The sequence below is a fragment of the Burkholderia sp. HAN2018 genome, assembly GCF_024704855.1.
GTDB classification, from domain to species: Bacteria; Pseudomonadota; Gammaproteobacteria; order Burkholderiales; family Burkholderiaceae; genus Burkholderia; species Burkholderia cepacia.
In genome coordinates this window covers 1-45720 of the sequence record NZ_QOBB01000104.1, presented here as the reverse complement: position 1 = coordinate 45720, position 45720 = coordinate 1, and the positions used below count along the sequence as shown (strand labels likewise).

The window sequence follows — 45720 nt, the reverse complement described above, 5'->3', positions numbered from 1 at the left end:
CCGCCACGCGAGCGGCTGACGCGCCGGCAGCCCGCCGCTACTTCGCGTCGGCTGCCGCCTCGCGCGCCGCGGCGGTCGCACGATCGAGCGCGGCGGCCATCGCCGCCTGCTCCTTGCCGCCGAACTGATCGAGGAAGAGTTCCGCGACCGTCGACTGGTACACCTTCCACATCTTCTTGCGCAGCGTGCGCCCCTTGTCGGTGATGCTCGCGTACGCGGCGCGGCCGTCGTCCGCCGAACGGGCGCGCGTGACGAGCCCTTCCTGCTCGAGCCGGTCGACCAGCCGCGTGAGGTTGTAACGCTCGATCGCGAGCACGTCGGCCAGCTCGTGCATCCGGCGCGTGCCGTCGGGCCCGCTTTCGAGCCCCCACAACGCGTCGTACCACGCATACGCCGGCAGGCCGGCAGCCGCGAGGCGGCGCTCGATTTCGCGAATCATCGTCCGGTGCGCGCGGACGAACGAGAACCACAGATCGGGTTCGGGTGCGCTCATGTCAGGTCGTTCCTCTCATTGAATTGCAGTTGCAGTTGCAATTAAATTTTACCTCGATAACAATTGCCCCCATACGATTGCAATTGCAATTACCTGCCCGCCGATCGACGGGCGTCCCGTCGCGCGATGCGGCGCCACGACCGCCGCCCCGCGCAGCCTTATGCTTCTGGAGACATTGCATGACCGCACCTCTCGCGCTACCCGACATCGACCCGCAGGAAACCCGCGAATGGCTCGATGCGCTCGAATCCGTGATCGCGCTCGAGGGCCGCCCGCGCGCGCATTACCTGATCGACCGGCTTTCCGACCTCGACGCGGCGCGCCACGGCGACCTGCACGGCCGCGTGACGACCGCGTACGTGAACACGGTGCCGCGCGAACGGCAGCCGGCCTATCCGGGCGATCTCGCGCTCGAACGGCGCCTGAACGCGATGATCCGCTGGAACGCGATGGTGATGGTGCTGCGCGCCACCCGGCATTCGAACGTCGGCGGCCACATCGCGACCTACCAGTCGGCCGCGGTGCTGTACGACGTCGGTTTCGATCACTTCTTCCGCGGCCGCACCGATACTTTCGACGGCGACATGGTCTACATCCAGGGCCATTCGGCGCCCGGCATCTACGGCCGCGCGTACCTGGAAGGCCGCATCACGGACGCACAACTCGACAACTTCCGCCGCGAGACCGGCCGCGAAGCGGGACGCGACGGGCTGTCGTCGTATCCGCATCCGCGGCTGATGCCGGATTTCTGGCAATTCCCCACCGTGTCGATGGGGCTCGGGCCGCTCACGGCCGCCTATCAGGCGCGCTTCATGCGCTACCTCGAATATCGCGGGCTGAAAGCGCACCAGGGCCGCAAGGTCTGGGCATTTCTCGGCGACGGCGAAATGGACCAGCCCGAATCGCTCGCCGCGATCTCGCTCGCCGGGCGCGAACGGCTCGACAACCTGATCTTCGTCGTCAACTGCAACCTGCAGCGTCTCGACGGCCCGGTACGCGGCAACGGCAAGGTCATCCAGGAACTCGAAGGCACGTTCCGCGCGGCGGGCTGGAACGTCGTGAAGGTGATCTGGGGCGGCGGCTGGGATCGCCTGCTCGAACGCGACACAACGGGCCTGCTGCGTCAGCGCATGATGGAATGCGTCGACGGCGACTACCAGACCTTCAAGTCGCAGAGCGGCGCGTACGTGCGCGAGCATTTCTTCGGCAAGTATCCCGAACTGCTCGAGCTCGTCGCCGACCTGTCCGACGACGACATCTGGAAACTCGCGCGCGGCGGCCACGATCCGGAAAAGGTGCATGCGGCCTATACGCTGGCGATGCACGCGGACGGGCGGCCGACCGTCGTGCTCGCGAAGACGGTCAAGGGCTTCGGGATGGGCGAAGCCGGCGAAGGCCAGAACGTGAACCACCAGTTGAAGAAGATGAGCGCGGATGCCGTACGCGCGTTCCGCGACCGCTTCGCGCTGCCGGTCAGCGACGCGCAACTCGACGACCTGCCGTACCTGAAACCCGAACCCGGCAGCGCCGAGGCACGCTACTTCGCGGAACGCCGCGCCGCGCTCGGCGGCCACGTGCCGGCCCGCTTCAGCGACGTGGCGCCGCTGCCGGTGCCGCCGCTCGCCGCATTCGACGCGCAGCTCAAGGACAGCGGCGAACGCGCGCTGTCCACGACGATGGCGTTCGTGCGCATCCTCGGCACGCTGCTGAAGGACCCGGCACTCGGCAAGCTGGTCGTCCCGATCGTGCCGGACGAATCCCGCACGTTCGGGATGGAGGGGCTGTTCCGCCAGATCGGCATCCACTCGCATCTCGGCCAGCTCTACACGCCGCAGGACGCGGGCCAGCTCAGTTACTACCGGGAAGCGAAGGACGGGCAGATCCTGCAGGAAGGCATCAACGAATCGGGCGCGATCGCGTCGTGGATCGCGGCCGGTACCGCCTACAGCAACCACGGCCTGCCGACGATCCCGTTCTACATCTTCTATTCGATGTTCGGGCTGCAGCGGGTCGGCGATCTCGCGTGGGCGGCCGGCGACGCGCGTACACGCGGCTTCCTGCTCGGCGCGACATCGGGCCGCACGACGCTGATGGGCGAAGGGCTGCAGCACGACGACGGGCACAGCCACGTGCTGTCGTCGGTGATTCCGAACTGCGTGTCGTACGACCCGACCTATGCGTACGAACTCGCGGTGATCGTGCGCGACGGCCTGCGGCGGATGTTCGCGGAACAGGAGGACGTCTACTACTACATCACGCTGCTCAACGAAAACTACCCGCATCCGGCGCTGCCCGACGGTGCGGAGGCCGGCATTCTCAAGGGCCTCTACCTGCTGCGCGAAGGCGCGTCGCGCGCGGCCGACGTGCCGCACGTGCAGTTGATGGGCAGCGGCGCGATCCTGCGTGAAGTGATCGCCGCGAGCGATCTGCTCGCGCAGGACTTCGGCGTGTCGAGCGACGTGTGGAGCGCGACGAGCCTGAACGAGCTGCGCCGCGACGGGCTGGCCGCCGAACGCTGGAACCTGCTGCATCCCGATGAGGCGCCGCGCGTGCCGTACGTGCATCAATGCCTCGACGGCCGCACGGGGCCGGTGGTCGTCGCGACCGATTACATGAAGATCGTCGGCGACCAGATCCGTGCGTTCGTCGACGGCCGGCGCTTCGTGTCGCTCGGCACCGACGGCTTCGGCCGCTCGGATACGCGCGACGCGCTGCGCACGTTCTTCGAGGTCGACCGGCACTTCATCGTGGTCGCGGCGCTGAAGGCGCTCGCCGACGACGGCGCGATCCCGCGTGCGCGCGTCGGCGAAGCCATCCGGCGCTACGGCATCGACATCGACAAGATCGATCCGGCCAGCGTGTAGTCCCGCGGCGCGCGGCAGGCAGGATTGCGCCGGCCTGCCGCGCCGCCTTGCCCGCGCTACTGCCCCGTCTGCGCGAGCGGGCCTTGCGGCCCCTGCCCCGTTCCCGACGGCCAGCCGCCCGCAAGCGCCTTGTACAGCGCGACCGTCGACGCCGCACTGCGCATCTGCCCGTCGGCCGCCGCATCCTGCGCCTGCAGCAGCGTGCGTTGCGCGTCGAGCACTTCGTAGTAGTCGATCGCACCCGCCGAAAAACGCGCCTGCGCCAGTTGCGCGGCACGCGCGCTGTCGGTCGCGGCCCGCACGAGATGATCCGTCTCGTCACGCGTGCGTGCCGCACGCAGCAGCGCGTTCTCCGTTTCCTCCAGCGCCCCGAGCACGGTCTGCCGGTATTGCGCGAGCTGCCCGGCCGCTTCCGCATCGCTCGCGGCGATCCTTGCGCGCACGCGGCCGACGTCGAGAAACGACCAGTCGATGCCGAGCGCGATCAGGTTCGTATCGCTGCCCGCACGGAAGAACCCGTAGCTGCTCGTCGCGCTGCCGAGCAGGCCCGACAGCGTGAAGCGCGGAAACAGGTCGGCCGTCGCGACGCCGACGCGTGCGGTCGCCGCATGCAGCCGCGCCTCGGCGGCCGCGACGTCGGGCCGGCGCCGCAGCAGATCGCCCGGCGTGCCGGGATCGATGTCGGCGGCCAGCACCGGCAGCGGCACGGGCGTGCCCGCCGACCCGGCGGCCTTCGGGAGATCGAAGCGGCCGATCAGCGCATCCGGCGTCTGCCCGGTCAGCACCGCGAGCCGGTGCTCGTCGACGCCGATCGCCGCCTCGTACACGGCGATCCGCGACGTCGTCGATTCGTACTGCGCGCGCGCCCGCGCCGCATCGAGTTCGGAGCCGCGCCCCGCGCCGACGCGCGCATTGATCAGCGCGAGCGTCTGCTTCTGGTTGTCGGCGTTCTCGCGTGCGATCCGCAGCCGCTCCTGCGAGCCGCGCAAGTCGACGTACGTGCTCGCCACCTCGCCGGCGATCGCGACGCGCACCGCGCGCACGTCCGCCGCGCTGGCAGCCGTCTCCGCGCGCTGCGACTCGATCGAACGACGCACGCGGCCGAACAGGTCGAGTTCCCACGCCGCATTGATCCCGACGCTGGACGTCGGCGTATCGCGCTGGCTGCGCGGCGCCCCGAACGCCTGGTCCTTGCTCATCAGCTGATGACCGATCTTCCCGCTCGCGGTGATCGTCGGGTAGCGGTCGAACGTGGCCTGCGACAGCAGCGCATTCGATGCGTCGTAGCGCGACACGGCGACCTGGAGATCCTGGTTCGCCGCGAGCGCCGTGTCGATCAGCTGCGTCAGCTGCGGATCGCCGAAACCGCGCCAGAATGCGGCATCGGCATCGGCCGACGCGTCGGGCGGCGTATCCGGCGTCTTGCCGGACGGCAACACGTCGCGCTGCGCCGCCGGATGCGCGTCGCGGGCAAACCGCTCGGCGGTAGCCGTATCGGGCCGCCTGAAATCGGGGCCGACCGCGCATGCGGCGAGCGTCACCGACATCGCGAGCGCGGAAAAACGGAAAGCGGCGCTCATCGGTTTTCTCCTTCGAGGGTGCCGTGGTGTTCGCTCCACACGGCCGGCGTGCCGCCCGCGAGCTTGCGGATCGCGACATAAAACACGGGCGTCAGGAACAGCCCGAACAGCGTGACGCCGAGCATCCCGGCGAACACGGTGATGCCGGTGGCGGCCCGCACTTCGCTGCCCGCGCCGCTGCCGATCAGAAGCGGCACCGAACCCGCGATGAATGCGACCGACGTCATCACGATCGGACGCAGCCGCAGCTTGCACGCTTCCAGCGCGGATTCGATCACGCCCTTGCCCTGGATTTCCAGCTCGCGCGCGAACTCGACGATCAGGATCGCGTTCTTGCACGCCAGCCCCATCAGCACGACGAGACCGACCTGCACGAACACGTTGTTGTCGCCTCCCGACAGCCACACACCGAACAACGCCGCACAGATGCACACGGGCACGATCAGGATCACCGCGAGCGGCAGCGTCCAGCTCTCGTACAGCGACGCGAGCACGAGGAACACGAGCATCACCGCGAGCGGGAACACGACGATCGCCGCGTTGCTCTGCGTGACCTGCTGGTAGCTGAGGTCGGTCCACTCGAGCACGATCCCCGGCGGCAGCACGTCCTTCGCGATCTGCTGCAGCTTCTCGATCGCCTGCGACGACGACATCACCTTCGGATCGGCGTCGCCGATCAGGTTGGCGGCCGGATAGCCGTTGTAGCGGACGACCGGGTCGGGCCCGTACGCGGGCGCCACCGTCACCATCGAGCCGATCGGCACCATCTCGCCCTTCGCGTTGCGCGTGCGCAGGTTCGCGATGTCGGCGGCCGTCTGCCGGTGGCCGGCATCTGCCTGCGCCATCACGCGGTACACGCGGCCGAACAGGTTGAAGTCGTTCACGTACATCGAGCCGAGATAGACCTGCAGCGTGCTGAACAGGTCGGTCAGCGCGACGCCCTGCGCCTTCGCCTTCAGCCGGTCGACCTTCACCTCGAGCTGCGGGATGTTCGCCTGGTACGAGCTGACCGGGTAGCTCATCCCCGGCGTCTTCGCGACCGCGGCCTGGAACGCGGTGAGCGCGTTCTGCAATGCGCCGTAGCCGAGCCCGCCGCGATCCTCCAGGTACAGCGAATACCCCGAGCCGTTGCCGAGGCCCTGGATCGGCGGCGGCATCAGCGCATAGGTGATGCCGCCGCCGATGGCCGCGAAGCGTGCGTTCAGGTCCGCGTTGATCTGCGCGGCGCTGCGGTGGCGCTGGCCGAACGGCTTCAGGATCACGTACGAGTTCGTGATGTTCGGCGTGTTCACGCCCTGCAGCGCATTCAGCCCGGCAAACGCCGGCACCATCTCGACACCGTCGGTGCCGAGCGCGATCTTCGTCATCTGCTCGGTCACCTCGCTGGTGCGCGCCAGCGACGCGCCTTCCGGCAGCTTCGCGCCCGCGAACAGGTACAGCTTGTCCTGCACCGGGATGAAGCCGCCCGGCACCGCGTTGAGCAGCAGCGCGGTCGCCCCGAGCAACGCCGCATAGACCGCGAACACCACCCCGCGCCGCTTCAGCGTGCGCGAGACGACGCCGTGATAGCGATCCGAGCTGCGGTCGAAGAAGCGGTTGAACGGACGGAACAGCCAGCCGAACGCGCGGTCGAGCCCGCGCGTGAGCGCATCCTTCGGCGCGCCGTGCGGACGCAGCAGCTTCGCGGCGAGCGCGGGCGACAGCGTCAGCGAGTTGATCGCGGAGATCACCGTCGAGATCGCGATCGTCACCGCGAACTGCCGGTAGAACTGCCCCGTGACGCCCGACATGAACGCCATCGGCACGAACACCGCGCACAGCACGAGCGCGATCGCGACGATCGGCCCCGACACCTCGCGCATCGCCTGGTGCGCGGCGTCGCGCGGGCTCAAGCCCTGCGCGATGTTGCGCTCGACGTTCTCGACGACCACGATCGCATCGTCGACCACGATCCCGATCGCGAGCACGAGCCCGAACAGCGTCAGCGTGTTGATCGAATAGCCGAGCAGATAGAGCCACGCGAACGTGCCGACCACCGAGACGGGCACCGCGACGAGCGGAATGATCGACGCGCGCCACGTCTGCAGGAACAGGATCACGACGAGCACGACCAGCACGACGGCCTCGATCAGCGTGTGCTGCACCGCGCGGATCGAATCGCGCACGAATACCGTCGGATCCCACACGGGACGGTACGCGACGCCGGGCGGGAAGCGCTTCGACAGTTCGTCGAACTTCGCATACACGGCCTTCGCGACTTCGAGCGCGTTCGCCCCCGGCGACAGGAAGATGCCGACCACGGCCGATTGCCTGTCGTTGAAGTACGAGCGCAGCGTGTAGTCGCCCGCGCCGAGCTCGACGCGCGCGACGTCGGACAGCTTCACGACCTGGCCGTCGTCGCCGTTGCGCAGCACGATGTCGCCGAACTCCTGCGCCGTGCGCAGCCGGCCGCGCACGTTGATCGACAGGAGGAAGTCGTTTTTCTTCGGCGTCGGCTCCGCGCCGAGCTGGCCGGCCGACACCTGCACGTTCTGCTCGCGCACGGCGGCAATCACGTCGCTCGCGGTCAGCCCGCGCGACGCGAGCCGGTTCGGGTCGAGCCACAGCCGCATCGCGTAGTCGCCGGAGCCGGACAAGCCGACGTCGCCGACACCGGTCAGCCGCGACAGCTCGTCCTTCACGTGCAGCGTCAGGTAATTGCGCAGGTACAGCGAATCGCGGCTGTTGTCCGGCGAATAGAGGCTCACGTACATCAACGGCGTCGGTGACTGCTTCTGCGTGGTCACGCCGTACTGGCGCACCTCGTCGGGCAGGCGCGACAGCGCCTGGCTCACGCGATTCTGCACGCGCACGGCGGCCGTGTCGGGATCGACGCCCTGCAGGAACGTGACGACGACCTGCAGGCTGCCGTCCGACCCGGCGACCGACTTCATGTACATGATGCCTTCGACGCCGTTGATCGCCTCTTCCAGCGGTTCGGCGACCGATTCGGCGATTTCCTTCGGGTTCGCGCCCGGGTACGTCGCACGCACGACGACGCTCGGCGGCACGACTTCCGGGTATTCACCCGCGGGCAGCATCGGAATCGAGATCAGGCCAATCGCGAAGATGACGATCGACAGCACGACCGCGAAGATCGGCCGGTCGATGAAGAATCGGGAGAAATCCATCGTATCGCTCCCGTCACTGCACGGCCGGCGCGCCGGCATCGGCGACGGCCTGCGTACCGTTGCCCGATCCACTGCCCGCGCCATAACCGGCACCAGCACCGGCATCGGCGCGTACGGGCAGTGCCTTCGGCTTCACCTGCGCGCCCGGATAGTAGATCCGCTGCATGCCGTCGACGACCACGCGGTCGCCCGCCTGGATCCCCTTCTCGATGATCCGCTCGCCGTCCAGCCCGCGGCCGATCGTCACGTCACGGCGCAGTGCCTTGTCGCCGGGGCCGATCACATACACGTACTTGCGGTCCTGGTCGGTGAGCACGGCCTTGTCGTCGACGAGCAGCGCATCCTGGTCGCGGCCGCTGACGAGCTGCACGCGCGCATACAGGCCGGGCGTAAACGCATGGTCCGCATTCGGCAGCCGCACGCGCGCGCGGATCGTGCCCGTCTGCGGGTCGAGACGGTTGTCGAGGAAATCGACGGTGCCCGCATGCGGGAAGCCCGTCTCGTTCGCGAGGCCCACGCGAACCGGATCGGCGCCGATCGCGCGATGCTTCGGGTCGGCACGCCGTGCGTTGTAGCGCAGGTAGCTCTGTTCGTCGCAGTCGAAATACACGTAGACGGGGTTCTGCGACACGACGGTCGTCAGCAGCGTGTCGTCCGCGCGCGCCAGGTTGCCGACGGTGGCGACCGCGCGGCCGACGCGGCCCGCGATCGGCGCACGCACTTCGGTGAAACCGAGATTGAGCTTCGCGTCGGCGACGGCCGCATCGGCCGCCTGCAGGTCCGCCCGCGCCTGCTCGGCCGTGGCGCGCGCGTTGTCGAGTTCTTCCTGCGACGTCGCATGCGCATCGATCAGCGTCTGCACGCGCTTGAGCTGCACGTTCGCGAGGCTCGCGGCCGCGCGGGCCCGCTGCAGCTGCGCGTTCGCGCGATCGAGTGCGATCCGGTACGGGCGCGGGTCGATCTCGAACAGCAGCGCACCCTGCGCGACCAGGTCACCCTCCTTGTAGGCGACGCGCTGCAGATAGCCGCTCACGCGCGGCCGCAGTTCGACTGCGTCGACCGCTTCGACGCGTCCGTTGAATTCGTCCGCGAGGCGGATCGTGCGCGGCGCGATGGTGGCAACGCCGACTTCGGGAAGGGCCGGGGCCGACGATGCGCCTTTGCCGTCGTGACAGCCCGACAACGCCAGCAGCAGTGCACAGGCCGCGCCCAAAGGCGACGTCCTGCGTAGGGATAAGGAGAGCATGATGCCTCGCGACGGGTTAAACTGCCGCGTAGCATAAAAGTTGAAGTTAACTTCAAGTCAAGCTTTCCCGGAGGGGTGTCATGGGTATCCAGGAAATCCCGCAATGGCCGCTGATGTCGATCCGCGAAGTGGCCGCGCGCAGCGGCGTGCCGGCGTCGACATTGCGGTTCTACGAGACGCGCGGGCTCATCAAGTCGCACCGCAACGGCTCGAGCCATCGCCACTATTCACGCGCGGTGCTGCGGCTGATCGCGTTCATCGTGTTCGCGCAGAAGATCGGCTATTCGCTCGACGAGATCGCCGAGCAGCTCGTCAGCCTGCCCGAGGACACCGCGCCGAGCAACAAGGATTGGCAGCGGCTGTCGCGCGGCTGGAAGCAACGCGTCGCGAGCCGGATCGAGGAACTGCAGCGGCTCTACATCAACCTCGACGAATGCATCGGCTGCGGCTGCCTGTCGCTGAAGCGCTGCAAGCTGACGAACCCGGAAGATCGCGCGGGCCGCAACGGGCCCGGCGCGCGGCGCTGGCTCGGCGATACGCCGCCCAAGGACCTCGAATGACCGGCGGCCGGGCGAGGCGCGCGATGCCGTGCCCGGCCGCAGGTACGGATGGCGTCACCCGACGCGCCAGCCGCCGTTCACCGCGATCGTCGCGCCGGTGACGAACGACGCGCGCGGTCCGGCGAGCCACGCGACCGCGTCCGCGATGTCGTCCGGATGCCCGGCGCGGCCGGCCGGTGTCTGCTCGCGAATCGTCGCCGCGATGGCCGGCGCGACGCCGCCGTCGCCGAAGAAGCGTGTGTCGGCGATATAGCCTGGCGCGACCGTATTGACCGTCGCGCCGCGCGGCCCGAGTTCGCGCGCCAACGCAACGGTGAACCCTTCGACGCCGGCCTTCGCCGCCGCGTACGCCAGGCCGCCCGGCAGCAGGCTGCCGGCGCGCGCCGCGATCGAGCCGAGGTTGACGATCCGCGCGTCGCGCCCGGCCAGGTGCGGCAGCACGGCCAGGGTCGTCACGAACAGGCTTTTCAGGTTCGCGTCGAGCACGGCATCCCACACGGTCTCGGCCTCGCCCGCCTCGGTGTCCGCGCTAACGCGGCCGGTCAGCCCCGCGTTGTTGACCAGCACGTCCACGCAAGGCCACTGCGCGACGATCGCGTCGACCGCCGCCTCGGCCTCGCGCCGCACGCTCAAATCAGCGGCCTGCCCGATCGCCGCGCCACCGAGACGCGCGACGGCCGCGTCCAGCCGCGCCGTGTCGCGCCCGACGATCGCGACGCGATACCCATCCTCCACCAGCCGCCGTGCGATCGCGAAGCCGATCCCGCTCGACCCGCCCGTGACGATCGCCGTCCGTTGCCGTTCACTGCCCGTCATGTCCTGCCCTCCCGAATGTTGACGATTGCCGACAGTGCAAGTCTGGGCGTGGCGAGGTGATAGGTAAAATACGAATTCGATGATCCACTGATACACGAAAGGTATCGCATGGTCGATCTGCGCCAGTTCAGGCAATTCATCGCGGTTGCCGAGACGCTCAGCTTCCGGCGTGCGGCCGAGCGGCTGCACATGGCGCAGCCGCCGCTCAGCGCGGCGATCCGCAAGCTCGAGGACGAGCTGGGCGTCTCGCTGCTCGAGCGCGACAACCGCGGCTCGACGCTCACGCCGGCCGGCGAGGCCTTCCTGCTCGAAGCGCGGCGCGCGCTCGAACAGGCCGAACGCGCGGTGGCCGTGGCCCGCCGCGCGGGCGCGGGCCTCGGCGGCACGCTGCGGCTGCGCTTCGTCGACAGCACCGTCAACGCGCTATTGCCGCTGATCCTGCGGGCGTTCCAGGAACGCCATCCAGGCGTCGATTTCCAGCTCGAGGAAGGCACGACCGCCGAGCAGGTGCTCGCGCTGCGCCACGACCGCACGGACGTCGGCCTCGTCGTGCTGCCCGTGGCCGACGCGGGCGACGTGCGCGTCGAGCCGCTGCTGCGCGACCGGATGGTCGCGGCGCTGCCCGACGGTCACCGGCTCGCACGCCGCCGGCACATCGCGCTCGCCGACCTGGCGGACGACCCGTGGGTCATGTTCGCCGCGCACCACGGTCCCGGCATGCATGCGCTGATCGTGACCGCGTGCGCGCAGGCCGGCTTCGCGCCGCGCGTCGTCCAGCAGCCGCGCCAGATGCAGACGACGGCCGGGCTCGTCGCGGGCGGGATCGGCGTCGCGCTGATGCCGCGCCTGTTCGTGCCGATGCAACCGAAAGGCATTACGTTCTGCGAACTGAAGGGTGCGGGCAGCCCGCTCGCGTACGAGCTGGCGATCGCGTACCGGACGCCATCGCCGCTCGTCGATGCGCTGCGCGAGACCGCGCGAAACGCGGTGCGCGAACTGGGGCTGGTTGCCGCGACGTGAGTGTGCGCGTGGCGCGCGGCGCTCAGTCGCCGACGAGGTTGAACGCGGCGTCGGTCACGGCACGCCGGAACGCGTCCGGCTGCGTGGGCAGCGACGTGAACTCCAGCATGATGTGGCTGTACGACACCGTGTTGCCGATCGCGCTCGCGATCATGAAGAACAGCACGTTCGGATCGACCGCGCGAATCGCGCCGGCCTGCACGGCGTCCGCCAGCAGCGGGAACATCACGTCGTAATACGGACGGACCAGCCGCTCCTGCAGCCGGTCGAGCCGCCCGCCCACTTCGGTCGCCGCCGTCGAGAAGAACATGCCCATGTCGGGTTCGTCGAACTCATGGTCGACGCACAGCTCGAGTGCGCGCCGCACGCGTTCGCGATGCGACAGCGGCGACGTGCGCAACGCACGCAGCGCATCGAACATCGGCTCGGCGATCTCGACGATCTGCTCGACGACGGCCAGCCACAACGTTTCCTTCGTACCGAAATGATGGGCGATCAGCGCCGCGTCGATGCCCAGCTCGCGCGCGACCTCGCGCACGCTCGTCGCGTCGTAGCCCCGCTTCGCGAACGTACGGCGCGCGGCCCGCAATATCACGTCCGGTCCGACGGACGCCCCGGCCAGCGGCCGCCCTCGCATACGCCGCTTGCCCGGCGCGCGCTCAGTGACTTCAGCCACGTTTCCCTGCTCTCCTTGAATGATTCGAATGCGCCTGTTCCGGCCCCGCTTCAGCACCGCCGAAACCGCGTGATTTGCCCCGCTCCGTTGACACGCGAAGCCGGGAAGCGCTAGGATCATACCTTATTCATCACGTGATGATTTATCCATGGCAACCCCTACACGTATCGTCATCGTCGGCGGCGGGATCGCCGGACTGCAGCTCGCCACGCGTCTGGGCGAGCGTCTCGGCCGATCCGGGCGCGCACAGGTCACCGTCGTCGACCGCAGCCCGACCCACATCTGGAAACCGATGCTGCACACGATCGCGGCCGGTACGCGCGACGTGCAACAGCAGCAGGTGATCTTCCTCGCCCATGCCCGCGATCACGGTTACACGTACCAGCCCGGCGAACTGAAGGGGCTCGATCGCGCGCGGCGCCGCGTGCAGCTCGGCGAGATCCGCTCGCAGGACGGCGAACTCGTGCTCGACGCCCGCGAACTCGAATACGACGTGCTGATCCTCGCGCTCGGCAGCCAGGCCAACGATTTCGGCACGCCGGGCGTACGCGAGCACTGCTATTTCATCGACAGCCAGCCGCAGGCCGAGACCTTCAACGAAGCGTTGCGGATGCGCGTATTTCGCAGCATCGCGCGCGACGAGCCGTTCCGCGTCGCGATCGTCGGTGCCGGCGCGACCGGCGTCGAGCTTGCCGCGGAGCTGAGCCGCCTGCTGGAAGTGGCACAAGCCTATGGCGACGAAACGGTACGCGACCGGCTGCAACTCACGCTGCTTGAAAGCGGTCCGCGCATCCTCGCCGCATTTCCGCCGAAGATTTCCGCATCGGCACAGCAACGGCTCGAACAGATCGGCTTTCACGTGCTGACGTCGACCCGCGTCACGTCGGCCGACGCGAACGGCTTTCACTACGGCGACGGTTCGTTTGCGGAAGCCGACCTCATGGTGTGGGCGGCCGGCGTGAAGGCGCCCGATTTCATGCAGGCGCTCGGCGGCCTCGACACGAATCGCGCGAACCAGATCGTCGTCGGCCCGACGCTGCAGGCAACGGGCGACGAACACGTGTTCGCGATCGGCGATTGCGCGAGCCTGTTGCCCGACGGCCAGGAACGGCCGCTGCCGCCCACCGCGCAGGTCGCGACGCAGCAGGCCGAGCATCTCGCGAAGCACCTGCCCGCGTGGCTCGACGGCAAGCCGATGCCGCCGTTCGCATTCCACGATTTCGGCGCGCTCGTGTCGATCAGCGACTACGACGCGTTCGGTACGCTCGGGCAGTTCGGGTTCTTTCGTGGCGGCTTCATCCAGGGGCGATTCGCGCAGTTCAGCCACCTGATGCTCTACCGGCGGCACCAGCAGGCGCTGCACGGCTTCTCCAAGGCGAGCCTGCTGTGGATCGCCGAACGGATCAACGGCTGCGCGCGGCCGCGCATCCGCCTGTCGTGATGCCGCGCGTTGCGGTGCCGCGTAACGTTTCGAGGAAAACTGACATGAACAACCGTATCGCCCCCTGGCTCATGACCGTCGCCGCGATCGGCAGCTTCGACATGCCGTCCGTCTCGTGGGGCACGCCGCGGCGGCGCAGCGTCACGCGCGACCGGCTGCCGTCGTGGGACGCGACGAGCAAGCCGGCCATCAGCGTACTCGAGCGGCCCACCGCCGACACCGTGATGATTTCCTGGCGCGACGCATGCACCGGGCACTACGGTTATCAGAAGTGGCGGCTGTTCACCACGCGCAAGCGCGGCGTGTGCGCGCTGTCGGGGCAGCCGATCGAGATCGGCGACAGCGTCTATGCGCCGCAATTGCTCGGCTCGACGCCGGGCAACGCCGCCGCGATGGTGCTGGCCGCGTGCCTCGACGCGGCCCGCCCCGCCGAGGCGGCCTGAAGGCCCGGGATACCGCTTCAGGCAGCGGTGACGCGATCCGCCTCGCGGGCCGCCTCGTTCATCCGTGCTTCGGCTTCCTCATCCAGCCGCGCCGCATTCGCTTCGGCTTCCGCTTCGGGCATCAGCTCGCCTTCCCATTTCGCGACCACCGCGCTGGCGATCGAGTTGCCCACTGCATTCGTGGCCGAACGGCCCATGTCGAGGAACGTATCGACGCCGAGAATCAGCAGCAGCCCGGCTTCCGGGATGTTGAACTGGTGCAGCGTCGCGGCGATCACGACGAGCGACGCGCGCGGCACGCCGGCCATGCCTTTCGAGGTCAGCATCAGGATCAGCAGCATCGTGACCTGCGTGCCGAGCGACAGGTGAATGCCGTACGCCTGCGCGATGAACAGCGACGCAAACGTGCAGTACATCATCGAGCCGTCGAGGTTGAACGAATACCCCATCGGCATCACGAAGCTCGAGATCTTGCGGCGCACGCCGAAACGGTCGAGCGCATCGAGGATCTTCGGATACGCGGCTTCCGAGCTCGCGGTCGCGAACGACAGCATGAACGCTTCCTTGATCAGCACCAGCAGCTTGAACACGCGGCGGCCGAGGAACAGCAGCCCGGCGATGACGAGCGTGCCCCACAGCAGGAACAGGCTCAGGTAGAAGTCGCCCATGAACACCGCGAACTTCAGCAGGATCGACAGGCCGTTGATCGCGACCGTCGACGCCATCGCCGCCAGCACCGCGAGCGGCGCGAGCTTCATCACATAGCCGGTAATCCTGAGCATCACGTGCGCGAGCTGGTCGATCGCCGCGACGAGGATCTTGCCGCGCTCGCCGAGCGACGCGAGCGCCACGCCGAAGAACATCGAGAACACGACGATCTGCAGGATCTCGTTGTTCGCCATCGCCTCGGCGATCGACTTCGGCACCATGTGGCCGACGAAATCCTTCAGCGTGAACTTGGACGTCGCCAGATGCGCGGACGCGCCGATATCCGGCAGCGGCAACCCGAGGTTCTCGCCGGGCCGCAGCAGGTTCGCCATCAACAGGCCGAGCAGCAGCGAGATCAGCGACGCGGTGACGAACCAGCCGAGCGCCTTCACGAACACGCGCCCCACCGACGACGCGTCGCCCATGTGCGCGATGCCGACGACGAGCGTCGAGAACACCAGCGGCCCGATCACCATCTTGATCAGCCGCAGGAACACGTCGGACACCAGCGAGATGTACCCGGCGATCTCCGCCGCGGACTGCTTGTCCGGCAGTTGCGTATAGATCATGTAGCCGATCAGGATGCCGGCCGCCATCGCGAGCAGGATCCAGCCTGCCGCGGACATTCGTTTGTTCATGATGGAATTCGATGCGCGGGAAGAAGTTGAAGGATGAAAGGCGCGCGTCCCGTGCCGTGCCAGGGCGCGTGCGTGGCGAGCCGGCCGTGCCCGGAGTGTCGGCCACGGCCGGCGGCGCCGGTCAGGCTCGCGGATGTCCGCGAACCGACGGACTGCCGCCGCAACGACGCTCGCGCAAGGGCGAACGTCGTCGGCGGCGGTTCAGCTCGATGCCGACGGGATCGGGTCAGTAGCCGATTGCCGATCCGGCCGGACGACGCGGGTCGTTGTAGCCGTAGATGAAGCCGACACGCACGTTGCCGGACACGGACGAATCGTTCCCGGAACTCTGGCGGCTCGCGGCTTCGGTGCCCGGCAGGCCGACCATGATCAGCTCGGCGGCGCCCCACGGCGTCTGCTCGACCATCTTGTAGCCCATGTTGCGCAGGATCGCGAGCGTGTCGGGCGACAGGCCGTAGGTTTCGTAATAGACCTCGTCAGGCAGCCACTGGTGATGGATGCGCGGCGCGGTGACGGCATCCTGCGGCGTCATCCCGTAGTCGATCACGTTCAGCACCGTCTGCAGCGTGATCGTGATGATGCGCGACCCGCCCGGCGAACCGACGACCATGAACACCTTGCCGTCCTTCTTCACGATGGTCGGCGCCATCGACGACAGCGGACGCTTGCCCGGCGCGATCGAGTTGCGCGTGCCCTGCACGAGACCGAACAGGTTCTGCGCGCCGACCTTCACGGTGAAGTCGTCCATCTCGTCGTTCAGGAAGAAGCCCGTGCCCGGCGCGATGACCACGGCGCCGAAGCGGCCGTTGACCGTGTAGGTCGTCGACACCGCGTTGCCGTCCTTGTCGACGATCGAATAGTGGGTCGTCTCCGGCTTCTCGTGCACGCCGACGCCCGGCTGCACGTCCACCGACGGCGTCGCCGTATCGGCATGGATGCTCTTGCGGATCTGCGCCGCATATTCCTTGCTCGTCAGCTTCGCGACCGGGTTGTCGATGAAGTTCGGATCGCCGAGCAGCGTGTTGCGATCCTCGTATGCGTGCCGCATCGCTTCGGTCATGTAGTGAACCGCCGCGGCCGAGTGGTAGCCGAGCTTGCGCAGGTCGTACCCTTCGAGGATGTTCAGCGTCTCGCACATCGTCACGCCGCCCGAGCTCGGCGGCGGCGCCGACACGAACTCGTAGCCGCGATACGTGCACGTCAGCGGCGCCATGTCCTGCGCGCGGTAGGACGCGAAATCGGCGGCCGTGATCACGCCGCCCGCGCGCCGGGCCGCGGCCTCGACGATCTTCGGGATCTCGCCGTGATAGAACGCGTCGGGCCCCTGCTCCGCGATGCGCTCGAGCGTGCGGGCGAGGTCCTTCTGCACGAGGCGGTCGCCCGGCTGCAGCGGCGTGCCGTCCGGGCGGAGGAAGATGCGCGCCGCTTCCGGGTCCTTCCTGAAGCGCGCGACCGTCGTGTCGAGGATGTCCGTATCGCCGCGCGTCAGCACGAAGCCGTCGCGCGCGAGCCGGATCGCCGGCTCCATCACCTGCCTGCGCGTCAGCTTGCCGTACTTGCGCTGCGCGAGATCGAGGCCCGCGACCGTGCCCGGCACGCCGACCGCGCGATAGCCGTACAGGCTGTCGTCGGGGATGACGTTGCCCTTCGCGTCGAGGTACATGTTCGCGGAAGCCGCGGCCGGCGCGGTCTCACGGAAATTGATGAAGCGGTCGCGGCCGTCGGCCAGGTGGAGGGTCATGAAACCGCCGCCGCCGATATTGCCGCAGCACGAATTGGTCACGGCCTGCGCATAGCCGACCGCCACTGCCGCATCCACCGCGTTGCCGCCTTCCTTCAGGATGTCGACGCCGATCTGCGACGCGAAGTGCTGCGAGGACACGACCATGCCGTTCTTCGCTTCGACCGCCGGGTCCGACGCGGCGAACGCGCACACGCTCATTGCCGACAACAGGGTGAGTACTACGAGCCGCCTCATGACGGAATCCTCCAGACAAATAAACCGTGCCATGCCGGAATGCGACGCCGCATCGTCACGCATCGAAGCGTCGATTCGCGATGTAATGAACCGTACATTCCAGCGAGGCCGCGATCATAGCACTCGGTTTTTTACACCAAAACCTAGGGTTATCACTGAACCACGAACGAATATCGACCGGATGTTTTCTTTATCAATGTATGTTTCATTACATTCATTGACGAGCCGGCCGACCGTGCGATGCGTCCCTCTAATTCCGGGGTGCGAGCGGCCCGCCGCACGTCAATCGGCTAACATGCGTGGGTTCGCCGGCAGACGCACGTCTGCCGTTTGTCGTTTGGATTGAGAGAGTCGGAGTGCCCGATGGGGACGAGCATCAGGGCGTTGCTGTTATCCCAGATGGATAGCTTCACGCCGTCGGAACAGAAGGTTGCGCAGGCGTTGCTGGATCGCTATCCCAGTCTCGGGCTGGGGCCCATCGCGCAGTTCGCGAAGCAGGCCGACGTGAGCGACCCGACCGTGTTTCGCTTCGTCGTCAGGATCGGGTTTCCCAACTATTCGTCGTTCCAGCAGGCGCTGTACGGCGAAATCGACACCGCGATGAATTCGCCGCTCGCGCGGATGGATGCGTTTCACTCGGCTTCGGGGCTGCGCGACAGTCATTCGGCGATTTTCCAGCGGTTGTCGCAATCGCTGGCCACCACGATCGAAGGACTCGATGCGGCGGCGTTCGACGCCGCCGTGGCACTGCTGGCCGATCAGGACGTTCGCGTTTTCTGCGGTGGCGGGCGTTACACCGCGCCGCTCGCTTCGCTGTTTTCGTTCACGCTCGCGTATGCGCGGCCACGCGTCCAGTATGTCGAACCGAATGTGAACCTCGCCTCGGTCGCCCTGGCGGACATGGGGCCCGGCGACGTGCTCGTCATTTTCGATTTCCGCCGCTACCAGCGCGACAGCATCCGGTTCGCGCAAGCCGCACACCAGCTCGGCACGCGCGTGCTGCTGGTCACCGACGAATGGCATTCGCCGATCGGGGAATTTGCGGAGATCGTGCTGCGGATCCAGGGGCAGCCGTTCGCGATGCTGCAAACCAACGTGCCGGCGCTCGCGCTCGCCGAAGCGCTCGTGATCGGCGTGACGAACCGGTTGCCTGAGCTGGCACGGCAGCGGATGGAGAGGATCGAATCGCTCAATACCGGCGGAATCGAGCAGCACGCCAACAGCCGCGATCTGCCCGAATGACGATCGCTCGCCATTCGGGCACCGACTTCAGCTCTCGACATCCTCGAGACTGAACACTTCCGTCTTGTCGTTATACGAAAAGACTTCGCCGTAACGCCCCCAGTCGATCACCGCGTCGAGCGTTTCCTCGGCGGCTTCATCGGACAGGAAGTCCTCCAGTTCCTGCTCGAAGCGCACGCGCGGTGCGCGATGGCCCGGGCGCTCGTTCAGCACCTTCCTGATCCGTGCAGCCAGCGGCACGTGCTTCAACAGGTGATCCGCGAACATCAGCTTGCGCTCCTGCGTGCCGAACTCCGCGAACACACGCGCCGGCGGCGTCAGGAACACGTCCCCTTCCCGCACGTCCGCGAAGCCGAGGTATTGCAGCACTTCGGCGATCGGGAACAGTTCGTCGACCTCGAGATGCAGCGTACGCGCGATTTCCGGCATGTCCGCGCGGCCGTGGTACGGCGCCATCGCGAGCGTCTCGATCAGGCCGGCCATCAGGTTGGTCGACACGCGCGGCATCCAGCTGCCGAGCTCCAGCCCCTTCTTCGTCGCCTCGTTGGTCTGGCGCGCGGTCATCTTCGCGTAGATGTCGTCGACGAGCTTGCGGAAATCCGTGTCGAGCCGGTTGCGCGGATGCTTGAACGGCACCTTGATCTCGGCGATCACGCGGCCCGGATTCGACGACAACACGAGGATCCGGTCGCACATGAACACCGCTTCCTCGATGTTGTGCGTAACGATCAGCACCGACTTGATCGGCATGCGGCCCTGCGTCCACAGGTCGAGCAGGTCGGTACGCAGCGTCTCGGCGGTCAGCACGTCGAGCGCGGAGAACGGCTCGTCCATCAGCAGGATCGTCGGGTCGACGACGAGCGCGCGCGCAAAGCCCACGCGCTGGCGCATGCCGCCCGACAGCTCGCGCGGGTACGCGTTCTCGAAACCGTCGAGACCGATCAGGTCGATCGCGGCAAGCGCACGCTCGCGTCGCTCGCGCGCGCCGACGCCGAGCGCTTCCAGCCCGGCTTCCACGTTCTGCAGCACGGTGAGCCACGGGAACAGCGCGAAGGTCTGGAACACCATCGCGACGCCTTCGGCCGGGCCGCGCAGCGGCTTGCCGAGGTAGGTCACCTCGCCGCCGGTCGGCTCGATCAGCCCTGCGATGATGCGCAGCAGCGTCGACTTGCCCGAGCCGGAACGGCCGAGCAGCCCGACGATCTCGCCTTCGCGCAGCGACAGGTTCGCATCGTCGAGCACGAGCAGTTCGCCCTGCGTCTTGTTGAAGCCGCGGTTCACGTGCTCCACGCGCAGGATTTCTTCGCCGAGGCGCGGCGGCTGCAGCGGCTGGGACGTCTTGACGGGGGCGTTGATAACGTTCGAATTTTGCATCGCGCTTACTCTCAATCGAGACGGAGCCGGGATTCCGCATAGGCGTACATCGGACGCCACAGCAGACGGTTGAACAAGGTGACGAACAGGGACATCACGGCGATGCCCAGGATGATCTTCGGAAAATCGCCGGCGGCGGTGGTCTGCGCGATGTACGAGCCCAGGCCGTGCGCGACGACCTTCGTGTCGCCCCACTGCACGAACTCGGACACGATGCTCGCGTTCCACGCGCCGCCCGACGCGGTGATCGCACCCGTCACGTAGTACGGGAAGATCCCGGGCAGGATCGCCTGCCGCCACCACTGCCAGCCGCGGATGCGAAAATTCTTCGTCGCTTCCTTGTAGTCGTTCGGGTAGGACATCGCGCCGGCGATCACGTTGAACAGGATGTACCACTGCGTGCCGAGCACGATCAGCGGCGACAGCCAGATGTCCGCGTTCAGGTGGAAGTGGACGATCACGATGACGAACACCGGGAACAGCAGGTTGGCCGGGAACGCGGCGAGGAACTGCGCGAGCGGCTGGATCTTCTCGGCCAGCTTCGGGCGCAGCCCGATCAGCACGCCGAGCGGCACCCAGACCAGCGACGCGATCGCGATCAGCACCAGCACGCGCAACAGCGTGACGAGCCCGAGCACGAGCACGTGGCCGACCTCGCCCATCGTCACGCCGGTCGCAACGAACGTGACGACGCGCCACACGACGTACACCGTCAGCAGGATCACGAACGCGCCCCACACGATGTCGCCGATGCGCGACGAGCGGCGCGCCGATGCGCCGCGCGCACGCGTACCCTGCCACGACGGCGCGCGCAGCGGAATCCGCGCGGCCTGCGACAGCAGCCAGCCGGCCGGCACGAGCAGCTGATGGATCAGGTGCGTGCGGCGCATCATGTCGAGCAGCCAGGATTGGGGCGCATCGCCCGACGCGGTGTTCTCCATCCGGAACTTGTCGGCCCAGGCGACGAGCGGGCGGAACAGGAACTGGTCATAAGCGAGGATCACGACCGACATCGCGACGATCACCCAGCCGACCGCACCGAGGTTCTTGTCCGAGATCGCCTGCGCGAGATACGCGCCGATGCCCGGCAGCGTGATGGTCTGGTTGCCGACGGTGATCGCCTCGGATGCGACGACGAAGAACCAGCCGCCCGACATCGACATCATCATGTTCCAGATCAGGCCCGGCATCGAGAACGGCACCTCGAGCTTCCAGAAGCGTTGCCACGGCGTCAGGTGAAAGCCGCGCGACACTTCGCTCAGGTCGCGCGGCACCGTGCGCAGCGACTGATAGAAGCTGAACGTCATGTTCCACGCCTGGCTCGTGAAGATCGCGAAGATCGCGGCCAGCTCGGCACCGAGCACGCGGCCCGGAAACAGTGCGAGGAAGAACGTGACGGTAAACGAGATGTAGCCGAGCACCGGCACCGACTGCAGGATGTCGAGGATCGGGATCAGCACCATGCCGGCACGGCGGCTCTTGGCCGCGAGCGTGCCGTAGACGAGCGTGAACGCGAGCGACGCGACCATCGCGGCGAGCATCCGCAGCGTGGTGCGCAGCGCGTATTCGGGCAGGTTCGAGGGGTCGAGCGAAATCTTCTGCGTCTGCAGGGTGCCGATCGGCGCCATCGTCTGATGGAAGCCGACGATCGCCATCGCGAGCAGGCAGATGATCAGCGGAAACGCGATGGCATCCCAGCGGTTGGGGAGCACGCGCCACGCCGAAGCGTTCGCGGTGCGATTCGGATCGAAGAACCTGATATCCATCGGTAGCGTCTTGTGTTGAATTGAAAATCGACGGGACCGGCCACGCGCCGCGCAGCCGGAAGGCGCCCCCCGGCGCGAATCAGAACAGCCCGTGCAGCGCCCGGTACGGCACGGCCGACAGCACGATCGACGCGGGCAGCGTCAGCACCCGCGCGAGCATCAGGTTACGCACCGCATCCCGGCGCAGGCCCGAGCCGCTCGATACGAGCACGCCGAACAGGTTCCGGAGGCTCGACCGCACGACGGCGAGGTGTGGAGCGAGCGAGTGCGTATGGATGACGGTCGCGACGGCGTTCGCGGTGTCGTGGAAACCGTTGGCGAACTCGAAGCCGAGTGCGATCAGCGGCAGGAACGGGAGGATCCAGCTTTCCTTGACGGGGCCGAGATCGGCGCCCGGATGGATGCCGACGTAGACGATGCCGCAGGCAACGATCAGAAAAAACAGCGCGAGGCTGACGGCACGCGTGCGGTTGCCGACCGCACCGCTGGTTTCCGTTGCCGCGAGATTCGGCATGAAGGGGCTCCGGAGAGGTGACTCGGAGTGGCAGGCTATCGATCGGCCGTGACGCAAATGTGACGTGTCACTTACAGGACATTGACAGGTCATCTTTCCGGGACAGCGCATCGCCGCGCAAGCCGCGAACACGGGTGATCGACCGCGCAACGCGCGGGAATAAATCCGCCGCTTCGCCGGTATGGCACGCGAAGGCGCCGGTTTATTCCAGGACGATCCGGCCGTCCGGTTTCGTCACACGATTGCGAGGCTCCCATGTCTTCATCGACCCCCACCCGCCCGTCGCGCCGCAAGGCCCTGCAATGCATGGCCTTCGGCGGCCTCGGCACGCTGTTTACGCTGTCGGGCGGCATCCTGACGCCGTTCGACCTCGCGCTCGCGCAGACCGGCGAAGCGCTCCCGGCCAACGCGGGCAAGCCGCTGTTCGTGCAGGTCAGCGACACGCACATCGGCTTCAACAAGGACGCGAATCCCGATGTATCGGCCACGCTCAAGCAGACGATCGACCTCGTCAATGGGATGCCCGCGATGCCCGCGCTGGCCATCCACACGGGCGACATCACGCACCTGTCCAAGGCCGAGGAATTCGACCACGCGTCGCAGCTGCTGTCCGCGCTGCGCGTGCCGGAACTGCATACGGTGCCCGGCGAGCACGACGTCACCGACGGTTCGGGCGCCGAATATTTCAGCCGGTTCGGCAAGGCGTCCGACAACCGCGGGTATTACAGCTTCGATCACGCGGGCGTGCACTTCATCGGCCTCGTCAACGTGATGCACTTCAAGCCGAACGGGCTCGGCAGCTTCGGCGACGACCAGCTCGCTTGGCTCGCGCAGGATCTCAAGGGCCGCTCGTCGAGCACGCCGATCGTCGTGTTCTCGCACATGCCGATGTGGACCATCTACGAGCCGTGGGGCTGGGGCACCGGCGACGCGCCGCAGACGATGGCGCTGCTGCGACGCTTCGGCTCGGTCACCGTGCTGAACGGACACATCCACCAGATCGTGTCGAAGGTCGAGGGCAACGTGACGTTCCACACCGCGCGCTCCACCGCGTTCCCGCAGCCGACGGCCGGCAACGGCCCGGGCCCCGTGCCGCTCACCGTGCCGCGCGACCGGCTGCCGTCGATGCTCGGCGTGACGACCGTCGAATTCGCGGGCCATCCGGTTGCGTCGTCGCTGCACGATGCGACGCTGGCCTGACGCACCGAACCGCAAGGAGACCGACATGACCCGCTTCAAGCACGCCAGCCTCGTCGCGGCGCTGATCCTGTGCGCCACCGCCCCGCTCGCCGCGTTCGCGCAGGGCCCGGGCGGCCCGCTCGTGACGATCCGCAATTTCATGTTTTCGCCGATGTCGACCACGATCAAGGCCGGCACGACGGTCACGTGGAAGAACCTCGACGGGGAGCCGCATACGGTCGTCAACGACGCCGACATCTTTCACTCGTCGGCGCTCGACCAGGGCGACACGTACTCGTTCCGCTTCGACAAGCCGGGCGTCTACAAGGTGTTCTGCGGGATTCACCCGTACATGAAGGAGACCATCACGGTGGAATGACGCGGCGCACCACGACACGCGCGGACGAATGGCGGGCAGCGGCGCCTACAATGCCCGCATCCCATTCGCCCGCGTGGCCGACGGAGCCGCCCATGCCCAGGATCGACCTCAACGCCGTGCCCGAACGCCGCGGCAGCGGCTATCCGCGGCCGTTCGACGCGCCGTGCGCGCAGCGCATCCGCCAGCGCGTCGGCGACGCCGGCGGGTTGCGCGATTTCGGCGTCAACCTGATGCGCGTGCCGCCGGGCGGCTGGTCGGCGCAGCGCCACTGGCATTCCGACGAAGACGAATTCGTCTACGTGCTCGAAGGCGAACTCGTGATGATCGAGGACGGCGGCGAAACCGTGCTGCGCGCGGGCGACTGCGCGGCGTTTCCGAAGAACTCGGGCAACGGTCATCACCTGGTCAACCGGTCGGACGCGGTTGCCGTCTATCTCGAAGTCGGCTCGCGTTCGCCGGACGACGTGATCACCTGCGCCGACATCGACATGATGAGCCCGAGCCGCGACGGCCGGTTCCTGCACAAGGACGGCACGCCTTACCCGGACGCGTGACGCGGGTCGCGCGCGGATGCACCGCGAAGCACGGCGCGCGCGCCGACCACCGCCCCGAAGGCGCCGGAAGCGACCGGCGAAGCAGGCGCGAATCGCCGTTGCGCGGCGCGCGATCTCCGCCGGCCATCGCCTACACTGAATCGAGCCATTCGGTTCCGACCCACCTTCACACGCAGCGAGGCGAGCCATGACCGCGAGCGAACCGACACGCATGAACCTCCCCGGACAAGTCGTGCTCGTGCTCCAGGGCGGCGGCGCACTGGGCGCGTTCCAGCTCGGCGTCTTTCAGGCGATGGACGAAGCCGGGATCCGGCCCGACTGGGTGGTCGGCACGTCGATCGGTGCGATCAACGCGGCGCTGATCGCCGGGAATCCGCCGGAGCAGCGTTACGACAAGCTGTCGGCGTTCTGGCGGCGCGTGACCGAACGAACCCGTTTCGACGTCCCGCCGCTGGTGCCCGGCTGGGACCGGATGCTGGCCGAGCTGATGATCATCGGCGGCGGCATCGCGGGATTCTTCCAGCCCAATCCGGCCTCGTGGCTCGGGCCGATGGTGCGCCTCGGCGTCGATCGCGCGTCGTATTACCGGATCGCACCGCTGCGCGACACACTCGCGTCGCTGATCGACCCCGACCTGCTGAACGCGGGCCACCCGCGCCTGACCGTCAGCGCGGTCAATGCGTGCACCGGCACGATGCGCTATTTCGATTCGCGCGATACGCGGCTCGAGATCGAGCACATCATGAGCTCGGGCGCGCTGCCGCCCGCGTTTCCGGCGATACGGATCGACGGCGAGCCTTACTGGGACGGCGGCGTGTATTCGAATACGCCGGTCGAGGTCGTGCTCGACGACAATCCGCGCCGCAGCTCGATCATCTTCTCGGTGCAGATGTGGAATCCGGCCGGCCCCGAGCCCGAGAGCATCTGGCAGGTGTCGGAGCGACAGAAGGACATCCAGTACGCGAGCCGCACCGACAGCCACATCGCGCGCCAGCAGCAGATTCACCGGCTGCGCCACGTGATCCGCGAACTGGCCCGCCACGTGCCGGAAGCCGAACGCGCGTCGCCGGCCGTGCGCCGGCTCGCCGCGTGGGGATGCGAAACCACGATGCACCTGGTCAAGCTCGCGGCGCCGCGCCTCGCCAGCGACAATCAGCTGAAGGACATCGATTTCACGCCGGCCGGCATCGCGGCCCGCCGGCAGGCCGGTTACGACGCCGCGCGGCGGGCGATCGCCGCACGTCCGTGGGAGCTGCCGACGGACCCGACGGAAGGGCTGACGGTATTCGACCCGGACGCGGCGCCGGGCGCCGGAACACCGGCCTGACGCGCGGCGCCGCCATCGCGCGCCGGCAGCATGGAGAAATCACGCGCGCTCGGCCTCCGTTCGATCGTCGACGCGGCGGTTATCGCACGACGGCACGACGGCTTACGGCAATTCCGCGCGCACGGCCGGCGCGGTACCGGCGACGACCGGACACGATTGCGGCAACGCCTGCCCGAACAGCACGGCGAGCCCGCAGGCGGACGTGAACATGCCGAGATTGTCGTGCCCGACGCCCGGCACTTCGACGACCTGCTGCGCGAGATCGTCCGGATGCCGCTTTTTCAGGTAGTCGAAATACGCGAGCCCGCGCGCGAGCCGGTACGGGCCTTGCGCCATCGCCGCGCACGAACGGTCGATGAAGTGCGTGTAAGGGTTCGTGTCGGCCTGCCCGAGCAGGTACACGACATGACGCGCCACGTAGCGCGTTTCGAGTGCGCGCACGTCCTGCGACGCGACATAGGGCGGCGCCGACTCCAGCCCGTATTTCCACTCGTTCGCGCGCGGGCAGGTGCCGCCTGCGATCGCCTGGCCGTCCGGCCGTTCGTCGTCGAAATACAGATAGCTCGACGGGTTCGCGACCACATAACGCACGGCGATGCCGGCCCGTACCAGCGCGTCGCCTTCGTGCCCGGCCACCGCATAGCGCTGCAGCAACTGCGCGCCGGCGGAATGGCCGATCACGACCACGCTCGACAACGCGGGATACAGGCTGCGGTCGGCGAAATGCGCGAGCAATGCGTCGAGCGCGGTGAACGAACTGATCGGCCCCGGCTGACGGGCCGCGTCGCCGCCCTTCCATCCTTCCTGCGTCCAGGCGAGCGTTTGCGCGGGCAACGAAAACGCGCGCGTATCGGCGCGCGTCAGGAACTGCGGTGCGACGACCATCGTGCCCTTGCCGGCCGCACCGGCCTTTTCGACGACCTTGCGCCCCGATGCGTAGTACGCGTCGGCATTGCGAAGCGTGCCGTGAATCACGACGAAGACCCGCGTGACATCGGGCGCGGGCTGGTCGAGCGGACGATCGGCGTAGACGGGCAGCACCGCATTGCCCCGCGGCGTATCGACGGCCACGCGCTGGCCGGCGACGGCCTTGACCGGCGCCTCGAGGCGTTCGCGCTGCGTGAGCGTGGCGGCTTCGGCCGGACGCGCGCCGCCCGGCATGCCGACGGCGACACAGGCTGCCGCGAGCGAAACGGCGCATGACAGCGTTCGGGCGGCCGGCAGCACGCGCGAGAACCGGAGGTTGGCGAAGGCGACGGAAATGAGTGACATGGCGACGGATCGAGTGGCGGATATGACTTTAACGGCGAGGGTCGCAAAATCCGTCGCCGGTGGCCGGGTAGTCGAACACCGGCACGCGCCGCGAATCGGGCAGCGTGCCGATCTCCGCACCGGGCGCATGGTGTTGAGGATCGTAGCAGAGCGAATCGTCGACGACCCGCTCGCCGGCGCAGCGGTTGCGACCACCCTCGGCGGTGAACGTGTGCTCGACACCGCGATTCCCGCCTCGGCAATAGGCGCAACGCTACCCGCGGCGCATCGGCGCGGGCGCCGCCCGGGGGCGTGTCAGCCCGATGCCGCGGACGAGTCGCGCCGCATCCGCTGCACGATCGCGTCCAGTTCGCCGATATGGTTGGCGACCGCCTGCCTGCCCGCACGTGCCCATCCGTCGAACGACGTCATCCCGCTCACCGCGCCGACGAACGCCACGCCGGCGCGCTCGGCCGCCTGCGCGTCCACCGCGTGGTCGCCCACGTAGATCGCCGAACGAGCCGGCAAGCCAAGCCGCGCCAACGCCAGCACGAGCCCTTCGGGATCGGGCTTGTGACGCTGCACGTCTTCCCCGCCGATCAGCACGTCGACGAGCGATTGCAACTGGTTCAGCGCAAGGATCGCCTCGATCCGGTAGCGAAACTTCGACGAAACGATCGCGACCGCGAGACCCTGCTCGCGCAGACGCGCGAGCAGGGGCGGCACCTCGGGATAGATGCGCGTGCCGCGCACCATGATCTCGTCGGCCCGCACCACGAAGTGACGCGCGAACGCGTCGGCCCGCGCCGGCTCGGTTTCGCCCGTCAGCGAGCGGAACATCTCGTGCAGCGGCAGCCCGATCACGGCCGCGATCTGCGCCGGTGTCGCGCCGGCGGCATCCAGCTGATGCAACGCGTACTCCGTGCACGCGACGATCGCGGCGGACGAATCCGCCAGCGTCAGATCGAAATCGAAGATGACGGCCCGAACAGACATGAAAGGACTCCGCAAAAAATCGGTTCGTGCGCGATGGACGAACCGGCATGACGTTGCGATGCGCACGCGCGCGTCGATCGATCGGCGCGCCTGGCCGGATGGCTCGCGATCGGCCGCGTCGAACCCGTCCGGGTCGCGCCTCGCCGCGTAGCATCCCACAGGATGCGCAATGTGGTGCGCCCGGGAAGATCCAGCGACGAGGCGCTGCTCGAGTTGCCGAAGCTCGCGGCTCCCCGCCCGCGATACGCATGCTCGATACGCTCGCGCACGTCGATGCGACACCGGGAAGGTACGAGATCATCGACGTGTCCGACTGAGGGCCGGATGGCGCGTGGCGGGACGGCGGCTCCGCTCCGCGTCCTTCGCGGTCGTCTTGCTCTGTCCCCGCAATCGCCCTTCGCTATCAACCCTATTGCCGGCAATGCTTTCAAACATATCGTCAAGTTCCGATATAAGATTCGCCCATCGACGATACCTCGTTACCCGAGCGAAACGCCAAACCTGTCCATGCCGACCGAACTCGACATCGAAGCGATCCTGAAAGCGCTCTCGAACCCCGTGCGCCGGGAAATCCTCGCCTGGCTGAAAACGCCGGACGTGCATTTCCCGAACCAGACGCTGCCGTATGAACACGGCGTCTGCGCGGGCCAGATCGACGCGCGCTGCGGGCTGTCGCAATCGACCGTCTCCGCACACCTCGCGACGCTGCAGCGCGCGGGGCTCGTGACGTCGACGCGGATCGGCCAGTGGGCGTTTTTCCAGCGCAACGAGGCCGTCATCGACGCATTTCACGACGCATTGCGCCGCGAACTCTAGCCAACGGCCGAACCGGCCATGCGGGCCGCCGCCGCACATGACGCGACGGAGTTCCCGCCCTTAGTGAAGAGGTTATCTGCCATGCCAACGTTGTTCGACCCCGTTACCCTCGGCGACCTGACCCTGCCGAACCGCATCGTGATGGCGCCGCTCACCCGCGCTCGTGCGGGTACGACGCGCGTGCCGAATGCGCTGATGGCGCGCTATTACCGCGAGCGCGCATCGGCCGGCCTGATCATTACCGAAGCGACGTCGGTCACGCCGCAGGGCGTCGGTTATGCCGACACGCCCGGCATCTGGTCCGACGAACAGGTCGAAGGCTGGAAGCAGGTGACGCAGGCCGTGCACGCGGCCGGCGGGCGCATCGTGCTGCAGCTCTGGCACGTCGGCCGGATCTCCGACCCGGTGTTCCTGAACGGCGACCTGCCGGTCGCACCGAGCCCAATCGCCGCGGGTGGCCACGTGAGCCTCGTGCGTCCGCAGCGTCCGTACGTGACGCCGCGCGCACTCGAACTCGACGAGATCCCGGGCATCGTCGCCGCGTACCGCAAGGGTGCCGAGAACGCGAAGGCCGCCGGCTTCGACGGCGTCGAGATCCACGGCGCGAACGGCTACCTGCTCGACCAGTTCCTGCAGGACAGCACCAACCACCGCACCGATGCGTACGGCGGCCCGATCGAGAACCGCGCGCGCCTGCTGCTCGAAGTGGTCGACGCCGCGATCGACGTGTGGGGCGCCGGCCGTGTCGGCGTGCACCTCGCACCGCGCGGTGACGCGCACACGATGGGCGATTCCGATCCGGCGGCAACGTTCGGCTATGTCGCGCGCGAACTCGGCCGCCGCAAGATCGCGTTCATCTTCACGCGCGAATCGTATTCGGGCGACCACCTGAGCCCGCGCCTGAAGGAAGCGTTCGGCGGCCCGCTGATCGCCAACGAGCAGTTCACGCTCGACACCGCGCAAGCCGCGCTCGCCAGCGGCAACGCCGACGCAATCGCATGGGGCAAGCTGTTCATCGCGAACCCGGACCTGCCGCGCCGCCTCGAACTCGGCGCACCGCTCAACCAGCCGGTGCCGGAGACGTTCTACGCGGAAGGCGAAACGGGTTATACCGATTACCCGGCGCTGAGCGACGCGGCCTGATTGCGCGACAGCGCACGCGCGATGAACGGAGAGGCCCCGTCCGTCCGTTCGTCGCGCACACCATCCCCAGGGCGGGCACGTCACGTGTCCGCCCCTCCCGTTCACCGCCTGCCTTCCACGTCGGACGCTTCCGCGAACAGCGCCAGACCGGCCAGACTCGCGACGCTGCATCCCAGCACATACCACGCAGGCGCGTAAAAGCTGCCGGTCGCGCGCCACATCGCGCCGACGATCAGTTGCGCGAACCCGCCGAAAATCGTCACGCCGAGCGCATAGATCATCCCCAGCGACATCGCCCGCACCTCGGGCCGAAACGCATCGAGGATCATCACGAAGCCGGCGGGACTCGACAGCGTCATCAAGCCGATCAGCACGATCACGACCGCAACCGCGGTGCCCGCCGACGGCCACATCTTCATCGCGTAAAACGCTGGCAGCACGAGCACGGCTGAAGCGACGCACGTCACGCCCACCAGCCGCTTGCGACGACGCACGCGATCCGCGAGCCGCCCCGCGAACGGCGAACCGAGCAGCAGCACTGCACCTGCCGCGCAGCCCGACAGCAGCGACACCGATGCCGGCATGCCGACGGTCAGCGTCAGGAACGACGGCAGGAAAAACACGATCGTATAGGTGGTCGACGTGCCGCCGATCACGAGCAGCGTGCCGGCCGCGACCTGCCGCCACGGAATGCGCGCACGCTCGCGCGGTGCGCCGGCCGCTGCGTGCGGCAGCGTATCGTCCAGATGGCGCCGCAGGTAAAAGCCGACCGGGCCGATCAGCAGACCGAGCACGAACGGGACGCGCCACCCCCACGCGTGCAGCGCGTCGGGCGGCAGTGCGCGCGACAGCGTCAGCGCGACGAACGCGCCGACGAGCGTCGCACCGCCCTGGCTCGCCATCTGCCAGCTCACCCGCTCGCCGCGCCGGCCGGTGTCACCCGACTCCATCAGCAGGGTCGTCGCGGCCCCCACTTCGCCACCCGCCGAAAAGCCCTGCAGCAAACGCCCGATGACGATCAGCAGCGGCGCGGCGATGCCGATCTGCGCATAGGTCGGCGCGAAGCCGATGATCCCGGTGCCAAGCGCCATCAATGCGACCGTCAGCACGAGCGCGGGCTTGCGGCCGGCCCGGTCCGCATAGGCGCCGATCGCGACGCTGCCGAGCGGCCGTGCGACGAACCCGACACCGAACGTCGCGAGCGACAGCATCAGCGCGCCCACATCGCTCGACGCGGGAAAGAACAGCTTGCCGATCAATGCGGCGAAGAAACTGTAGACGGTGAAGTCGAAGAATTCGAGCCCGTTGCCGAGTGCGGCCGCAACGACCGTGCGGCGCGTTACGCGCGGCCCGGATTCGACCGGCGCAGCGGCCGTGCGATTCAGGGTATGCATCGAAAATTCCCGTTCAGAAGTTGTGATACATGCCGAGCGACAGTGTCACGGGTGTCGTCCCGGTGCGCGGTGTCGTTCCGCCCGGTTCGGTCGGCAGCGGATTGCCGTTCAGCAACACCGTCGAGATGCCATAGTTGCGGATGAACCCCGCACGCGCATAGAGGCCCGTGCGTTTCGACAGCAGGTAGTCGTAGCCCAGCATCGCACCGAGTGCCGAATCCCTGGCCGGCTGGCCGGCCGCGTCGCGCACACCCGACGTATCGCGATAGACAACCGACGCGCGAATCGCATTGACGCCGAACGGCACGATCGCGCCGAGCGTGTAGACGCGCGCAATGCCGTCGCCGGCCAGCTTCGGCGCGTACTGGTTGAACGATGCGGACAGCACGATCCGCCCGGTGTCATAGACGGCGCCGAGCCCGTACAGGTCGTTGCGCACGGTGCTCGCCCCGTTGACGCCCCACACCTGGTTGTAGCTCGCGGCCAGATAGGTCGTGCCGTTGTACCACTGCAGCAGCGCGCCTTGCGCGGACGCCACGGGTGCCCGCCCGGCCACGTTGCTCGGCGCAAACATCAGCATCAGCGACGTGGTGCCCGCGACGATCGGCGTACGGTACGTGATGGCGTTGTCGACGCGCGCCGGCAATTGCGTCGCCCCCGGCCCGAGGTCCGAGTTGTAGCCGACGCCGCGGCTCGTCTGCACGGCTGCCGCGCCCAGCCACGTATAGACCGAGTTCGTGCCCACCGTGCCGAACACGTCGATGAACAGCGGCAGCGCCGTGCCGATCTGCTTGCCGAGACGCAACCGGCCGTAGCTGTCCGACGACAGGCCGACCCACGATTGCCTGTTGTACGTCGATTGCGCATCCTGCTGCGCACCGCTGTTCGCGAGAAAACCGCTTTCGAGGTTGAACTCGGCGCGCCAGCCGCCACCGAGGTTCTCGCGGCCGAAGAAGCCGAATTTGGAGGTCCACTCGCCGCCGCTCTGCGTCTGCCACAGCGAACGGCCGCCGACCGTCTGGTAGTTGATCCCCATGTCGAGCGAACCATACAGCGCGACTCCCTCCGTCATCCTGCCGTTGTACTCGGGCACCGCCGCCAGCAACACGTCCTGATAGGGCACGGCGCGCGCGTTGCCGGCGCCGAACGCGAGACAGGCCGCGCCTAGTGCAAATCGCTTTTTCATTCGTCATCCTCATCGTCAAGTCAACCCAGATCCGGCCAGCGCGTCTCCTTTGCGCCTTCGTCAGTCCATCTTCAGGAAGCGTTCGGCAATCCCGGCGAAATAGGCTGCCCCCCAGCTCAGCGCGCTGTCGTTGAAGTCGTAATGCGGGTTGTGCACCGAACATCCGCCCCGGGAATCGACGCCATTGCCGACCAGCACGTAGCAACACGGTGCGCATTCGGTCATCCACGAGAAATCCTCGCTGCCCATCACGCCATCGGGCAACAGCGTGAGCGCGCCTTCGCCGGCCAGCGCCGCGATCGTCTCCACCGCGAGATCCGACGCCGCACGGTCGTTGTCCACGACACGCGAGATCGACCGGTATTCGATCTGCGCGGTCATCCCGAACGCCTGCGCCTGCGCGTCGACGATGCGGCGGATCCGCGCCTCGATTTCGTCGCGCGTCGTCGCGTCGAGCGCGCGCACGGACAACTGCAACGTCGCCGTTTCCGGGATCACGTTCGGGGCAGTGCCCGCATGGAACGTGCCGACGGTCACGACGGCCGGCTTCAGCGGATCGACGTTGCGGGAAACGATCGATTGCAGCGCGGTCACGATTTGCGCGCCCGCGACGATCGGGTCGCTCGCGAGCTGCGGCATCGCACCATGCCCGCCTTTGCCCGTCACGGTGATCGTCACCGAATCGGACGACGCCATCATCGGCCCGTAGCGCAACGCGAAATGGCCGACCGGCACGCCCGGCGCGTTGTGCAGCGCATACACGCGTTCGCACGGGAAACGTTCGAACAGGCCGTCGTCGATCATCCGCTTTGCGCCACCGAGCCCTTCCTCGGCCGGCTGGAAGATCACGTTGAGCGTGCCGTCGAAACGGCCCTGTTCGGCAAGATAGTGGGCGGCGGCGAGCAAGATCGCCGTGTGGCCGTCGTGACCGCATGCGTGCATCGTGCGTGCAACCGTGCTCGCATACGGCAGCCCCGTCGCCTCCTCGATCGGCAGCGCATCCATGTCGGCGCGCAGGCCGAGCGTGCGCACCGACGCGCCGCGCCGCAACTGGCCGACGACGCCGGTGCCTCCCACCCCCGTCGTCACGTCGTAGCCCCATGTGGCCAGTTGTTCGGCGACGAGCTGCGCGGTGCGGGTCTCGGCGAAACCGAGTTCGGGATGGGCGTGGATGTCGTGGCGGATCGCAACGAATCGGGACTCCGACTCGCGAATCGCCGCGAGTACGTGAGCAAGGTTCTGCGTCATGGATGGCTCCGTGGAATCGGCCGCCTCGCGACCGTCCCGGCCAAGCATAAAGACGCGTTTCGGGTCAAAAAACTCACGAATTTTGATGCGGATAACTTTTGGTAATATCTTCCGCATCATGAAAATCCATCAATTGCGCGCACTCGTCGCGGTCACGACGGCCGGCAGCATCAAGGCGGCGGCCAGGGCCCTGCACGTCACGCAGCCGGCCATCAGCAAGGCGATCCAGGAACTGGAAAACGAGTTCGGCGTGACGCTTCTCGAGCGCAAACCGTGGGGCGTGGTGCCGACGCCGGAAGGCGACGCACTGCTCGGGCGCGCCCAGGCCGTCGTGCGCGAGCTCGAACGGGCGAGCGAGGACATGGCGCACATGAAGGGGCTGCGTGACGGGCGGCTCGTGATCGGCTTCACGCCGATCGTCGCGGTGACGGGCTTTGCGGAAGCCTACGCCGCCTTCCGCCGCCACTGGCCGAACGTCGAATGCGAACTTCGGGAACTGACGTTCAACCTGCTCACGGAACAGTTGCGCAATCGCACGCTCGATCTCGCCTTCGTCGCCGTCACGGGCCCCATTGCCGAGTCGGTCGACATCAGGGCGATCCGCACGTTCGACACCGCGTTCGTCACCCGCGAAAACGGGCGCTTCGCGGGCGCGACATCGCTCGAGGCGCTGCGCGACGCGGAATGGATCCACGCCGACGCCAGCGACAACTTCCCCACCTATATCCGCGACCTGCATGAACACGCGGGCCTGCCCCCGCCGCGCTGTATCACGCGCTGCACGTCGTATGCGCTGTTCTACAGCCTGCTCATGACCAACGATGCGATTTTCTCGTGGACCCGGCTGTCGCTCGCGGAAACCGTGTTCGGCCAGAAGCTGACGCCGCTGCCATTGCCGATGTCGCCGCCACCGCTTCAGTTGTACCGGCTCACGCCGCCCGGCCTGCAACTGACGCGGCCCGCGTCCGATTTTCTGGCGCACGTGGAGGCCGCGTTCGCGTCGCTGCCGGTGACCGGAAGCCGGGCATTGCGCTGACACCCGGTCGCGCTGCCCGCACCGCAACTCGCCGCGACTGCGTCAGCCCGGGACGCGCATCCGCATGAACACGCGCTGCGTCTCGTCGAGCCCGAGCGCGACGTGGTGCGCGCGGATCGCCCGCAGCGTGTCGTCGAGCGTGGCATCGTCGACGATGCTGAAACCCAGGCGCGCGTAATACGGCGCATTCCACGGCGCATCGCGAAACGTCGACAGCACGACCTCCGCGAGGCCTTCCTGCGCGGCGCGCGCGCTCACCTGTTCGATCAGGCGCGCGCCGATCCGCTGTCCGGCATGCGACGGCGCGACATCCAGTTCCTCCAGATACAACCGCTGTGCATCGAGCAGCCGGTAGAACGCGAACCCGACGCACGCCCCTTGCATATCGACCGCCACATACGCGCGGCCGCCATCGATGCGCGCGAGCACGGCAGCCGTATCGGTCGGCTCGGCTTCGGCGATGTGGGTCATGCCGATGGCGCGAAACCGCTGCGCGGCGGCGACTTCCACGGCGGCCATTGCGGCCGCGTCTTCCCGCGTGGCGGGGCGAATCAGGATCGATGCGGTCATTGCGGCAATTCAGGCAGGCAGTCTGGAACGGCCGTCACTATAATCGAAACTTCATACGTTTCGAACGCCCCACCCACGAGGCCCGTCATGACGTTGTCCGCACTCGCCGTCTTCGCCTTCGCCCTGCTCGTCACCGCCGGCACGCCCGGGCCGAGCGTCGCCGCGCTTGTCGCGCGCGTGCTGACGAACGGCGTGCGAGACGTGCTGCCGTTCCTCGCGGCGATGTGGCTCGGCGAAGCGCTGTGGCTCACGCTCGCGGTCGCGGGGCTGTCCGCGTTCGCGCGCACGTTCGAGACGGGCCTGATCGTGCTGAAGCTGCTCGGCGTCGCATACCTGCTGTTCCTTGCCTGGAAGATGTGGACCGCCCCGACCGGGACGGGCGCGGACGACCTGCCCCGCGGCCAGTCGCCGTGGCGCATGTTCGTCGCGGGCATGCTGGTCACGCTCGGCAATCCGAAGATCATGCTGTTCTATCTCGCGCTGCTGCCGACCATCGTCGATCTGACGCACGTCGGCGTTCTCGCGTGGGCCGAACTCGTCGGCACGATGCTCGCGGTGCTGATCCTCACCGACTGCTTCTGGTCGCTGCTCGCGGCGCGCGCGCGGGTTTTTCTCACTTCGGCGCGCGCGAAACGAATCGCGAACCGCACGAGCGCGACCGCAATGGCCGGTGCGGCAGTGGCAATCGCGACGCGGTAGCCCGCCGGTCCCGCGCCACACCGCCCCCTGCCGCCCGTCATGTCGCAACTCGGGAAGATTCCTGCCGCTCTCGCCGCGCAATCGATTTCCGGTCGCGAGATCGTGCTTCCGCTCGACGCCGCGCTCGAATGCATCGATTATTGCGTGCGTCATCGCATTCCGATCTACGGATGGGAAGGCTGGGTCCTGACCGCCGACGGGCGGGTCGGACACGGCAGCGCACCGCAGGGCACCGTGTGCCTTGCGGACTGGCCGCTGGCGGATGCTGCCGCGTTCTGCCGCAGCACGATGACGTCCGACGCGCAGGCGTGGCACAACGAATACCACGCAACGACCGACCGGCTGCATTTCTGCATCACGATCGGTGACGCACACTGATCTTCATACCTGTGCAATCGCACGCCGGCGCCCGACCGGCGATCCGCAACGGCAGTCTGCTCAGTGTCCCGGAGGGATGCACCATGAAAGCCTGGCTATCGGCTGCCCTGCTCTGCCTGTCCGCCACGCTCGCGCACGCGGCCGGCGTCAAGTTCGTCAGCATCCCGGCCGACGCGGCCGGCCCCGAGCTGCGCGCGGCCATCTGGACGCCCTGCGCGACACCCGCGCAATCGCTCACGATCGGCCCGTTCCTGCTGAAAGGGCAACGCGACTGCCCGACCGTCGGCGACAAGCTGCCGCTCGTCGTGATCTCGCACGGTCACGCCGGCACGTACTTCGGCCATCACGACCTCGCCGAAACGCTCGCCGACGCCGGCTTCGTCGTCGCGGCGATCAATCATCCCGGCGACACGCATGCCGACATGAGCCAAGCGGCCGACCTGCGGGAATTTGCCGAGCGGCCGGCGGACATCAAGCGCCTGATCGACTACATGCTGGCCAACGCGCCCGATGCCGCGCATGTCGATCCCGCGCGGATCGGCTTCTTCGGCTTCTCGCGCGGCGGCTATACGGGCCTCGTGCTGGCCGGCGCGAATCCGGATTTCGTGCATGCGCACGTGGCCTGCCCGGACCCGACCTGGCCGATCTGCAAACAGATCCGCGACCACGACCTGCCGCGCCAACCGCTGACGCACGATCCGAGGATCAAGGCCTACGTGCTCGCCGACCCGCTCGACGAATTCCCGACCGCCGAAACGCTGAAGGACGTGCACGCGCCGATCCAGCTCTGGGCGTCCGAAGCGGGCGGCGACGGCGTGGAGCCGGAAACGATCCCCGCGCTGGCCGGCCTGCTGCCGCAACGGCCGGAATTCCACGTCGTGCCGAATTCCGCGCACTTCGCATTTCTCGCGCCGTGCCCCGAACAACTGGCGCACGACTCGCCTGAAATCTGCACCGATGCGAAGGGGTTCGACCGCGCGGCATTCCACGCGATGCTCGATGCCAAGGCACTCGCATTCTTCACCGCCCATCTTCGCTAACAGCGAAACGCCTTGCGCCACGCACCCGGCACCGGCGCATGGTCATTGCACGCGATCAGCGCGCGCACCAGCGCCCAATCGTCGTCATCGCAGAAATCGAGCAGCATCGCGCCGCACGGGCCGCGCTGCTCGCGCAGCCGTGCGGCCAGCCGCGCATGAATGCCCTGCACCCTGCCGTCGCCGTGGGCAACCACCGACGGATTCGCGCCCATGCCGGTCCCGCTGCAGAAGTTGATCGCCCAGCGGCCACTGTCCGGCGACGGCAGGTCCGTCAGCAGCGCGTCGATCGCACGCCACTTCCAGCCGATCGATGCCGCCACCGGCACGCGATATTCGTCCTGGATCACGAACGCGCCGTCGGGATGATCGATCGTGAACGTCGCGTTGTCGGGCCACGCGGTCAGGTCGATGCCGAGCGGCCGGCTGCTTCGAAAGCGCCGCAGCAGCACGATCGCGCCGCGCACGTCGCCGAGCGCGGGCAGCGTGCCGCCGGCATGCCAGCGCAGCCGCGGATGCCGCGCGCGATGCGCATCGAACGTCGCATCGAAACTGCGTGTGCACGCGTGCGCCGGCCATTCGTCCTTCACCGACATCACGATGCATTCGCGCGGATGTTCGTCGAGAAAACGCATGCAATCGGCCAGCACGTCGTCGAACGTCATGCCGAGCGCGATGCCGCCATGATGAATGTCGAACGCGTCGCGCACGTGCCGGCAGCGGATGTCGAGCAGCCGCACGCCGTGCGCGAGCTGCGCGTCGAGCGGCGCACGTTGCGTGCGCACGAGCGCATCGTCGACCGTATACGCACAGGTGTCATGGCTGCCCGGTAGGGTCAGCGTATGCAGCGGCCGCGCGTCGTCGAGCGCCGACATCCAGTCGGCAGGCGGCGTGCACGTATCGTGGCTCGAAGGAATCATGAATCGATGAATGACAAGGAAAGAAAACCGTGGGTGACGGCGTCGGATGTCGCGGCGCGCGCCGGCGTATCGCGCTCCGCGGTGTCGCGTGCATTCTCGCCGACGGCGAGCATCGCACCGCAAACCCGTGAGCGCGTGATGGCCGCCGCGCGCGCGCTCGGCTACCAGGTCAACCTGATCGCGCGCGACATGATCACGCAGCGCAGCAGCATGATCGGCGTCGTGACGGCCGGGTTCGAGAATCCGTTTCGCGCGCGGCTGCTGTCGGACCTGATGGCCGCGCTCGGGCAGCGCGCGCTCACGCCGCTCGTGACCAATGCGGAAGACCCGCGCCAGGTCCGGCAATCGCTCGAACAGTTGCTCAGCTACCGGATCGCGGGCCTCGTGATGACGTCCGCGTCGCCGCCGCTGTCGGTGGCGCAGCAGTATCTCGAACACCGGATCCCGGTCGTGATGATCAACCGCGACGCGAATCTGCCGGGCGCGGATATCGTCGTGAGCGACAACGCGGCGGGCGCCGCGCATGCCGCGCGAATGCTCGCGCAGGCGGGCGCGCGCCGGGTCGCGTTCGTCGGGCCGCGCAACGCGAGCTACAGTGCGGACGCGCGTGCCGCTGCGTTCGTCGAAGCGCTGCGTCGTCACGGCGATACCGATGGCGCTGCAAGCGTACGGATTCAGGACACGCCGTCCGACACATACGCATGCGGTGTCGAAGCGGCACGGCATCTGCTGTCCGGCGACACCGTTCCGGACGGCGTGTTCTGCTCGTCCGACCTGCTCGCATTGGGCTTGATCGACACCGCGCGCCAGCAGTTCGGGCTGCGCGTGCCGGACGACTTGCGCGTCATCGGCTTCGACGACATTCCTGCCGCCGCATTCGACGGCTATGCGCTGACGACGCTCCGTCAGGATACGCAAGGCCTCGCGAACGCGGCCGTCGACATGCTCGCCGAGCGGATGCAGGCGTTCGCCGGCGCATCGCGCACGCGGGTCGTGCCGGTGACCTGCGTCGTTCGTCACAGCTGCGTCGGCCGTCCGGCGTAGCGACGTGCGATGCGCACGCGCGTGCCAACGTGATGCATGACAGGCGCGAGCGCGCAGCGGCGCCTGCCGCGCGGCGCACCGCCGCCCTGCATCGGCGTCACTTCAACCCGCCCGCGAATCCGCGCAACAGGTAACGCTGCACATAGCCGGCCACGGCCAGCGTGGGCAGCGACGCCATCAGCCCCGCGCTCATCAGGTCGCCCCAGTCGATCCCGTTCTCCGTCACGTAGCCGGCAATCGCGAGCGGCAGCGTGAAGCGGCTCGGCGTCGACACGAACAGCAGCGCGATCAGGAATTCGTTCCAAGCGGCGATGAACACGAAGATCGCGGTCGCGATCAGGCCCGGCGCGCACAGCGGCAGCACGATCTGCACGAGCCGTCGAGCCAGCCCCGCGCCGTCGATGCAGGCCGCTTCCTCGTATTCGATCGGCACGTCGCGCACGAACGCGAGCAGCATCCAGATCGCCATCGGCAGCGCATAGATCTGATATGCGAGCATCAGGCCGGGCGTCGAATCGAGCAGGTGCAGCCGTTTCGCGAGCGCGAACAGCGGCACCGCGATCGTGATCGGCGGCATCAGCTTCAACGCAAGCACGAGCATCAGGAACAGCAGGTCGAGCCGCGCCGGAAAGCGCAGCCGCACGAGCGCGTATGCGGCCGGAAACGCGAGCGCCAGCGCGAGCAGCGTCGTGCCGAAGCCGACCAGCAATGAATTGAAGAGCGGCGCGCCGATGCCGTTGGACCATACCGATGCGAAATGCGCGAAGGTCGGCGCGGCCGGCCAGATCCGCAGCGGATGATCGAGACGTTCGAGCGTCGGCATGAAGGCCGCGCCGGCCATCCACAGGCACGGCAGCAGCAACAGCGCGAGCGCGGCGATGCGCAGCGCCCACGGCAGCGCGCGGCCGAATGCGGCGCCCGTTCGCGCGCGCGAAATGCCTGCGGATTGCGCCGTCATGCGCGCCGCTTGCGAACCGTCTGCCATACGTACCCCGAGACCAGCAGCGCGGACGCCGCGAGCATCAGCACCGACGCGGCACTCGCCGGCCCGACGTTGAAGAAGCGGAAGCCCGTGTCGTAGATGTAGGTCGACAGCGTCTGCGTCGCGTTGCCGGGGCCGCCGCCCGTCAGCGCATAGACCTTGTCGAACAGCTTGAACGTGTCGATCGAGCGCAGCAGCAGCGCGAGGCCGATCTGCGGCGCCGCGAGCGGCAGCGTGATGTCGCGCAGGCACTGCCACTCGCTCGCGCCGTCGGTGCGCGCGGCTTCGTACAGTTCCTGCGGGATCGACTGCAACCCGGCCAGCACGATCAGGAAGGCCATCGGCGTCCACTGCCACACGTCGACGAGCGCGAGCGACCACAACGCGAGATGCGGATCGGACAGCCAGCGCACGCCTTCGACGCCGAACGCCGCGAGGAGCGCGTTCAGGAAGCCGTCGAAGTTGAGCCAGTTGCGCCAGATCGCCGAGCACACGAGCGTGGACAGCATCATCGGCAGGATCGCGAGCGGCAGCGCGATGCGCCGCCCCGGAAACGCGCGCACGAATAGCAGCGCAAGGCCGAAACCCAGCGCGACTTCGGCGAGCGACGCGACGATCGTGAAGCGCAGCGTGTTGCCGAAGCCGGCCGTGAACGCGTCGTCGCCGAGCACCGCGCGATAGTTCGCGAGCCCCGCGAATGCGCGGCGGCCGGCCGAGTAGTCGACGTGGCAGAACGAATCGATCAGCACCTGCACGACCGGATACAGCGCGAGCGCGGCGAGCACCAGCAGCGCGGGCCCGAGCAGTGCGACGAACGGCAGGCTGCGGCCAAAGGCTTTCATGCGCGGGTTCTGGACGACATCGCGAGGTGCGCCGTCACTTGCCGGCCGCGGCCGTCGCCTGCGCGATCTTCTGCTGCGCCTGGCGCAGCGCGGCGTCGGGCGCGGCCTGCCCCGTCAGCGCGAGCTGAAGCTGGTCGCCGAGAATGCTCTCGACCTGCTGCCAGTCCTTCACGCGCGGCCGCGCACGGCCGGCCTCGAGCGCCTTCAGCTGATCCGGATACCAGCGATACTGGCGCACCAGCGCCGGATCGTTGAACACGCTGCGGCGGGTCGGCGGAATGCCGATGCCGGCGAGGCGCGTCTGCGTATCGCGGTTGGTCAGATACGCGAGGAAGTCCTGCGCGAGCTTCGCGTGCGGCGCGTCCTTCGGAATGCCCATCTGCCAGATGCCGAGCATCGGCGCCGGGCCGGCAGTCTGCCCGGGCGGCGGCTGCAGCGCGATCTGCCCGACCACGCGCGACTGCTTCGGATCGTCGAGCGCCGGCACCCACGCCGGCCACACCTCGATCGACTGCGCGACCGTGCCGCGCTGCAGCGCGTCGCGCACTTCCGCTGCGCCGTAGACATCGACGTCCTTCGGCGCGGATGCCTTCAGCGCGAGAAAGGTCTTCAGCGCGGCCTGCGCCTCGCGCGAATCGATCGTCACGTTGCCGGCACGGTCGAACACGTCGCCGCCGTAGGCCCACAGGATCGGCAGGAAGCCTGTGACGACGGGATTGCCCTTGGTCCCGCGGAACACGACACCCGACACGCTCTTGTCCGCGCCGCCGACGGTCTGCGCGATCTTCAGCACGTCGTCCCAGTTGCGCGGCGGCTGCAGCTTGTATTTCGCGAGCAGGTCCTTGCGGTACGCGAACATCTCGACGTTGCCGACGATCGGCAGCGCATACAGCGCACCGGCCGCGTTGCGGCCGAGCGCGACGGCGGACGGCACGAGGTCGGCGTCGGCGAGCGATGCCGGCAGCGGCTTCAGCCAGCCGTTGCCGATGAATTCGGGCGCCCACGTGTCGTCCATCATCACGAGGTCGTACGCGCCGGTGCCTTCGCGCATCGACAGCTTGAGCTTCTGGTACAGGTTCGCGTTCGGCAGCTTGAGCAATTCGATCTCGGTGCCCGGGTGCAGCTTGTTGAAGCCGGCGACGGCGTCGGCCAGCCCCTTGCCGTAGATGTCGTCGCGGCCCGCGATGACGAGATCCGCCGCGAAGGCGTGCGAGGCGGCAAGGGACAGCGCAACGGCGGCGGACAGCGCGCGCAGGCGGCTCAGCAAGGTCATGAGGTCTCTCTCGTTCGGCGTGGTGGCGGGACGGCCAGGCATTGCACACGTGTGCAACGCGGGCGACGCTTCTGGCCGCCTGAAGCGAACGCCATTGTTCACGCCGATCGTTACGAATTTATGGCACGCGGCGGGAACGGCCGCCGCCGTGCCCGGCTTCCCCGCCCCGCCTGCCGCTCCGTGCCTCCGCCCCGGTCAGAAATTCACGCGGATCCCGGCCATCACCGCCAGTTGCCGGCTCGAGTTGCTGTTCGCGAGCACCGGAATCTGCGCGTAGTTCACCGCGTTGCCGCTCGCGTCGGTGCCGAGCCCCGTGCCGCTCGCGATCTGGCCGATCGCGACCGCGTACAGCGCCGTGCGCTTCGACAGGCTGTAGTTCGTGCCGACATTCACCTGATGAAAGCGCGTCGTGCCGCGCCCGTCGGTATGGGCCGCGTTGAAGATGTACGCGATGCCGCCCTGCAGCGCCGGCGTGAACATGTACGTGACGTTCAGCTCGCCGATGTCGAACGTGAACGCCTGCGTGCGCGGCTGCGCGGTGGTCGAGAAGTAGCGGCTGTCGCCGAGGCGTGTATGCGTATAGGTGAGCGCGATCGTCGCCGCGCCGAACGTGACCGACCCGCCCGCACCGAACGCGCGCATCGAGCCGGCATCCTGCAGCAGGCAGTACATCGCGCCCGGATTGCTGCACGCGAAATCGCCGATATAACCGCTCGCGCCGCCGAGCGCCGCGTCGAGCGGCTGGTGCAGGTCGAGGTAGCCGACCGAGAACGCCACCGGCGCGCGCGTGTACGTCGCGGCCACCGCATAGCCGCGCTTCGCGGAGAAATCGCCGGCCTGCCCGCCGAAGCTGAACGTGCCGCCGAACGTGAAGCCGTTGAAATCGGCGCTGGTGAACTTCACCGCGTTGTTGAAGTTGAATGCGGCGTTCAGGTTGTCGACGTCGCCGAGGTGCGAGCCGTACGGTGTCGCCCAGTTGTTGCTCGACACATACGCGCCGAGCATGTCCGTGTACGAGTCGTATTGGCGGCCGAGGCCGAGCGTGCCGATCCCGTCCTGGCGCAGCCCGACCCACGCCTGCCGGCTGAACGCGGTGCCGCCCTGCAGCGCCTGCCCGTTCGCGGACAGGAACTGCTGCTCGAGCGTGAACACCGCGTCGAGCCCGCCGCCGAGCGGCTCGGCCCCCTGGAAACCGAAGCGCGACGGTACGAGGTTGCCGCCGCCCATCTGCCACGCATGGCCGCCGCCCGTGCTGCCGTCGGCGCGCGTGAACTGCTGGTTCGTCGAGTAGATGATGCCGGTGTCCACGGTGCCGTACAGCGTCACGCTGCCGGAGGTCTGCGCGTGTGCGTGCATGCACCCGAGCGTGGCCGCGGCCGCGGCCAGTCGTCTTCCGATTCTCATGTCCCGCCCCTCTGTTGTCATCGATACGCAGTGCAGATCGATGGGGTTGTCGATATGGGTGACAGGACTCTATCCAGCGAAAATTCAGGACCTCTATCGCAAATCGGCAAACCGTGGCGCGCATGGCCCGCGACGTTGCCCGGCGGCGCCGTCGCGGTGCGCGTGCGTCATTCGGGACGCGTCGTCTGGGAAGGCAGCTCGCCGAACAGGTCGCGATACTCGCGCGCGAAATAACCGAGGTGCGTGAACCCCCAGCTCGCGGCGGCCTCGCCGACGCCGAGCTGCTGCACGGATGTCGTGCGCAGCATGCGGCGCACCGCGTTCAGCCGGATCGTGCGCAGATAGCCGACCGGCGTGACGTCGGCCACGCGTTGAAAGCTCGTCTGCAGCGTGCGGCGGCTGCAACGCAGCGCGCGGCACAGTTCGAGCACGGTGACGGGTTCCTCGGGGCGGTCGCGCAGATGCTTCTCGCAACGGCTCACGATGTCGCTGTAGGTGGCGTGCGTGATGTCGCGGCGCTCGACGCCGATGCCCTGTTCGAGCGCGTCGAGGAACATGCCGAGCATCGCGTCGCGAAACATCTTGCGGGTGGCCGCGTATTCGAGGTGGCCGGGGTTGCGCTGCGCATCGTCGATCAACGACGACAGCCGCACGCCGAGCGCGACGCCCTGCTCGTCGGACAGCCGCGTCACGTGGCGCAGCTTGCGCGCGCCGGATGCACCGAATTCGGCTTCGCACAACTCGTCGACCATGTCGGACGCCGCGCTGATCCCGACGAGCCCCATCCCTTCCGGCGTGTGGAATTCGAAATCCTCGCCGGCGCGCAGCGCGAGCAGCGCATAGCCGTCGACGGGCTGGCCCTGGAACGTGCCCGCGAGCGGCACCGACAGCGGCACCGCGAGCGACGTGCGCCCGGCCGGCGCGAGCCCGGTTTGCGCGACGCGCCGGTTGGTCGTCTCGCGGAAGAAGTGGAAATCGTCGTACAGCACCTGCGTGACGGTGCCCTTGAAGCGGCCCGGCGTCATCTGGCGGTAGACCTGATGCCAGCCCGCGATCGCGAGCCCGTGATCGTGCACGTCTTCGTGTGAGCGTGACTGGAACAGCATCGGCATCTCCGGTAAAACCCCTAAACGCGGCCGCCGGGTTCCCCCCGGCGCGCAACGCCACAGCTTACCCGTGCAAAATCCTGCGTAGTGCGGTTTCGAACGCAAGACAGGCCGCCGACAGCGCGGCGGCCTGCTCGCCCGTCAGGCGAACGTAGCGGCGGAACGACGGCATCCGGTTCACGACCTCGCTGCCGCCGAACGGCACGATCGCGAGCGTCCAGCGGCCGTCGCGCGCGTCGATCGCGCAGTCGGTCAGGTGCAGCGGCCGCAGCGCGTCGGCCAGCGACGGCTCGGCGACCAGCGCGGCCACCGTGTCGACGAATCCGGGGTCGCATCCCGGCTCGGCCACCGCGTCGATGCCCGTGCGGCGCAGCCAGCCGGTCTGCGTCACCCGCGCGCGGCCCTGCCCGGCCGGGCCGCATGCGGT

Annotated in this window: 41 protein-coding genes; 17 read left to right on the top strand and 24 right to left on the bottom strand. The window is 68.0% G+C overall.

Annotated features, from left to right (window positions below; genetic code table 11):
- Nucleotides 1-37: 37 nt before the first annotated feature.
- Nucleotides 38-493: a MarR family winged helix-turn-helix transcriptional regulator gene (locus DPV74_RS23995; protein WP_027789419.1), complete on the bottom strand. Its 456-nt coding sequence runs from the start codon at nucleotides 491-493 to the stop codon at nucleotides 38-40.
- 179 nt (nucleotides 494-672) lie between these two features.
- On the opposite strand from DPV74_RS23995, the gene aceE reads away from it, so the two are divergent.
- Entirely contained in the window at nucleotides 673-3357 is a 2685-nt protein-coding gene (aceE, locus tag DPV74_RS23990) for a pyruvate dehydrogenase (acetyl-transferring), homodimeric type (protein WP_119338073.1), read from the top strand.
- A 56-nt stretch (nucleotides 3358-3413) separates the two neighbouring features.
- On the opposite strand, the gene DPV74_RS23985 is transcribed toward aceE, so the two are convergent.
- Genes DPV74_RS23985 through DPV74_RS23975 form a run of 3 tightly spaced genes read right to left on the bottom strand, consistent with a single transcriptional unit; the run spans nucleotide 3414 to nucleotide 9353 of the window.
- Nucleotides 3414-4937 carry an efflux transporter outer membrane subunit gene (locus DPV74_RS23985; RefSeq protein WP_119338072.1) on the bottom strand — a complete coding sequence of 508 codons (1524 nt, stop codon included), beginning with the start codon at nucleotides 4935-4937 and terminating at the stop codon, nucleotides 3414-3416.
- Complete coding sequence (locus DPV74_RS23980) at nucleotides 4934-8107, bottom strand: efflux RND transporter permease subunit (RefSeq protein WP_119338076.1); 3174 nt, start codon at nucleotides 8105-8107, stop codon at nucleotides 4934-4936. The genes DPV74_RS23985 and DPV74_RS23980 overlap by 4 nt, the downstream gene beginning before the upstream one ends.
- Nucleotides 8108-8120: 13 nt before the next feature.
- Nucleotides 8121-9353: an efflux RND transporter periplasmic adaptor subunit gene (locus DPV74_RS23975; RefSeq protein WP_059697646.1), complete on the bottom strand. Its 1233-nt coding sequence runs from the start codon at nucleotides 9351-9353 to the stop codon at nucleotides 8121-8123.
- Nucleotides 9354-9433: 80 nt separating this feature from the next.
- Here DPV74_RS23975 and soxR point away from each other — a divergent pair, with 80 nt between their 5' ends.
- Nucleotides 9434-9913 (top strand): redox-sensitive transcriptional activator SoxR, encoded by a 480-nt coding sequence (gene soxR, locus DPV74_RS23970; RefSeq protein ID WP_027789424.1) that lies wholly within the window; start codon nucleotides 9434-9436, stop codon nucleotides 9911-9913.
- Nucleotides 9914-9967: 54 nt separating this feature from the next.
- On the opposite strand, the gene DPV74_RS23965 is transcribed toward soxR, so the two are convergent.
- Nucleotides 9968-10729: an SDR family NAD(P)-dependent oxidoreductase gene (locus DPV74_RS23965; RefSeq protein ID WP_119338071.1), complete on the bottom strand. Its 762-nt coding sequence runs from the start codon at nucleotides 10727-10729 to the stop codon at nucleotides 9968-9970.
- 108 nt (nucleotides 10730-10837) lie between these two features.
- Here DPV74_RS23965 and DPV74_RS23960 point away from each other — a divergent pair, with 108 nt between their 5' ends.
- Nucleotides 10838-11749 (top strand): LysR family transcriptional regulator, encoded by a 912-nt coding sequence (locus tag DPV74_RS23960; RefSeq protein ID WP_119338070.1) that lies wholly within the window; start codon nucleotides 10838-10840, stop codon nucleotides 11747-11749.
- A 22-nt stretch (nucleotides 11750-11771) separates the two neighbouring features.
- Here DPV74_RS23960 and DPV74_RS23955 read toward each other — a convergent pair whose 3' ends face one another.
- Complete coding sequence (locus DPV74_RS23955; protein ID WP_027789427.1) at nucleotides 11772-12425, bottom strand: TetR/AcrR family transcriptional regulator; 654 nt, start codon at nucleotides 12423-12425, stop codon at nucleotides 11772-11774.
- A 148-nt stretch (nucleotides 12426-12573) separates the two neighbouring features.
- Here DPV74_RS23955 and DPV74_RS23950 point away from each other — a divergent pair, with 148 nt between their 5' ends.
- Nucleotides 12574-13866, top strand: a complete 1293-nt coding sequence (locus tag DPV74_RS23950; RefSeq protein WP_027789428.1) for an NAD(P)/FAD-dependent oxidoreductase — start codon at nucleotides 12574-12576, stop codon at nucleotides 13864-13866.
- A gap of 44 nt (nucleotides 13867-13910) precedes the next feature.
- The gene (locus DPV74_RS23945) at nucleotides 13911-14309 is read left to right on the top strand and encodes a DUF3331 domain-containing protein (RefSeq protein ID WP_119338069.1); all 399 of its coding nucleotides are present in this window, start codon (nucleotides 13911-13913) and stop codon (nucleotides 14307-14309) included.
- Between the two features lie 17 nt (nucleotides 14310-14326).
- On the opposite strand, the gene DPV74_RS23940 is transcribed toward DPV74_RS23945, so the two are convergent.
- A complete protein-coding gene (locus DPV74_RS23940) occupies nucleotides 14327-15655 on the bottom strand; it encodes a dicarboxylate/amino acid:cation symporter (protein WP_027789430.1) in 1329 nt (442 codons plus the stop codon).
- A gap of 226 nt (nucleotides 15656-15881) precedes the next feature.
- Complete coding sequence (gene ggt, locus DPV74_RS23935; RefSeq protein ID WP_059685979.1) at nucleotides 15882-17633, bottom strand: gamma-glutamyltransferase; 1752 nt, start codon at nucleotides 17631-17633, stop codon at nucleotides 15882-15884.
- 363 nt (nucleotides 17634-17996) lie between these two features.
- Here ggt and DPV74_RS23930 point away from each other — a divergent pair, with 363 nt between their 5' ends.
- Nucleotides 17997-18875, top strand: coding sequence for a MurR/RpiR family transcriptional regulator (locus DPV74_RS23930; protein ID WP_060173518.1), 879 nt, complete (start codon nucleotides 17997-17999; stop codon nucleotides 18873-18875).
- 27 nt (nucleotides 18876-18902) lie between these two features.
- On the opposite strand, the gene DPV74_RS23925 is transcribed toward DPV74_RS23930, so the two are convergent.
- The 3 genes from DPV74_RS23925 to DPV74_RS23915 all read right to left on the bottom strand — a co-directional run bounded on the left by DPV74_RS23925 (nucleotide 18903) and on the right by DPV74_RS23915 (nucleotide 22529).
- Nucleotides 18903-20249: an AAA-associated domain-containing protein gene (locus DPV74_RS23925; RefSeq protein ID WP_119338068.1), complete on the bottom strand. Its 1347-nt coding sequence runs from the start codon at nucleotides 20247-20249 to the stop codon at nucleotides 18903-18905.
- A gap of 11 nt (nucleotides 20250-20260) precedes the next feature.
- Nucleotides 20261-22015 (bottom strand): ABC transporter permease subunit, encoded by a 1755-nt coding sequence (locus DPV74_RS23920; RefSeq protein WP_119338067.1) that lies wholly within the window; start codon nucleotides 22013-22015, stop codon nucleotides 20261-20263.
- Between the two features lie 79 nt (nucleotides 22016-22094).
- The gene (locus tag DPV74_RS23915; protein ID WP_240440014.1) at nucleotides 22095-22529 is read right to left on the bottom strand and encodes a hypothetical protein; all 435 of its coding nucleotides are present in this window, start codon (nucleotides 22527-22529) and stop codon (nucleotides 22095-22097) included.
- Between the two features lie 255 nt (nucleotides 22530-22784).
- Here DPV74_RS23915 and DPV74_RS23910 point away from each other — a divergent pair, with 255 nt between their 5' ends.
- From DPV74_RS23910 to DPV74_RS23895, 4 genes are all read left to right on the top strand, one after another.
- Complete coding sequence (locus DPV74_RS23910; RefSeq protein WP_119338066.1) at nucleotides 22785-23729, top strand: metallophosphoesterase; 945 nt, start codon at nucleotides 22785-22787, stop codon at nucleotides 23727-23729.
- Nucleotides 23730-23754: 25 nt separating this feature from the next.
- On the top strand, nucleotides 23755-24087 hold the full coding sequence (locus DPV74_RS23905) for a cupredoxin family copper-binding protein (RefSeq protein ID WP_119338075.1): 333 nt from the start codon (nucleotides 23755-23757) through the stop codon (nucleotides 24085-24087).
- 92 nt (nucleotides 24088-24179) lie between these two features.
- The gene (locus DPV74_RS23900; RefSeq protein ID WP_119338065.1) at nucleotides 24180-24641 is read left to right on the top strand and encodes a cupin domain-containing protein; all 462 of its coding nucleotides are present in this window, start codon (nucleotides 24180-24182) and stop codon (nucleotides 24639-24641) included.
- Nucleotides 24642-24828: 187 nt separating this feature from the next.
- Complete coding sequence (locus DPV74_RS23895; RefSeq protein WP_119338064.1) at nucleotides 24829-25968, top strand: patatin-like phospholipase family protein; 1140 nt, start codon at nucleotides 24829-24831, stop codon at nucleotides 25966-25968.
- A gap of 102 nt (nucleotides 25969-26070) precedes the next feature.
- Here DPV74_RS23895 and DPV74_RS23890 read toward each other — a convergent pair whose 3' ends face one another.
- Both DPV74_RS23890 and DPV74_RS23885 read right to left on the bottom strand, forming a co-directional pair.
- The gene (locus tag DPV74_RS23890; RefSeq protein ID WP_119338063.1) at nucleotides 26071-27240 is read right to left on the bottom strand and encodes an alpha/beta fold hydrolase; all 1170 of its coding nucleotides are present in this window, start codon (nucleotides 27238-27240) and stop codon (nucleotides 26071-26073) included.
- A gap of 294 nt (nucleotides 27241-27534) precedes the next feature.
- Nucleotides 27535-28215: an HAD family hydrolase gene (locus DPV74_RS23885; RefSeq protein ID WP_060286009.1), complete on the bottom strand. Its 681-nt coding sequence runs from the start codon at nucleotides 28213-28215 to the stop codon at nucleotides 27535-27537.
- Between the two features lie 507 nt (nucleotides 28216-28722).
- Here DPV74_RS23885 and DPV74_RS23880 point away from each other — a divergent pair.
- Both DPV74_RS23880 and DPV74_RS23875 read left to right on the top strand, forming a co-directional pair.
- Complete coding sequence (locus tag DPV74_RS23880; protein WP_027789442.1) at nucleotides 28723-29031, top strand: helix-turn-helix transcriptional regulator; 309 nt, start codon at nucleotides 28723-28725, stop codon at nucleotides 29029-29031.
- Between the two features lie 81 nt (nucleotides 29032-29112).
- Nucleotides 29113-30174 carry an alkene reductase gene (locus tag DPV74_RS23875; RefSeq protein WP_027789443.1) on the top strand — a complete coding sequence of 354 codons (1062 nt, stop codon included), beginning with the start codon at nucleotides 29113-29115 and terminating at the stop codon, nucleotides 30172-30174.
- A 101-nt stretch (nucleotides 30175-30275) separates the two neighbouring features.
- Here DPV74_RS23875 and DPV74_RS23870 read toward each other — a convergent pair whose 3' ends face one another.
- From DPV74_RS23870 to DPV74_RS23860, 3 genes are read right to left on the bottom strand one after another with little or no spacing between them, the layout of a single operon-like run.
- Nucleotides 30276-31568 carry an MFS transporter gene (locus DPV74_RS23870; RefSeq protein ID WP_060086323.1) on the bottom strand — a complete coding sequence of 431 codons (1293 nt, stop codon included), beginning with the start codon at nucleotides 31566-31568 and terminating at the stop codon, nucleotides 30276-30278.
- A gap of 13 nt (nucleotides 31569-31581) precedes the next feature.
- Nucleotides 31582-32754, bottom strand: coding sequence for a porin (locus DPV74_RS23865; RefSeq protein ID WP_027789445.1), 1173 nt, complete (start codon nucleotides 32752-32754; stop codon nucleotides 31582-31584).
- A 60-nt stretch (nucleotides 32755-32814) separates the two neighbouring features.
- On the bottom strand, nucleotides 32815-34002 hold the full coding sequence (locus DPV74_RS23860; protein ID WP_119338062.1) for a M20 aminoacylase family protein: 1188 nt from the start codon (nucleotides 34000-34002) through the stop codon (nucleotides 32815-32817).
- Nucleotides 34003-34120: 118 nt separating this feature from the next.
- Between DPV74_RS23860 and DPV74_RS23855 the strand changes: the two genes are divergently transcribed.
- Complete coding sequence (locus tag DPV74_RS23855; RefSeq protein ID WP_027789447.1) at nucleotides 34121-35038, top strand: LysR family transcriptional regulator; 918 nt, start codon at nucleotides 34121-34123, stop codon at nucleotides 35036-35038.
- A 42-nt stretch (nucleotides 35039-35080) separates the two neighbouring features.
- Here DPV74_RS23855 and DPV74_RS23850 read toward each other — a convergent pair whose 3' ends face one another.
- Nucleotides 35081-35608 carry a GNAT family N-acetyltransferase gene (locus DPV74_RS23850; protein ID WP_060350034.1) on the bottom strand — a complete coding sequence of 176 codons (528 nt, stop codon included), beginning with the start codon at nucleotides 35606-35608 and terminating at the stop codon, nucleotides 35081-35083.
- A gap of 87 nt (nucleotides 35609-35695) precedes the next feature.
- Here DPV74_RS23850 and DPV74_RS23845 point away from each other — a divergent pair, with 87 nt between their 5' ends.
- From DPV74_RS23845 to DPV74_RS23835, 3 genes are all read left to right on the top strand, one after another.
- The gene (locus tag DPV74_RS23845; protein WP_119338061.1) at nucleotides 35696-36307 is read left to right on the top strand and encodes a LysE family translocator; all 612 of its coding nucleotides are present in this window, start codon (nucleotides 35696-35698) and stop codon (nucleotides 36305-36307) included.
- A 39-nt stretch (nucleotides 36308-36346) separates the two neighbouring features.
- Nucleotides 36347-36685, top strand: coding sequence for a hypothetical protein (locus DPV74_RS23840; protein WP_119338060.1), 339 nt, complete (start codon nucleotides 36347-36349; stop codon nucleotides 36683-36685).
- Nucleotides 36686-36768: 83 nt separating this feature from the next.
- On the top strand, nucleotides 36769-37725 hold the full coding sequence (locus DPV74_RS23835) for a serine aminopeptidase domain-containing protein (protein WP_119338059.1): 957 nt from the start codon (nucleotides 36769-36771) through the stop codon (nucleotides 37723-37725).
- Here the strand turns inward: DPV74_RS23835 and DPV74_RS23830 are convergent.
- Complete coding sequence (locus DPV74_RS23830) at nucleotides 37722-38642, bottom strand: phosphatidylinositol-specific phospholipase C (RefSeq protein WP_162923115.1); 921 nt, start codon at nucleotides 38640-38642, stop codon at nucleotides 37722-37724. The two genes, DPV74_RS23835 and DPV74_RS23830, sit on opposite strands and share 4 nt — an antisense overlap.
- A 6-nt stretch (nucleotides 38643-38648) precedes the next feature.
- Between DPV74_RS23830 and DPV74_RS23825 the strand changes: the two genes are divergently transcribed.
- Nucleotides 38649-39686, top strand: a complete 1038-nt coding sequence (locus tag DPV74_RS23825) for a LacI family DNA-binding transcriptional regulator (RefSeq protein ID WP_119338058.1) — start codon at nucleotides 38649-38651, stop codon at nucleotides 39684-39686.
- Between the two features lie 97 nt (nucleotides 39687-39783).
- Here the strand turns inward: DPV74_RS23825 and DPV74_RS23820 are convergent, their stop codons facing one another.
- The 6 genes from DPV74_RS23820 to DPV74_RS23795 form a co-directional block, all read right to left on the bottom strand.
- Nucleotides 39784-40644, bottom strand: coding sequence for a carbohydrate ABC transporter permease (locus DPV74_RS23820; RefSeq protein WP_119338057.1), 861 nt, complete (start codon nucleotides 40642-40644; stop codon nucleotides 39784-39786).
- Entirely contained in the window at nucleotides 40641-41510 is an 870-nt protein-coding gene (locus DPV74_RS23815; protein WP_027789456.1) for a carbohydrate ABC transporter permease, read from the bottom strand. Before DPV74_RS23815 ends, DPV74_RS23820 begins: the two co-directional genes overlap by 4 nt.
- 34 nt (nucleotides 41511-41544) lie before the next feature.
- Entirely contained in the window at nucleotides 41545-42783 is a 1239-nt protein-coding gene (locus tag DPV74_RS23810; RefSeq protein ID WP_119338056.1) for an ABC transporter substrate-binding protein, read from the bottom strand.
- Nucleotides 42784-42978: 195 nt separating this feature from the next.
- Nucleotides 42979-44187 (bottom strand): porin, encoded by a 1209-nt coding sequence (locus DPV74_RS23805; RefSeq protein ID WP_119338055.1) that lies wholly within the window; start codon nucleotides 44185-44187, stop codon nucleotides 42979-42981.
- A gap of 167 nt (nucleotides 44188-44354) precedes the next feature.
- Nucleotides 44355-45293 carry a helix-turn-helix domain-containing protein gene (locus DPV74_RS23800; RefSeq protein WP_021163645.1) on the bottom strand — a complete coding sequence of 313 codons (939 nt, stop codon included), beginning with the start codon at nucleotides 45291-45293 and terminating at the stop codon, nucleotides 44355-44357.
- Between the two features lie 64 nt (nucleotides 45294-45357).
- Nucleotides 45358-45720 (bottom strand): DUF3156 family protein (locus DPV74_RS23795; protein WP_119338054.1); only part of this gene is annotated, 363 nt, incomplete at its 5' end.

Coding starts and splice junctions, on each gene's coding strand:
- DPV74_RS23800 (WP_021163645.1), bottom strand. CDS start 45,293: ATGCTGTTCCAGTCACGCTCACACGAAGACGTGCACGATCACGGGCTC.
- DPV74_RS23910 (WP_119338066.1), top strand. CDS start 22,785: ATGTCTTCATCGACCCCCACCCGCCCGTCGCGCCGCAAGGCCCTGCAA.
- DPV74_RS23870 (WP_060086323.1), bottom strand. CDS start 31,568: ATGCATACCCTGAATCGCACGGCCGCTGCGCCGGTCGAATCCGGGCCG.
- DPV74_RS23865 (WP_027789445.1), bottom strand. CDS start 32,754: ATGAAAAAGCGATTTGCACTAGGCGCGGCCTGTCTCGCGTTCGGCGCC.
- DPV74_RS23815 (WP_027789456.1), bottom strand. CDS start 41,510: ATGAAAGCCTTTGGCCGCAGCCTGCCGTTCGTCGCACTGCTCGGGCCC.
- DPV74_RS23980 (WP_119338076.1), bottom strand. CDS start 8,107: ATGGATTTCTCCCGATTCTTCATCGACCGGCCGATCTTCGCGGTCGTG.
- DPV74_RS23925 (WP_119338068.1), bottom strand. CDS start 20,249: ATGCAAAATTCGAACGTTATCAACGCCCCCGTCAAGACGTCCCAGCCG.
- DPV74_RS23965 (WP_119338071.1), bottom strand. CDS start 10,729: ATGACGGGCAGTGAACGGCAACGGACGGCGATCGTCACGGGCGGGTCG.
- DPV74_RS23845 (WP_119338061.1), top strand. CDS start 35,696: ATGACGTTGTCCGCACTCGCCGTCTTCGCCTTCGCCCTGCTCGTCACC.
- DPV74_RS23890 (WP_119338063.1), bottom strand. CDS start 27,240: ATGTCACTCATTTCCGTCGCCTTCGCCAACCTCCGGTTCTCGCGCGTG.
- aceE (WP_119338073.1), top strand. CDS start 673: ATGACCGCACCTCTCGCGCTACCCGACATCGACCCGCAGGAAACCCGC.
- DPV74_RS23805 (WP_119338055.1), bottom strand. CDS start 44,187: ATGAGAATCGGAAGACGACTGGCCGCGGCCGCGGCCACGCTCGGGTGC.
- DPV74_RS23855 (WP_027789447.1), top strand. CDS start 34,121: ATGAAAATCCATCAATTGCGCGCACTCGTCGCGGTCACGACGGCCGGC.
- DPV74_RS23995 (WP_027789419.1), bottom strand. CDS start 493: ATGAGCGCACCCGAACCCGATCTGTGGTTCTCGTTCGTCCGCGCGCAC.
- DPV74_RS23875 (WP_027789443.1), top strand. CDS start 29,113: ATGCCAACGTTGTTCGACCCCGTTACCCTCGGCGACCTGACCCTGCCG.
- DPV74_RS23820 (WP_119338057.1), bottom strand. CDS start 40,644: ATGACGGCGCAATCCGCAGGCATTTCGCGCGCGCGAACGGGCGCCGCA.
- DPV74_RS23895 (WP_119338064.1), top strand. CDS start 24,829: ATGACCGCGAGCGAACCGACACGCATGAACCTCCCCGGACAAGTCGTG.
- DPV74_RS23950 (WP_027789428.1), top strand. CDS start 12,574: ATGGCAACCCCTACACGTATCGTCATCGTCGGCGGCGGGATCGCCGGA.
- DPV74_RS23830 (WP_162923115.1), bottom strand. CDS start 38,642: ATGATTCCTTCGAGCCACGATACGTGCACGCCGCCTGCCGACTGGATG.
- ggt (WP_059685979.1), bottom strand. CDS start 17,633: ATGAGGCGGCTCGTAGTACTCACCCTGTTGTCGGCAATGAGCGTGTGC.
- DPV74_RS23915 (WP_240440014.1), bottom strand. CDS start 22,529: ATGCCGAATCTCGCGGCAACGGAAACCAGCGGTGCGGTCGGCAACCGC.
- DPV74_RS23920 (WP_119338067.1), bottom strand. CDS start 22,015: ATGGATATCAGGTTCTTCGATCCGAATCGCACCGCGAACGCTTCGGCG.
- DPV74_RS23940 (WP_027789430.1), bottom strand. CDS start 15,655: ATGAACAAACGAATGTCCGCGGCAGGCTGGATCCTGCTCGCGATGGCG.
- DPV74_RS23945 (WP_119338069.1), top strand. CDS start 13,911: ATGAACAACCGTATCGCCCCCTGGCTCATGACCGTCGCCGCGATCGGC.
- DPV74_RS23810 (WP_119338056.1), bottom strand. CDS start 42,783: ATGACCTTGCTGAGCCGCCTGCGCGCGCTGTCCGCCGCCGTTGCGCTG.
- DPV74_RS23905 (WP_119338075.1), top strand. CDS start 23,755: ATGACCCGCTTCAAGCACGCCAGCCTCGTCGCGGCGCTGATCCTGTGC.
- DPV74_RS23880 (WP_027789442.1), top strand. CDS start 28,723: ATGCCGACCGAACTCGACATCGAAGCGATCCTGAAAGCGCTCTCGAAC.
- DPV74_RS23985 (WP_119338072.1), bottom strand. CDS start 4,937: ATGAGCGCCGCTTTCCGTTTTTCCGCGCTCGCGATGTCGGTGACGCTC.
- DPV74_RS23840 (WP_119338060.1), top strand. CDS start 36,347: ATGTCGCAACTCGGGAAGATTCCTGCCGCTCTCGCCGCGCAATCGATT.
- DPV74_RS23885 (WP_060286009.1), bottom strand. CDS start 28,215: ATGTCTGTTCGGGCCGTCATCTTCGATTTCGATCTGACGCTGGCGGAT.
- DPV74_RS23860 (WP_119338062.1), bottom strand. CDS start 34,002: ATGACGCAGAACCTTGCTCACGTACTCGCGGCGATTCGCGAGTCGGAG.
- DPV74_RS23835 (WP_119338059.1), top strand. CDS start 36,769: ATGAAAGCCTGGCTATCGGCTGCCCTGCTCTGCCTGTCCGCCACGCTC.
- DPV74_RS23825 (WP_119338058.1), top strand. CDS start 38,649: ATGAATGACAAGGAAAGAAAACCGTGGGTGACGGCGTCGGATGTCGCG.
- DPV74_RS23930 (WP_060173518.1), top strand. CDS start 17,997: ATGGGGACGAGCATCAGGGCGTTGCTGTTATCCCAGATGGATAGCTTC.
- soxR (WP_027789424.1), top strand. CDS start 9,434: ATGGGTATCCAGGAAATCCCGCAATGGCCGCTGATGTCGATCCGCGAA.
- DPV74_RS23975 (WP_059697646.1), bottom strand. CDS start 9,353: ATGCTCTCCTTATCCCTACGCAGGACGTCGCCTTTGGGCGCGGCCTGT.
- DPV74_RS23960 (WP_119338070.1), top strand. CDS start 10,838: ATGGTCGATCTGCGCCAGTTCAGGCAATTCATCGCGGTTGCCGAGACG.
- DPV74_RS23900 (WP_119338065.1), top strand. CDS start 24,180: ATGCCCAGGATCGACCTCAACGCCGTGCCCGAACGCCGCGGCAGCGGC.
- DPV74_RS23850 (WP_060350034.1), bottom strand. CDS start 35,608: ATGACCGCATCGATCCTGATTCGCCCCGCCACGCGGGAAGACGCGGCC.